At 64.3% G+C, this 44,216-nt stretch carries 37 protein-coding genes and 1 tRNA gene; 33 read left to right on the top strand and 5 right to left on the bottom strand.

The window, feature by feature from the left end; genetic code table 11:
- From IB268_RS30505 to IB268_RS30460, 10 genes are all read left to right on the top strand, one after another.
- Positions 1–354 (top strand): toxin co-regulated pilus biosynthesis Q family protein (locus tag IB268_RS30505; protein WP_192355292.1); only part of this gene is annotated, 354 nt, incomplete at its 5' end.
- Complete coding sequence (locus tag IB268_RS30500) at positions 351–1,937, top strand: type II secretion system protein GspD (protein ID WP_119450754.1); 1,587 nt, start codon at positions 351–353, stop codon at positions 1,935–1,937. The genes IB268_RS30505 and IB268_RS30500, both read left to right, overlap by 4 nt.
- Positions 1,938–1,939: 2 nt before the next feature.
- Positions 1,940–3,262, top strand: a complete 1,323-nt coding sequence (locus IB268_RS30495) for a hypothetical protein (RefSeq protein ID WP_225591537.1) — start codon at positions 1,940–1,942, stop codon at positions 3,260–3,262.
- A complete protein-coding gene (locus IB268_RS30490) occupies positions 3,249–3,746 on the top strand; it encodes a hypothetical protein (RefSeq protein ID WP_054458686.1) in 498 nt (165 codons plus the stop codon). The genes IB268_RS30495 and IB268_RS30490 overlap by 14 nt, the downstream gene beginning before the upstream one ends.
- On the top strand, positions 3,743–5,494 hold the full coding sequence (locus IB268_RS30485; protein WP_192355291.1) for an ATPase, T2SS/T4P/T4SS family: 1,752 nt from the start codon (positions 3,743–3,745) through the stop codon (positions 5,492–5,494). The genes IB268_RS30490 and IB268_RS30485 overlap by 4 nt, the downstream gene beginning before the upstream one ends.
- Entirely contained in the window at positions 5,487–6,623 is a 1,137-nt protein-coding gene (locus IB268_RS30480) for a hypothetical protein (protein WP_054458682.1), read from the top strand. Before IB268_RS30485 ends, IB268_RS30480 begins: the two co-directional genes overlap by 8 nt.
- Before the next feature lie 61 nt (positions 6,624–6,684).
- A complete protein-coding gene (locus IB268_RS30475) occupies positions 6,685–7,305 on the top strand; it encodes a type 4 pilus major pilin (RefSeq protein ID WP_054458681.1) in 621 nt (206 codons plus the stop codon).
- Positions 7,306–7,349: 44 nt separating this feature from the next.
- Positions 7,350–8,360: a prepilin gene (locus IB268_RS30470; RefSeq protein WP_370540045.1), complete on the top strand. Its 1,011-nt coding sequence runs from the start codon at positions 7,350–7,352 to the stop codon at positions 8,358–8,360.
- Positions 8,361–8,441: 81 nt separating this feature from the next.
- The gene (gene alaS / locus IB268_RS30465) at positions 8,442–11,066 is read left to right on the top strand and encodes an alanine--tRNA ligase (protein WP_054458677.1); all 2,625 of its coding nucleotides are present in this window, start codon (positions 8,442–8,444) and stop codon (positions 11,064–11,066) included.
- Positions 11,066–11,335: a sulfurtransferase TusA family protein gene (locus IB268_RS30460; RefSeq protein ID WP_119450750.1), complete on the top strand. Its 270-nt coding sequence runs from the start codon at positions 11,066–11,068 to the stop codon at positions 11,333–11,335. Before alaS ends, IB268_RS30460 begins: the two co-directional genes overlap by 1 nt.
- Before the next feature lie 71 nt (positions 11,336–11,406).
- Here IB268_RS30460 and IB268_RS30455 read toward each other — a convergent pair whose 3' ends face one another.
- The gene (locus IB268_RS30455; protein WP_192355289.1) at positions 11,407–11,988 is read right to left on the bottom strand and encodes a hypothetical protein; all 582 of its coding nucleotides are present in this window, start codon (positions 11,986–11,988) and stop codon (positions 11,407–11,409) included.
- A gap of 423 nt (positions 11,989–12,411) precedes the next feature.
- Between IB268_RS30455 and rpsP the strand changes: the two genes are divergently transcribed.
- The 3 genes from rpsP (at position 12,412) to trmD (ending at position 14,203) form a co-directional block, all read left to right on the top strand.
- Positions 12,412–12,672 (top strand): 30S ribosomal protein S16, encoded by a 261-nt coding sequence (rpsP, locus tag IB268_RS30450; RefSeq protein WP_054458672.1) that lies wholly within the window; start codon positions 12,412–12,414, stop codon positions 12,670–12,672.
- An 89-nt stretch (positions 12,673–12,761) separates the two neighbouring features.
- On the top strand, positions 12,762–13,379 hold the full coding sequence (gene rimM / locus IB268_RS30445) for a ribosome maturation factor RimM (protein WP_054458671.1): 618 nt from the start codon (positions 12,762–12,764) through the stop codon (positions 13,377–13,379).
- On the top strand, positions 13,379–14,203 hold the full coding sequence (gene trmD / locus IB268_RS30440) for a tRNA (guanosine(37)-N1)-methyltransferase TrmD (protein ID WP_192355288.1): 825 nt from the start codon (positions 13,379–13,381) through the stop codon (positions 14,201–14,203). The genes rimM and trmD overlap by 1 nt, the downstream gene beginning before the upstream one ends.
- Positions 14,204–14,279: 76 nt before the next feature.
- On the opposite strand, the gene IB268_RS30435 is transcribed toward trmD, so the two are convergent.
- Positions 14,280–17,174 (bottom strand): valine--tRNA ligase, encoded by a 2,895-nt coding sequence (locus IB268_RS30435; RefSeq protein ID WP_054458667.1) that lies wholly within the window; start codon positions 17,172–17,174, stop codon positions 14,280–14,282.
- 341 nt (positions 17,175–17,515) lie between these two features.
- Here IB268_RS30435 and ndk point away from each other — a divergent pair, with 341 nt between their 5' ends.
- The 20 genes from ndk (at position 17,516) to IB268_RS30335 (ending at position 39,501) form a co-directional block, all read left to right on the top strand.
- A complete protein-coding gene (gene ndk, locus IB268_RS30430; RefSeq protein WP_006393972.1) occupies positions 17,516–17,941 on the top strand; it encodes a nucleoside-diphosphate kinase in 426 nt (141 codons plus the stop codon).
- 44 nt (positions 17,942–17,985) lie between these two features.
- On the top strand, positions 17,986–19,140 hold the full coding sequence (rlmN, locus tag IB268_RS30425) for a 23S rRNA (adenine(2503)-C(2))-methyltransferase RlmN (protein ID WP_054458665.1): 1,155 nt from the start codon (positions 17,986–17,988) through the stop codon (positions 19,138–19,140).
- Positions 19,137–19,631, top strand: a complete 495-nt coding sequence (locus tag IB268_RS30420; RefSeq protein ID WP_054458663.1) for a helix-turn-helix transcriptional regulator — start codon at positions 19,137–19,139, stop codon at positions 19,629–19,631. The genes rlmN and IB268_RS30420 overlap by 4 nt, the downstream gene beginning before the upstream one ends.
- Positions 19,632–19,647: 16 nt before the next feature.
- The gene (gene ispG / locus IB268_RS30415) at positions 19,648–20,934 is read left to right on the top strand and encodes a flavodoxin-dependent (E)-4-hydroxy-3-methylbut-2-enyl-diphosphate synthase (RefSeq protein ID WP_054458661.1); all 1,287 of its coding nucleotides are present in this window, start codon (positions 19,648–19,650) and stop codon (positions 20,932–20,934) included.
- Positions 20,935–20,988: 54 nt separating this feature from the next.
- Positions 20,989–22,275, top strand: a complete 1,287-nt coding sequence (gene hisS / locus IB268_RS30410; protein WP_119450758.1) for a histidine--tRNA ligase — start codon at positions 20,989–20,991, stop codon at positions 22,273–22,275.
- Between the two features lie 3 nt (positions 22,276–22,278).
- On the top strand, positions 22,279–22,917 hold the full coding sequence (locus IB268_RS30405; protein ID WP_054458657.1) for a tetratricopeptide repeat protein: 639 nt from the start codon (positions 22,279–22,281) through the stop codon (positions 22,915–22,917).
- Positions 22,918–22,922: 5 nt separating this feature from the next.
- Positions 22,923–24,080, top strand: coding sequence for an outer membrane protein assembly factor BamB (gene bamB / locus IB268_RS30400; RefSeq protein ID WP_054458655.1), 1,158 nt, complete (start codon positions 22,923–22,925; stop codon positions 24,078–24,080).
- 25 nt (positions 24,081–24,105) lie between these two features.
- Positions 24,106–25,458 carry a ribosome biogenesis GTPase Der gene (gene der, locus IB268_RS30395; RefSeq protein WP_054458654.1) on the top strand — a complete coding sequence of 451 codons (1,353 nt, stop codon included), beginning with the start codon at positions 24,106–24,108 and terminating at the stop codon, positions 25,456–25,458.
- A gap of 3 nt (positions 25,459–25,461) precedes the next feature.
- Complete coding sequence (hisC, locus tag IB268_RS30390; RefSeq protein ID WP_192355287.1) at positions 25,462–26,535, top strand: histidinol-phosphate transaminase; 1,074 nt, start codon at positions 25,462–25,464, stop codon at positions 26,533–26,535.
- Positions 26,536–26,691: 156 nt separating this feature from the next.
- Positions 26,692–26,928 carry an RNA chaperone Hfq gene (hfq, locus tag IB268_RS30385; protein ID WP_006218585.1) on the top strand — a complete coding sequence of 79 codons (237 nt, stop codon included), beginning with the start codon at positions 26,692–26,694 and terminating at the stop codon, positions 26,926–26,928.
- Between the two features lie 84 nt (positions 26,929–27,012).
- Positions 27,013–28,119, top strand: coding sequence for a GTPase HflX (hflX, locus tag IB268_RS30380; RefSeq protein WP_054458649.1), 1,107 nt, complete (start codon positions 27,013–27,015; stop codon positions 28,117–28,119).
- Positions 28,085–29,383, top strand: coding sequence for an FtsH protease activity modulator HflK (gene hflK, locus IB268_RS30375; protein WP_054458647.1), 1,299 nt, complete (start codon positions 28,085–28,087; stop codon positions 29,381–29,383). The genes hflX and hflK overlap by 35 nt, the downstream gene beginning before the upstream one ends.
- A gap of 18 nt (positions 29,384–29,401) precedes the next feature.
- Positions 29,402–30,304: a protease modulator HflC gene (gene hflC / locus IB268_RS30370; protein WP_054458645.1), complete on the top strand. Its 903-nt coding sequence runs from the start codon at positions 29,402–29,404 to the stop codon at positions 30,302–30,304.
- A gap of 264 nt (positions 30,305–30,568) precedes the next feature.
- Positions 30,569–31,726: an ATP phosphoribosyltransferase regulatory subunit gene (locus IB268_RS30365; protein ID WP_054458643.1), complete on the top strand. Its 1,158-nt coding sequence runs from the start codon at positions 30,569–30,571 to the stop codon at positions 31,724–31,726.
- A gap of 76 nt (positions 31,727–31,802) precedes the next feature.
- A complete protein-coding gene (locus tag IB268_RS30360) occupies positions 31,803–33,098 on the top strand; it encodes an adenylosuccinate synthase (protein ID WP_042792859.1) in 1,296 nt (431 codons plus the stop codon).
- An 84-nt stretch (positions 33,099–33,182) separates the two neighbouring features.
- On the top strand, positions 33,183–33,725 hold the full coding sequence (locus IB268_RS30355; RefSeq protein WP_042792860.1) for a phosphoribosyltransferase: 543 nt from the start codon (positions 33,183–33,185) through the stop codon (positions 33,723–33,725).
- A 390-nt stretch (positions 33,726–34,115) separates the two neighbouring features.
- Complete coding sequence (gene rpsU, locus IB268_RS30350) at positions 34,116–34,328, top strand: 30S ribosomal protein S21 (RefSeq protein WP_006218592.1); 213 nt, start codon at positions 34,116–34,118, stop codon at positions 34,326–34,328.
- Positions 34,329–34,347: 19 nt separating this feature from the next.
- Complete coding sequence (dnaG, locus tag IB268_RS30345; protein ID WP_054458641.1) at positions 34,348–36,402, top strand: DNA primase; 2,055 nt, start codon at positions 34,348–34,350, stop codon at positions 36,400–36,402.
- A 746-nt stretch (positions 36,403–37,148) separates the two neighbouring features.
- Positions 37,149–39,413, top strand: coding sequence for an RNA polymerase sigma factor RpoD (rpoD, locus tag IB268_RS30340; protein ID WP_192331007.1), 2,265 nt, complete (start codon positions 37,149–37,151; stop codon positions 39,411–39,413).
- A gap of 9 nt (positions 39,414–39,422) precedes the next feature.
- Positions 39,423–39,501 (top strand) — tRNA-Ile (locus tag IB268_RS30335).
- 115 nt (positions 39,502–39,616) lie between these two features.
- Here IB268_RS30335 and IB268_RS30330 read toward each other — a convergent pair.
- The 3 genes from IB268_RS30330 to IB268_RS30320 form a co-directional block, all read right to left on the bottom strand.
- Positions 39,617–40,330, bottom strand: coding sequence for a hypothetical protein (locus tag IB268_RS30330; protein ID WP_192355286.1), 714 nt, complete (start codon positions 40,328–40,330; stop codon positions 39,617–39,619).
- Positions 40,331–40,968: 638 nt separating this feature from the next.
- Positions 40,969–41,670 carry a hypothetical protein gene (locus IB268_RS30325; RefSeq protein WP_192355285.1) on the bottom strand — a complete coding sequence of 234 codons (702 nt, stop codon included), beginning with the start codon at positions 41,668–41,670 and terminating at the stop codon, positions 40,969–40,971.
- A 308-nt stretch (positions 41,671–41,978) separates the two neighbouring features.
- Positions 41,979–43,115, bottom strand: a complete 1,137-nt coding sequence (locus tag IB268_RS30320; protein WP_192355284.1) for a pectin acetylesterase-family hydrolase — start codon at positions 43,113–43,115, stop codon at positions 41,979–41,981.
- Positions 43,116–44,216 lie beyond the last annotated feature (1,101 nt).

Raw genomic sequence — 44,216 nt, 5'->3', positions numbered from 1 at the left:
GGCGTTGCGTCGGCCCCGGCCGCCGGCGTCGCATCGGCGCCGGTCTCAGCGCCGCAGCCCGTCTACCGCGCGGCGCCGCCGGACGCCACGCTGCGTGCCGTGCTGGCGCGCTGGTCGGATCTGGCGGGCTGGACCTTCCAGCCGCAGCACTGGGCCGTGGACGTGGACATTCCCTTGTCGGCAACGGCCGAATTCTCCGGCGACTTCAAGTCGGCCGTGCGCGAACTGCTGGGCGCCACGGAACTCGCCGAAAGGCCCCTGCAGCCATGCTTCTACGGCAACCGGGTCCTGCGCGTGGTGCCATTGGCACAGTCCTGCACGCGCATGGCTGCGCCAGGAGGGGCCGCGACATGATGCGCAAACTGTTCTTGAGTGCGGCGGCCTGCGGAGTATTGGGCGGCTGCGCGGTGTCGCAGCAGGTTGCGGACCAGCGCCGCGCGGCGAACGCGCGTCAAGCCCAGGTGGCCGCCAGCCATCAGGCCTTCACCGAAGGATTGTCGGATCGCGCCAAGCGCGTCGCGGCCCAGGATGTCGCCATGCCTTGGCTTGCCGGCAAACCGCAGCCGCTGGCGCGAGAAGTGGCGCTGCCGCCCGCATTGCGCGAGAACCTGCGGACAACCTTGATACTGGCCGACGACGCCGATCTGCCGATGCTGGCCCAGCGCCTGAGCGCCGCCACCGGCATTGCAGTGCGAGTGCGCCCCGACGCCTTGCTGCCGCTGGAGTTGTTCCTGCCCCGGCTGGCCGTCAATGGCGCATTGTCCGTGCCGGCCCCCGCCAGCCTGGAGATCCGCGCGGGCGCGCAGCCGCTGGCCGACTTGCTCGACACGCTGGCCGCGCGCTTCTCGGTGCATTGGCGCTACGAGCACAACGCGCTCGAGTTCTACCGCACCGAGACTCGCGTGTTTGATTTGCGCGCGCTGTCGCTGAGCAGCAAAGTGGACGTGCGCCTGGGCCGCGAAGGCAGCCCCGAGGGCGAAGGCTTCGAGAGCACGTCCAATACCTCCCTATCGGCGGGACAGCATGACGCGATGGCCGTCCTGCGCGCCAACATCGTGCCGTTCCTCACACGTTCCGGCGTGGTCGCCGAAGCGGTCGAGGGCTCCACTTCGATTGTCGTCACGGATACGCCCGAAGCGCTCGAGCGCGTCGCCCGCTACCTCGAGCGCGAGAACAAGGCGCTGACCCGTCGGGTGCGGCTGGTGTTCGAGGAAATCACGGTCGTTGCCAACGACGCCGTTTCGGGCGGCATCGACTGGAACATCGTCTACGCCGCGGCGGGAGCGGCGGCGCGGTTGGCGGTGCCTGGCGCCGGATCGGGCGGGGGCAGCCTGGAGGCTTCTGCGGCCCGGGGGCCATACCAAGGCTCTCAGGCCATCATCTCCGCGCTCAGCACCATGGGCGCGGTCGTGCGGCACAACAAGGTGCCCATCCTGACCCTGAATCGTCGTCCAGTTACGCATGCGGTAAGAACGACATTCAGCTACATCGACCGGGTGCAGAGCACTGCGGTCCCAGGCACCACGGCGGGGGGCGCCAACGGTACGCTGCCCGCGGTATCCATCAGCCAAAAGGAAGAAACAGTAGGTTCGTTCCTGACGCTGTTGCCGGACATCCAGGAGGACGGCCAGATCCTGTTGTCGCTGGCCTACGACAACGCGGTTGCCCAGCCCTTGAAGACCATCACGTTCGGCGAGCGCGGCAACCAGGTGCAGGTCCAGCAGGTCACGATCGACGGCAACGGCACGGTGCAGCAGGTCGAGCTGCGCCCCGGCCAGCCCATCATCGTTTCCGGTTTCGACCGCGGCCAGGAACAGCATGACCGCCAACGGCTTGCGCCGAGTCTGCCGCTCATTACTGGCGGCCTGGACAGCGCCGCCTCGGAACGCACGACGACCCTGGTACTGGTAACCGCCCAGGTCGAGGAAGGGTACTAGGCATGGAACGCGTCCCTCCCACCTTGTTGCTTGAGGTTCCAGATACTGGCCGCAGCCTGGCATTCGGCCTGCGCTGGTTCGCCCTGATCGGCTCCAACATTCCCGCGCTGGCCCGTTCGCGCGGGCGCCGCCTGCGGGCCAGCCACTATGTCGTGGGCGGGGCGCCGGCCATGGTGGCCGGCTATGGCCGCGTGCGCTCATCGTGGCGCAGCGGTCCGCGGGCGGGGCGGCGCAGGCAGGGGCACATCCAGGCTGCCGCGCAGTTGTACGCCTTGTTGTATCCGGACGGAGGCCATAGCCTGATCAGCCTGCCGGGCGGCGGGCATTGGCTGGTGGCGGCGCAGCGCGGCACCGTGCTGTCGCAGGCGGACAGGGTATACGCCACGCTCGACGAAGCCTTGCGTGAACAGGCGTTGTTGTGCGCCCGGCGCCCCGCGTTGCAGGCGCGGGACGCCGAGGAGGCCTGGGCCTTGCTGATGCAGGCGGCGGACCCGGCCGCGCAGTTGGTCATCTTGTCCTCGCGCTGGGCTGAACTGCCGCTCGCGTTCCGCTTGTTCCCGGCCTGCGTCGCGCTTGCCGCTGTCGCTCCGCCCATATGGGACGCTCTGCCCGCGCTGAGACCGGACCGCGCATCGCCCGATTCGGCCGCTGCGCAGGACCTCCCGTCGCCGCGGGATCCGCATCTGACCCTGCTGCAAAACACTGTGGCCCACGCTCCTGCCGAAGTTGCACGCTTGCTGGACGGCGTCGGCAAGCTGCCCATACAGGTGCGCGGTTGGGCGCTGAGCCGCGCGCGCTGCCTTGCCGGGGAGCAGGCGTGGAACTGCTCCGCGGTCTATATCAGGGCGCACCCGCAGGCGGCCAACGATGTGCTGCACGCGCTGCGGCCCGCAGGCTGGCAGGTGACATTCCAGCCGCTGGAAGAAGCCACGCTGTCATGGCGCATGGCGTCCTCGCCGGTGATGCTGGCGGACCTGGCGCTGCCCTCATCGCTGCAGGTCGATACCGGGCTGATCGCTGCGCTGCAACGCATGCGGGCGGCGTTTACGTCGGTGATCCTCGCGGCCGCGTTGCCGCTGCCGTTGCCCGTGCAGTCTCAACCCGTCGCGGGTCAAATCGACGCCCCGATGCCGTTGCAACCTGCCATTCGCAGTCGCGCCATCACCTTGCGGGGGCCGCTGCGTTCCTTCGCGCTTCTGGACGGTGCCGTCGCGGCGGCCAGATGGTCCCGCCTGTCGCTGGACATCCAGGCGCAACCCCGGCCCACATTGGTTTCCAGCACGCTGGTAGCCGAACTACAGGGAGAACTTTATGAACAGGAATAGGGGCGCCGCCACGCGCCCGAATCCCGCGGCAGGATTCATCGGGCGTCTGCTCTTGTCGGCCGCCTTGGTTCCGGCCGCTCATGGCCAACCGTCACCGCAAAGCGCCGACGAACCGCGGCCCTGGCCAGAGACGGAAACCGTGCGCGCCTTGCTGCGCGCGGATGCTGCGGCCGCCCTGGCGGACTGCCGCGTCCCCGGCCTGTGCCGTCCCGGACCCGAGTCCGTGGCGCTGGCGACGCCGCCCGCCAGGGCATCGGACGATATCCGGGTGATGGCGATCTTCGGCCTCGCGCGCCGCTTGAGCGCCGATATCGCCGTCAATGGCGCCGTGCTCCGCTACCAGGCGGGCAGGGGCGAACCCGTCGCGGGAGCTGTCGATGGCCGCGCCTATCAGCTGCTGGCCATCGACGACAGTTGCGTAAGGCTGCGCCGCGGCGATACCGAACGCACCGCCTGCGTCGATGCGGGCAGGGGACGGCCATGACTGTGCATGCCTTGCCGTCCGTCGCGGCGCATCGCGCGGTGGCGCTTTCCACGGCGGCGGCTTGGGAGCCGCCTCAGCTTCAAACAGCCGACGACATCGCCCGTCTGCAGCCCGCGTTCGCGCGTGCGCTGGGGCGCGATTTCGACCTTGCGGCGCTCGCGGGCAGGCTGTGCCCCGTGTTGCTCGAAAACGGCGAGGTCGCCGTGTTCGCGGTCAAGGACTACACGGAGGGCGACCAGATCGAAGAGGTCGAGCGCATGGTGCGGGCGCGCGGCTACCGGCTGGCGCAAGTGTCGCGCTATCAGTTGCCCGCGCCGCTGCTGCTGATGATCGCACGCGGTCAGCTGGCGGAGCCAGCGTGCGCCGGGCGCGGCAAGGAGCGGCAGGAAGAGCGCGCCTCGGCCCTCGCCGCAATGTTCCTGGATATCGTGCGCTGGGGCGTGGCGCAAGGAGCGAGCGACGTGCACATCAACGTCAACCGGCGGCGCGCTGCCTGCGAGATCCGCTACACCATCGGTGGGGAATACGTCAGTACGGAACGCTTTGCGGGCCTGTCCAATGCGACGCTGCTGGAGGTCCTGGCGGTGGCCTGGATGGATGTCAGGGGAGGCAACGGCGCGGTGTTCGACCCTGCGCTGGAGCAGCAAGGGCGCATCGGGCTGGACATTGATGGCGTGCCTATCGTGCTGCGCTGGGCCTCGTTGGCCGCCGATGCCGGACCCTCGGTCTGCTTGCGCATCTTGCGGCTGGACGCGACCGCCAACGCCGATCTCCTCGCGTTGGGCTATCTGCCCACGCAGGTCGAAACGCTGGCGCGGGCGCGCGAACGCGAGGGCGGGGCCATCGTGCTGGCGGGCGTGGTTGGCTCCGGCAAGTCAACCACCATCGCGACGCTGATGCGGGGCATCGCGCCCACGCGCAAGGCCATCACGCTGGAAGATCCGGTCGAATACGTCATCGACAACGCCTTGCAGAATACCCTGGGAGGCGCTCTGGCCGAATCCGCCTGGCCCGCGTTCGACGCCAAGCTCAAGACCATCAAGCGCTCGGCGATGAACGATCTGCTGATCGGAGAGATCCGGGACGCCGATACCGGCCGTGCGTTCATGGATCTGGCCGGCTCGGGCGTCAGCCTGTACACCACCACCCACGCCGCGGGCGCCGTGCTGATACCCGAACGCCTGGCGTCGGATTCGATCGGCGTGTCGCGCGATTTTCTGGCTACGCCAGGCATCCTCAAGTTGCTGGTCTACCAGACCTTGCTGCCGCGCTTGTGCAGCCATTGCTCGCTGCCCGTGGACAGTCTGTGGTCCAGATCCGCCGGGAGCGGTAAACGTCCCGAATGGCAGGCATGGTTGAAACGGCTGCAGCATGAGTTCCTGCTGGATCCTGACGCGCTCCGGGTCAGGAATGCCGCAGGTTGCAGCGCTTGCAGGCGCCCGCAATTGCCTGAGTTGAACGGCATCGCAGGCCGTAGCGTGGCGGCGGAAATGCTCGAGCCCGAGCGCGTCGACGGCTTTCTTGAGCGGGTGCGTACGCGCGATAACGTGGGGCTCAAGCGCCAGGCCGAGGCTGCCGGGCCCACCGCCTGGCGCAGCGAGGCCGCGCGCGGCGCGCTAGCGCGGGACTGCGCCCTGTACAAGGTCAGCCGTGGCGAGGTCGATCCCCGCGTGCTGCTGCGCCGCTTCGACTTTCCAGCAGTCTTGCCTGCGCAGAGCGCTGGACCCGGCGGGGGCGGCCATGGCTGAGCCGCTGTTGGCGCGACCCTTCCTCGGCCTGCCTTCGGGTCGCACGCTGTCGCTGCGCCTGGACGCGCTGCGCTTTCGTGCGGGGCGAGCGGACTACTACGAGTATCTGGCCGACCTGGTCGAAGGAACGCAGGGCCGTAAGAATTTGCGCGACGTCTTCGAGGACGATGCGCGCCGTCATGGCGAGGATACCGTGCGCGGCCGGCTGTCGAGGCATTGGGCGGGCATGTATCTGGAGGCCGGCGGCGATCTGGGCGTGGCCTGGACGGACACGCTGCCGTCCAGTGAATGCGTGCTGCTCAGCTGCGTGCAGGAAGAAGGCGGCGATCTGTCCGCCGCGTTGCGGGACGTGGCAAGGGCTGTACGGCTGGCGTCGGATGCGTGGCTGGCGCTGGTCTCGGCCGCGGCGGCGGGCCTTGCGGCGGCAGCCGTCGCATTCGCCTTGCTGTGCGCCATTCCTTTTTTCAGCGTGCCGCGCTTGCAGCAGGTGTTCCAGGCCGTGCCGGCGGAGGAGTACGGCCGCATGACCCGCGCGCTGTTCGCGCTGTCCCAAGGCCTGAGGCAATGGCTGGCCCTGTGGCTGGTGCTGTTGTTGGGCCTGGCCTTGCTGTGCCTGTGGTCGCTGCCGCGCTACACGGGCGCTGCGCGGTCGCGGCTGGACCGCTGGCTGCTCTGGAGGCTCTACCGCGATTTCCACGCCATCCGCTTTCTTGCGTTGCTGGCCGTGCTGGTCAGGCAGCACGGCGCGGCCGACACCCGTCTCAGGCGAGCCCTGGCCGTGCAGGCCCGGGATACGGTTCCCTGGATGCATGCGCATCTGCTGGACATGCTGGGACGGATAGACGGCGGCCAGACGGGGCCGGAGATTTTCGGCACGGGGCTGCTGGACGCGGATACCTGGTGGTACATGGCCGACATGATGGACGCTCTGGGCATGGAGGCCGGGCTTGCGCAGGTGCGGCTGCGCGTCGAGTCGCGCCTGCTGGCGCGGGTGCGTCGTCAAGCGTCGGTGTTGCGCTGGGCATTGCTGCTCACGTCCGTGGCCGGCGTGCTGGGCATCACGCTCTGGCATTACGCCGTGATCGACGAACTGCGCCAGGCGTTGACCAATTTCTATGCAAGCCAATAGGGGCTGCATCAGGCATGCGGCGCTTATCCGCCTGCGTGCTTTTTTCACGAGGAGAGCAAGCATGCACCAAGTCCACGCAATCCCATTACGCGCCAAGCGGCAGCGGGGCTTTTCATTGATGGAGGTGTCCATCGTCACCGCCATCGTCCTGTTGATCGCGATCGTTGGCATTCCGGCCATTGGCGCCTATGTCGTGGAGAACAAGGTTCCCAAAGTGGGCGAGGAATTGCAGCGTTTCATCGCCAGCATGAAGACCAATGCGCAAGGCGGCGGGGTCACGCCCTATGCCGGTCTGGACACGGGCGCCATGGCCAATGCGCTGCGGGAATCCAGCGTCCTGGCCGTCGACGGGACAGGGGGCGCGGCGCGCATTGCCCATGGCTTGGGCGGCAGCGGCGTCGGAGGCAATGGGGTGGTCGAGGTCGCCGCCGCCTCGTTCGGCAGCGCGGGGCAGGGTTCCGCATTCTCCATCAAGCTGACCAACGTCAGCCAGGCAGCATGCCCGTCGCTCGCCTCGGTGCTGCAGCGGATGTCCGAGACCATCTCGATAGGCGGCGGGGGAGGCGGCCTCCGGGTCGTGAAGGACGCGTTCGCGACGCCCAGCGTGCCCTACCGCGCGGCCTTGGCTCAGGCCCAATGCAGCCCGGGCGACGTCAACACCTTTGTGTTCCTCGCAAAATGAGCCGGCTCGCGCGTATCCCGGCTGCTCGATCGCAGCGTGTCACCGTGCGGTTGCGACAACGCGGCTTTTCGTTGCCGGGCTTGGTGGTGGCGCTGGCCTTGAGCGCCATGGCGGCCATCTGGGCCTCAGGCCAGGTGGTGCAGCGGATCGAGGATGCCGCTGCCCGTGCCGCCGGCGTATGGCTGACGCAGATCCGCCTGGCGGTAACGGCGGTGCTGGCGCGGCACTCCACCATCCTCGCCCAAGGAGACGTGCCCCGCAGCGAACAGGGGAGTCCGCTGTTCGCGGATCCACTGGCGCCCACCGTGGGTGAATTGCGCGGACTGGGGCTGTTGCCCGCCGATTTTCCCGACCGTTCCGCCCTGGGCTTCTCGGCTCAGATCCGGATCGCGCGCTCGCAGGCGTGCCCTGGCGAACCTTGCCGGATGGACGGACTGGTCTACAGCGCCACGCCTCTGATCAAAACGGGGACGCAAACGCCGGATCTGACCGCCATCGCCGCCGTGATCGATGCCGCTGGCGGCTACGCCGGGGCGGTGTGGCCGGCGACGCCGGGTCTGGTGCGCGGCGCGGCATTCAGTTTCGCCAATCCCCTGGCGTCCGGCGGGCCGGCCTATGCGCCGGGCACGCTCGCCCTGTGGGCGGGAGCCGGGACCGGCGGGCCGGATCTGGAGCGCTATGTCCGGATACGGGATACGCGCGATCCGCAGCTGCAGGGTGAACTGAGCGTTGCATCCTCGGCGCAGGTCGGCTCCTATCTGACGGTCGGCGCTCGCGCCAGCGTGGGGCAGTCATGTGGCGTCTCGTCCGGCACCATAGCCACCTCGGCACAGGGGGAACTGCTGACCTGCCAGTCCCAGGTCTGGGCGCCGGCAAGCGGCGGCTTCGGCGGGGCGTTCAGCCTCAATTTCCCGTTTGGTTGCAACCGTTCCACAGTGAATCCCCGCACCGGCGCTTGCTCCTGCCCTGGCGGCTATACGCCCGTGGCAGTTTCCGGGCGGGACGACTGGAACGAGGCGATGGGCCGGACCACAGGTTACGTCTGCGTGCGCTGAGGCTGCCGTGCGGCCTCTTTTCCTGGGATGCCCGCCAACCCTCTATAATCAAAAATTCGCCTAAATTCTGCTTCGCCCACGATGAAATCCTCCGAGATTCGCCAGCAGTTTCTGCAATTCTTCAAGTCCAAGGGACACACCATTGTTCCCTCGTCGTCGCTCGTCCCCGGCAACGACCCGACCTTGCTCTTCACCAATTCGGGCATGGTCCAGTTCAAGGACGTCTTCACGGGCAAGGAATCGCGGTCCTATACGCGCGCCACGTCGTCGCAGCGCAGCGTGCGCGCCGGCGGCAAGCACAATGACCTGGAGAACGTGGGCTACACCGCCCGCCACCATACGTTCTTCGAAATGCTGGGCAATTTCAGCTTCGGCGACTACTTCAAGCGCGACGCCATCCAGTACGCCTGGGAGCTGTTGACCCAGGTCTACAAGCTGCCCGCCGAGAAGCTCTGGGTCACCGTCTACCAGGAAGACGACGAAGCCTACGACATCTGGGCCAAGGAAGTCGGCGTGCCGACCGAGCGCATCATCCGCATCGGCGACAACAAGGGCGCGCGCTACGCCTCGGACAACTTCTGGCAGATGGCGGACACCGGTCCTTGCGGCCCGTGCTCGGAAATCTTCTATGACCACGGTCCTGAAATCTGGGGCGGCCCCCCGGGATCGCCCGAGGAAGACGGCGACCGCTACATCGAGATCTGGAACCTGGTTTTCATGCAGTTCGAACGCGATGCCGCCGGCAATATGCCGCGCCTGCCGCGTCCCTGTGTTGATACCGGCATGGGCCTGGAACGCATCGCCGCCGTGCTGCAAGGCGTGCATTCCAACTACGAAATCGATCTGTTCCAGCACTTGATCGCCGCCGCTGCGCGCGAAACCGGCATCAAGAACCTGGAAGACAATTCGCTCAAGGTCATCGCCGACCACATCCGCGCCTGCTCGTTCCTGATCGTCGACGGCGTGATTCCCAGCAACGAAGGCCGCGGCTATGTGCTGCGCCGCATCGTCCGCCGCGCGCTGCGCCACGGCTACAAGCTGGGCCAGACCAAGCCGTTCTTCCATCGCCTGGTGCCGGACCTGGTCGCCGAAATGGGCGAGGCCTATCCGGAACTGGCGGCCACGGCCGACCGCGTCGCCCAGGTGCTCAAGCAGGAAGAAGAGCGCTTCGGCGAAACGCTGGAACACGGCATGCGCATCCTCGATTCGGCCCTGGCCAACGTGCCCAAGGGCGGTCAGCTGGACGGCACGACCCTGTTCACGCTGTATGACACCTACGGCTTCCCGGTGGACCTGACGGCCGACATCTGCCGTGAACGCGAAGTGGATGTGGACATGGCCGGCTTCGAGGTCGCCATGGAGCGCCAGCGCGACCAGGCGCGCGCCGCCGGCAAGTTCAAGATGGCCGAAGGCTTGAGCTACGAAGGCGCGGACACGCGCTTCGAAGGCTACGAAAAGCTCGAGCTGGATGGCGTCAAGGTCACGGCCCTGTACGTCGACGGCACGCAGGTGCAGCAGGTCAAGGCGGGCCAGAGCGCGGTCGTCGTGCTGGACGCCACGCCGTTCTACGCGGAGTCGGGTGGGCAGGTTGGGGACACCGGCCTGCTGGAAGCCGACGGCGTGCGTTTCGCCGTGGCCGACACCCTGAAGATCCAGGCCGGCGTTTTCGGCCATCACGGCGAGCTGGAGTCCGGCACGCTGTCCGTGGGCGATACGCTGCTTGCCCGCGTGGACGCCGTCCGCCGCGCCCGCACCGTGCGCAACCACTCGGCCACCCATCTGATGCACAAGGCGCTGCGCCAGGTGCTGGGCGCGCACGTGCAGCAGCGCGGTTCGCTGGTGGATCCGGACAAGACCCGCTTCGACTTCGCCCAGGACGCCCCGCTGACGGCCGAGCAGATCGCGCGCGTCGAAGCCATCGTCAACGCCGAGATCCTGGCCAACCAGCCTACCGTGGCGCAGGTCATGGGCTATGACGACGCGGTCAAGGGCGGCGCCATGGCGCTGTTCGGCGAAAAATACGGCGACACCGTCCGCGTGCTCGATATCGGCTTCTCGCGCGAACTCTGCGGTGGCACGCACGTCAGCCGCACGGGCGACATCGGCCTGTTCAAGATCGTGTCCGAAGGCGGCGTGGCCGCGGGCGTGCGCCGCGTCGAAGCCATCACCGGCGACAACGCGCTGGCCTGGGTGCAGAACCAGAATGCCTTGCTGACCCAGGTTGCCGGCATGCTGCGTAGCACGCCGGCGGATCTGCCGGCGCGCATCGCGCAGGTGCAGGAACAGGTCAAGAGCCTTGAAAAGGATCTGGAACAGTCGCGCAACAAGCTTGCCGCCAGCGCCGGCAACGACCTGGCGACCAGCGCCGCGGTTGAGGTCAAGGGCATCAAGGTCCTGGCTGCCAGCATCGGCGATGTGGACCCCAAGGCCTTGCGCGGCATGGTCGACAACCTCAAGGACCGCCTGAAGCCCGCGGTCGTGCTGCTGGCCACGGGTTCGGCCGACGGCAAGATCAGCGTGGTGGGCGGCGTCACCGCCGACCTGACCGGCCGTGTCAAGGCGGGCGACCTGGTTGGTTTCGTGGCGGCCCAGGTGGGCGGCAAGGGTGGCGGCCGTCCGGACATGGCCATGGGCGGCGGCACCGACCTGGCGGCCTTGCCCGCGGCGATCGCCAGCGTGCAGAAATGGGTGGACGAGCGTCTGTGATGAGCGGCGCGGATACCAGTCTTGATGGCGGCGCGCAGGCGCCGTCCTTCGAGCAGGAAGTCGATGCCAGCGGCTTGACCTGCCCGCTGCCCATCCTGCGCGCCAAGAAGGCCTTGGCGCAGATGGCCAGCGGCGAAGTGCTGCGCGTCATCACCACGGATCGCAACGCAATCCGCGACTTCCAGGCCTTTGCTCGCCAGACGGGCAATGCGCTGGTCGCACAACAGGAGGTCGACGGCCGCGGAGTGCATTTCCTGCGGCGGCGCTGACCGTAGCCAGCAGTACTCCCCATGCGAAAGGCCCGCCGCAAGGCGGGCCTTTCGCATGGGGAGAGTGCCGATTACTTGCGGATGGCGGCGGCGACAGCCCGGGTGATCGTGAAGTCCACCAGATCGCCTTCCTTCAATTGCTGCAGGCGCGCCTGCAAGGCGGGATCCTGGACCTGGATGGTGCGCATGCCCCCTTGCGGTCCCTTCAATGTCACCAGGTTGGCGCTCTTGTTGATGTGCCAGATTTCGGCGGTGATGGTGGTCTGACGCCCGGCTGCGCCGCCGGGCATGGCTCCCTTGGCGTTGCGGGTTGCCGCGGTTTCGGTCTTCACTTCCGGAATGCCGGACCCGGCCGGGCGGACGTCCACAGCCACCGACTCGTAGTAGTCGAGGGTCAGCGTGTCGCCAGGCTTGATCTGCTGGAAGTTGCGGACATTGGGGCCAGCCTGGATGTCCACGCTATTGCCGTTTTCGCCTTGCAGCGTGATGGTCCGGGTGGCCGGATCCACTGCGGTGACCTTGCCGGAGGCGGTCGTCAGGGCGGCGCCCACGACTCGGGCCGAGGCGGCAAGCGGCATGGCCAACGCACCCGCCAGCAAGCCCGCCAGGGCCAGGCGCGCAACAGGGGGGAAGACTGATTTCTGGTTCTTCATGGTGGTGCACCCTCCGGTTAGAGGAAGTTGGGGAAAAAACGCCGAAAAAATGGGGGAGCAGGTGGCCGAAAGGCCGCCCTCAGGGGGATGGTTTGAAGCCGGTGCGGTGGCGGCGCCGTGGACAGGCGGCAGGGAAGATCAAAGCGCGGGGTCTTGCGTAGGTCGACATAAAACCGATCTCCTCAATCGGGTTATTTCTTCACACGCACTGAGTTCTGACGCACTAAGACAAGCAAGAGAGGGGCAGGGCGGCTACACTTCGAACTGCGGCGCGGGCCCCGGCCCGTGTTTGTAGAATACCCGGATGTGGTGTTTTAGGATACAAATCGCGCCGCTACGCACAATTCAGCACTGCCATTTGCCAGCCGGCCTGTTTAAGTGCTAGAATTTCCCGTTTTTCACAACTAATTCAAGGGATTACCTATGGTGGTGATTCGCCTGGCCCGCGGTGGGTCCAAGAAGCGTCCGTTTTACAACCTGGTGGCCACCGATTCGCGTAACCGTCGCGACGGCCGTTTCATCGAGCGCGTGGGTTTCTACAACCCCGTAGCCAGCGAAGGCACGGAAGCCCTGCGCATTGCGCTGGATCGCGTGCAGCACTGGACCAGCAACGGCGCCCAACTGTCGCCCGCTGTCGAGCGTCTGGTCAAAGAATACTCGGCCAAGGTTTCCGCCGCGGCTTAATTGCCCGCGTCGCAGACCAAGCCCTGAGCTTTACCGCGCTTTAAAAGCTGCCATTCATAGCTGCTTCATAGTTACCAAGAGCACGATACATGCCTGATGCCGCAACCTCCAACGCGGCGCCGACGGATTTGATCGAGCTGGGCCGCATCAGTGCAGCCTACGGTGTGAAAGGCTGGGTCAAAGTGCAGCCGCATTCGGCCAATGCCGAAGTGCTGCTCTCAGCATCTCAATGGTGGTTGACTCGCCCTGTGCCTGAATTGGCGCGGGGCGTTGTCGCGTCTGCGCCTGTCGCATACAAGGTCGTGCAAGTCCGTTCGCAAGGGGCCACCGTGGTGGCCCAGTTGGCGGGCATTGCGGATCGCGATCAGGCCGAAGCCCTGCGCGGTTGTTCCGTGCAGGCGCCGCGGGGATCCTTCCCTGCGCCAGAGGAAGACGAATACTACTGGGTCGATCTCATCGGTTGCGCGCTGTACACCAGCGCCGACGGTGAGCCTGCGCTCTTGGGCGTGGTCGACGAGGTTCTCGACAACGGCGCTCATGCCGTGCTGAGGGTCTTGCGCCAGAAGGCTGGGGCTGAAGGCCCCGAGCCCGTCCTGAACGCCAAGGGCCGGCCCGCCGAAATGCTTGTTCCGTTCGTGCGCGCGCACATACACGCCGTCGATCTGTCAGCTCGCCGCATAGACAGCGACTGGCCGGCGGATATTTGATGCGTATAGACGTCGTTACGCTCTTTCCCGAAATGTTCGGGGTAGTGCGGGACCTGGGTGTCACCGGCCGGGCGCATGCCCAGGGCCGGTGGTCCCTGCATGCCTGGAATCCCCGTGATTTCACGCACGACGTGCACCGTACCGTGGACGACCGCCCCTACGGCGGCGGCCCCGGCATGGTGATGATGGCGGGGCCTCTGGAAGCCGCCGTCAACGCCGCCCAGGACGCGCGCGCCGCGCTAGGCCTGGGTCGCGCCCCTGTCGCGCTGCTGGCTCCGGTCGGCCGGCGCTACGATCAGGCGGGCGCCGAATCCCTGGCGGCAAGCGAGGGGCTCATCCTCATTTGCGGCCGCTACGAAGGCGTGGACCAGCGCTTCATTGCGCGCTGCGTCACGCAGGAAATCTCGCTGGGCGATTTCGTGCTGTCTGGCGGAGAGATCGCCGCGCTCGCCGTGATCGACGCCGCCGTGCGGCTGTTGCCCGGCGTGCTCAACGATGGCGAGTCCGCGCTGCAGGATTCGTTCAACGACGCCTTGTCTGGCCTGCTGGACAGTCCGCACTACACGCGCCCCGAAGTTTACGAAGGCGAGCCCGTGCCCGGGCCCTTGCTTAGCGGGCATCACGCGAACATCGCCCGCTGGCGGCGTGAGCGTTCGCTGGAGTTGACCGCGGCGCGGCGTCCTGAATTGATCGAGGCTGCTCGCGCAAAAGGGGCGCTCACCCTGGCCGACGAGCGTTATCTGGCCGAGCTGGCGGGCAAGCCGCTGCCGGAACCAGCCAAGCGGCGCCGGCCATCCCGGCCCAAGCCGCCCGCGACTTCCTGACGCTTCTTTTTCGGATGAAATAAAAAACCCCGGAACAATGTTCCGGGGTTTTTTGTTCCCAGTGCTGGGATGGGGCTTAGTTGCCCAGCTTGGCGCGCTGTTCACGCACCTTGTCCAGGGTTTCGCCGAACTGCGCCATGCGCGCCTTTTCCTGTTCGACCACGGCCGCCGGCGCACGTTCGACGAAGCTGGCGTTCGACAGCTTGCCGTTGGCCTTGGCGATTTCGCCTTCCAGGCGCGCGATTTCCTTGTCCAGGCGCACGCGTTCCGCTGCTACGTCGATTTCGACGTGCAACATCAGGCGGCTGCCGCCCACGACCTGGACCGGCGCGCCGGCGTCGGGCAGGGCGTCGAGCACCTCGACCTGGCTCAGTTTGGCCAGCGCGGCCAGGTATGGCGCGTTGCGGGTGAGGGTGGGGGCATCGCCCTGCGCGCACAGCGGCACCTTCTGGGCGGGCGACAGGTTCATTTCGCCGCGCAGCGCACGCACGGCTTCGACCTGCGCCTTCAGTTCGGCCACGTCGGCTTCGGCGGCGGTGTCGATCGCGGCGGGGTTGGCCTGCGGGTAGGGCTGGACGCTGACGCTGTCGGCGACGCCTTCCTTGCGCTTGCCGGCCACCAGCGACACCTTTTGCCAGAGCTCTTCCGTGATGAACGGAATGATCGGGTGCGCCAGGCGCAGCACGCCTTCCAGGACGCGGATCAGCGTGCGGCGCGTGCCCAGTTGCTGGGCCGGCGTGCCGGTCTGGATCTGGACCTTGGCCAGTTCCAGATACCAGTCGCAGTACTCGTCCCACACGTAGCGGTAAAGCGAATTGGCGATGTTGTCGAAGCGGTAGTCGGCAAAGCCGCGCGCCACGTCGGCTTCCAGCGCCTGCAGCTGGCTGACGATCCAGCGGTCCACAAAGGATGTTTCGCCGGTTTCCGGGCCAGTCAGGTCGTGGCCTTCGGTGTTCATCAGCACGAAGCGCGTGGCGTTCCACAGCTTGTTGCAGAAGTTGCGGTAGCCCTCGCAGCGCTTCAGGTCGAAGTTGATGTTGCGACCCAGCGTGGCGTAAGCCGCCATGGTGAAGCGCAGCGCGTCGGTGCCGAAGGCCGGGATGCCGTCCGGATACTGGCGGCGGGTGGCCTTCTCGATGGCGCCGGCCTGCTTCGGATTCATCAGGCCGTAGGTGCGCTTGACCACCAGGCCGTCCAGGTCGATGCCGTCGATCAGGTCGACCGGATCCAGCGTGTTGCCCTTGGATTTGCTCATCTTCTGGCCGTCCGCGTCGCGGATCAGGCCGTGCACGTAGACGTGCTTGAACGGGATGTGGCCGGTCAGGTGGGTGGTCAGCATCACCATGCGCGCCACCCAGAAGAAGATGATGTCAAAGCCCGTGACCAGCACGCTGGACGGCAGGTAACGCTGCAGGTCCGGCGTGTTTTCCGGCCAGCCCAGCGTGGTGAAGGGAACCAGGCCCGACGAGAACCAGGTGTCCAGCACGTCCGGGTCGCGCTTGAGCTCGCCAGTCACGCCGGCCGCGCGGGCCTGCGCCGTGGCTTCGGCTTCGTCGTGCGCGACGAAGACCTGGCCGTCTTCCGAGTACCAGGCCGGAATCTGGTGGCCCCACCAGAGCTGGCGCGAAATGCACCAGTCCTGGATGTTGTTGAGCCACTGGTTGTAGATGGTGGTCCAGTTGTCCGGATAGAACTGGATGCGGCCGTCGGCCACGACTTCCAGTGCAACCTCGGTAATGCTCTTGCCCGGATTCAGCGTGCCTTCGGGGGCGGGCTTGCTCATCGCCACGAACCACTGGTCCGTCAGCATCGGCTCCAGCACGACGCCGGTGCGGTCGCCCTTGGGCTGCATCATCTTATGCGCCTCGACCTTGACCAGATAGCCTTCGGCTTCCAGTTGCGCGACCACGGCCTTGCGGGCCACGTAGCGCTCCATGCCCTGGAACTGCGCGGGGCCGTTCTCGTTGATGTGGGCATCCAGCGTGAAGATCACGATCATGGGCAGATCGTGGCGCAGCGCGCAGGCGTAGTCGTTGAAGTCGTGGGCGCCAGTGATCTTCACGCAGCCCGTGCCGAACTCGGGGTCGACGAAATCATCGGCGATGATGGGAATGTTGCGGTCGCACAGCGGCAGTTCGACAAGCTTGCCGACCAGGTGCTTGTAGCGCGGGTCTTCGGGGTGCACGCACAGCGCGCCGTCGGCCAGCATGGTCTCCGGGCGGGTGGTCGCGATGGTCAGGCCGCGCAGCGTGACGGTCTGGCCGTCCTTGTCGACGATGGTTTGCGGACCATCGACGAAGGGGTAAAGGATGTGCCACATGTGGCCGTCGGTTTCCTCGGAAACCACTTCCAGGTCGGATACGGCCGTCAGCAGCTTCGGATCCCAGTTGACCAGGCGCTTGCCGCGGTAGATCAGTCCCTGTTTATGCAGGCGCACGAAGGTTTCCACCACGCCGCGCGACATGCGGTCGTCCATGGTGAAGTACTCGCGCGGCCAGTCGGCCGAAGCGCCCAGGCGGCGGACCTGGCTGGTGATCGCGTTGCCGGATTTTTCCTTCCATTCCCACACTTTTTCCACGAATTTCTCGCGGCCGAGGTCGTGGCGGGAAACCTTCTCGGCGTCCAGCTGTCTTTCAACCACGATCTGCGTGGCGATGCCGGCGTGGTCGGTGCCGGGGATGAATACGGTGTCGTCGCCCAGCATGCGGTGGTAGCGCACCAGGCCGTCCATGATGGTCTGGTTGAAGGCGTGGCCCATGTGCAGGGTGCCCGTCACGTTGGGCGGCGGGAACTGGATGACGTAGGGCTGGCTTTCGGTCCCCGTTTTTACATGCTGGCCCGCCTGGAAGTACCCACGCTTGTCCCACTCGGCGTACCAGCGGGATTCCAGCGCGGAGGGTTCGAAGCTCTTGGAGAGTTCCTGGGTATCGCTCGCGGCGTTCGCGGCGTTCGGGGGAGCAGCTTGAGTCATTGCAGGGTTCCGGCAAACAGGGGCGCCCGGGCTAGGGACGCGGGCGGCAAACCGCACATTTTAAGATGTAATGCGGTCTTCTCAGCGTGTTAGAATACCGGGTTACTGTAAACCTTTTAGAAGTCCCTGAATTCATTGAGGATTCCGGGTGAGTCCGACAGGTAGGCAGTGTCGAATCCCTGCCTTGGACCAGTGGTTCGGGACGGCCCGAAACATGCATTCGTTTCGGACCGTCCCGTGCGCCAACAGCGCGATGACGCTTCAAGGGTGACACCGACAAGCGCAGATCCACGCCAGGCAATTCACAGAAACCAAGTCAGAAATCAGTTTTTGGAGTTCTTATGTCCATTCAACGCACCCTCTCGATCATCAAGCCCGACGCCGTCGCCAAGAACGTCATCGGCCAGATCGTCGGCCGTTTCGAACAAGCCGGCCTGAAGGTCATCGCCGCCCGCCTGGCCCAGCTGTCGCGCGCCGACGCCGAGCGTTTCTACGCCGTGCACAAGGAACGCCCCTTCTTCAAGGACCTGGTCGACTTCATGATCTCCGGCCCGGTGTTCGTGCAAGTGCTGGAAGGTGAAGACGCCATCCTGAAGAACCGCGACCTGATGGGCGCCACCGACCCCAAGAAGGCGGCTCCTGGCACCATCCGCGCCGACTTCGCCGACAGCATCGACGCCAACGCCGTGCACGGCTCGGACGCTCCGGAAACGGCCGCTGTCGAAGTCGCTTTCTTCTTCCCCGAAATCAACATCCACAGCCGTTGATTCTCGCGGAACATCTGTTCTAGCTTTTGAGTTTTACCCAGGTCATGGAATCCGTCGAACGAATCAATCTGCTGGGGCTTGACGGCTCCGCCCTGTCCGAACTGGTCGGAAAGTGGGGCGGCAAGCCGTTTCGGGCCCGCCAGTTGCAGCGCTGGATGCACCAGCGCGGCGCCGATTCGTTCGACGCCATGACCGACCTGGCCCGCGAATTCCGCGGCCAGCTTGCGCAGCATTGCCGCATCGAGGCTTTGCCCGTCAACATCGAGCAGCGCTCGACCGACGGCACCCGCAAGTGGCTGTTCGACGTGGGACAGGGCAATGCCATCGAGACTGTCTTCATTCCCGAGGACGACCGCGGCACGCTATGCATTTCCAGCCAGGCCGGATGCGTGGTGAACTGCCGCTTCTGCTCGACCGGGCACCAAGGCTTCAACCGCAACCTGAAGACCAGCGAGATCATCGGCCAGCTGTGGTGGGCCAAGCGCGTGCTGGAGGCCGACATCGGCACCGCCCGCCTGGAAAGCGCCCGCGCCACCGAGGACACCCGCGTCATCAGCAACGTGGTCATGATGGGCATGGGCGAACCCCTGCTCAACTACGACCAGGTCCTGCCCGCCTTGCGCCTGATGCTGGACGACAACGCCTATGGCCTGTCGCGCCGCCGCGTCACCGTATCCACCTCCGGCGTGGTCCCCATGATGGACCGCCTGTCGCAGGACTGTCCCGTGGCCCTGGCCGTGTCCCTGCATGCGCCGAACGATGCGCTGCGCGACGAGCTGGTGCCGCTGAACAAGAAATATCCGCTGAAGGAGTTGCTGGCGGCCTGCGAACGTTATCTGGCGTTCGCCCCGCGCGACTTCATCACTTTTGAATACTGCATGCTGGACGGCATCAACGATACCGACCAGCACGCCAAGGAACTGATCCAAATTGCACGCCAGCTGCGCTGCAAGCTCAATCTGATCCCGTTCAATCCCTTTCCCGAGTCCGGCCTGAAGCGCTCGAACTCGGCGCGGGTGAAGGTGTTTGCGCAGCGTCTGATGGACGCCGGCATCATCACCACCGTCCGCAAGACCCGGGGTGACGATATCGATGCGGCCTGTGGCCAACTGGCCGGAGAAGTGCGCGACCGTACCCGGATCACCGAACGGAACGCCGCACAGCGCCAGACCATACCAATTAAACAGGTGCACGCATGACGCAGGATTTCGCTTCGGCAGTTTCAGAAACGCCCGCAGGCGCTGCGGGAGGCATCGGCTCGGCATTGCGCGCGCTGCGCCAGTCCAAGGGCTGGTCGCTCGACGAAGTGTCCAGCCGCATCAAGTTTTCCACGAAGCAGATCGAAGCCCTGGAAAACGAGCAGTGGGCCAACCTGCCCACCGGCGTTTCGCTGCGCGGCCTGGTACGCAACTATGCGCGTCTGCTGGGCGCGGACTCGCAAACCATCGTCGATTCGCTCGACCCCAAGGCGCGCGTCACCGGCCCGGTGAAGCTCAGCCCGGGCGCGCTGCATTCGGCGCATTCCATTCCCCAGTCCGGCGCCGACGACGACCGTTCGTCCTCGACCTCCTGGGGCTGGCTCATTGCCATCGTGCTGGTGCTGGCCGCCGGCGTGGCGTATGCCTTCTGGCAAGGCTGGCTGCCGCAGCACTGGCTGCCGTCGGACTGGCTGCCGAAGTCGACCAAGTAACAACCCGGTTCCACCGATGCAAGAATCCTCTCTGCCTTGCCAGGATGCCCCGCCTCCCTCCGTGGGGGCGGCTGAGCGCCGCGCCACGCGTTCGGTGGCGGTGAAGTGGGGCGACCGTGTCGTGAAGATCGGCGGCGACGCCCCGGTCGTGGTCCAGTCCATGACCAACACCGACACGGCGGACGCCATTGCCACCGCCATCCAGGTCAAGGAGCTGGCCCAGGCCGGCTCCGAGCTGGTGCGGATCACGGTGAACACCCCTGAAGCCGCGCGTGAAGTCATCGCCATCCGCGAACAGCTCGACCGCATGGGCGTGAACGTGCCGCTGGTGGGCGATTTCCACTACAACGGCCACAAGCTGCTGACCCAGTTCCCGGAATGCGCGCAAGCGCTGTCCAAGTACCGTATCAACCCCGGCAACATGGGCGGGGGCAAGCGCCGCGACGACAACTTCGCGCAGATGATCGAAGTGGCCTGCCGCTACGACAAGCCGGTGCGTATCGGCGTGAACTGGGGCAGCCTGGATCACGAACTGATGGCGCGCAAGATGGACGAGAACAACCTGCGCGCCCAACCGTGGGAAGCGCAGGCCGTGATGCGCGATGCCTTGGTGGTGTCCGCCATCAGCAACGCACAGCGCGCCGAAGAGCTTGGTCTGCGGCGCGACGCGATCATCCTGTCCTGCAAGGTCAGCCACGTGCAGGACCTGATCGCGGTCTATCGCGACCTGTCCGCGCGTTGCGACTACCCGCTGCATCTGGGCCTGACCGAAGCCGGCATGGGCAGCAAGGGCATCGTGGCCTCCACCGCCGCGCTGGCCGTGCTGCTGCAGCAGGGCATCGGCGACACCATCCGCATCTCGCTCACGCCCGAACCCGGCGGCGACCGCAGCCGCGAAGCGATCGTGGCGCAGGAAATCCTGCAGACCATGGGTCTGCGCGCGTTCACGCCCATGGTCGTCGCCTGCCCCGGCTGCGGCCGTACCAGCAGCACGTTCTTCCAGGAACTGGCCGACAGCATCCAGACCTACCTGCGTCGCCAGATGCCGCTCTGGCGCGCCCAGTATCCCGGCGTCGAAAGCATGAACGTCGCGGTCATGGGCTGTGTGGTCAACGGGCCGGGCGAAAGCCGCCATGCCGATATCGGCATCAGCCTGCCCGGCACTGGCGAAGTGCCGGCGGCGCCGGTGTTCGTCGACGGCGAACGCACGGTCACGCTCAAGGGCGACCATATTGCCGAAGAGTTCCAGGCCATTGTCGAAGACTACGTCGCGCGCCGCTATGGCGCGCCTGCCTCTCACTAAAGTAAGGGTGTGGCTGCTAGCGCGCTTGCCGGCGCGCGATGCGGCATGATCAAGATGACTCAAGCTTTCCAGAAAGTCGCCGCCATACGCGGCATGAATGATCTGTTGCCAGGGGCCAGCGCCCGCTGGGAGCAATTCGAGGAAATCGTGCGCGGCTGGCTGCGCGGCTACGGCTATCGCAATGTGCGTACGCCCGTGCTTGAGCATACGCGCCTGTTCGCGCGCGGCATCGGCGAAGTGACCGATATCGTCGAAAAAGAGATGTACACCTTCACCGATGCGCTCAACGGCGAATCGCTGACCATGCGTCCGGAAATGACCGCGGGCATCGTGCGCGCGTCCATCGAGCACAACCTGCTCTATGACCGCCCGCAGCGCGTCTATTCCATCGGCCCCGTGTTCCGCCACGAGCGCCCACAGCGCGGCCGCTACCGCCAGTTCCACCAGATCGACGTCGAGGCCCTGGGCTTTGCCGGTCCCGACGTGGACGCCGAACTCATCGTCATGCTGGCCCGCCTCTGGAAGCTGCTGGGCCTGACCGACGTGCGCCTGGAGCTGAATTCGCTGGGCCAGCCGGCCGAGCGTGCCGCTCACCGCGCCGCCCTGATCGAGCACCTGGAAAAGCACCGCGACATCCTGGACGAAGACGGCCAGCGCCGCATGTACAGCAACCCGCTGCGCGTCCTCGACACCAAGAACCCCGCCATGCAGGAAATGGCCGACAGCGCGCCGCGCCTGTTCGACTTCCTGGGCGAGGAGTCGCGCGCGCACTTCGACGGCGTGTGCCAGCGCCTGGCCGACGCCGGTATCGAATATCGCCTGAATCCGCGCCTGGTGCGCGGGCTGGACTACTACAACCTCACGGTGTTCGAGTGGGTCACCGACCGCCTCGGGTCCCAGGGCACCGTGTGCGGCGGCGGCCGCTACGACGGCCTGATCGAGCTGCTGGGCGGCAAGCCCGCGCCCGCGGTGGGCTTTGCGATCGGCATGGAGCGCCTGCTGGACCTTTGGGAGCAGAGCGTGCAGGTGGAACAGCCGGCCGAGTGCGACGTCTACGTCGTGCACCAAGGCGAAGAGGCGCAGCGCCTGGCCGCCCGGGTCGGTGAAGACCTGCGCGATGCCGGCCTGTCGGTCATCGTGCATGCGGGTCCCGCAAGCTTCAAGTCGCAATTCAAGCGCGCCGATGCCAGCGGCGCCCGTGTTGCGGTTATTCTTGGCGCCGACGAAGTGGCTGCGCAGACGGCCAGCGTCAAGTTCCTGCGCGCCGAGGCGCAGGGCGAATCGGCCCAACAGCAAGTCCCGTTGGCGGGATTGGCCGACGTATTGAATAACAAGGGTTAATGCATGGCATACGATCTCGAAGAACAGGAAAAACTCGACGCAATCAAGGCGTGGTGGGCGCGCTACGGCACCCTGGTGGTCACGCTGGTGGCGGCGGTGGCGCTGGCCTGGGGCGGCTGGTGGGGCTGGAAGGCCTACCAATCGCACCGCGCCAACCAGGCCATGGGCTACTTCGAAGCGCTGGAAGACGCGGCGCGCCTGGGTGGCGCCGATTCCTCGGTCCGCATCAAGACCGCCGCGGCCACGCTGCGCGAGCAGTATCCGTCCACCGGCTACGCCGCGCGCGGCGCGCTGGTGGCGGCCCAGGCGCTGCAGGCCCAAAAGGATGACGCCGGCGCCCGCGAGCAGCTGGAATGGCTGGCTGCCCAGGGCAAGAACCCGTCCATGCAGTCGGTGGCGCGCCTGCGCCTGGCCGGCATGCTGCTGGACCAGAAGCAATACGATGCCGCCCTGGCGCAGCTGAACAACCCGCCGGCAGCCTTCGCCGCCTTGTACGCGGATCGCCGCGGCGATATCCTCGCCGCGCAGGGCAAGCGCGAGGAAGCGCGCGCCGCCTGGCAAAGCGCCATCGATGGCCTGGGTACGGCAAATCCCTTGACCCAGGTTGTGCAACTGAAACTGGATGCCCTGAGCGGAGCGTGACTGTAATGCGTAAATTTGCACCTGGCCGTACGTGGCGTGGCGCCGTTTGCCTGGCGGGCTTGCTCGCCCTGGGCGGATGCGGCATGTTCTCCCATGATGACGGCCGCTACGATCCCGCGCCCCTGACCGAATACAAGGCCGGCATGTCCGTGCGCCAGGTCTGGAGCGTCTCGGTCGGCAGCGGTTCCGGACTGGGCTTTGCACCCACGGTGTTGGGCGACGCCATCTACGCCGCCACGCCCGATGGTTCGGTCGGCAAATTCGACCTGCAAAGCGGCCGTGCCATCTGGAAGGCCAGTGTCGACGGCAAGTTGTCCGCCGGCGCCGGCAGCGATGGCACCACCACCGCTGTGGCCTCGCCGAACGGCGACGTCATTGCCTTTGACGACACCGGCAAGGTGAAGTGGAAGGTTCGTGCCACCAGCGACGTGACCATTCCGCCCGTCGTGGGCTATGGCATCGTCGTGGTCCGCAGCGGCGACTACCGCATCCAGGCCTTCGACGCCAACAGCGGCGAACGCGTCTGGAACGTGCAGCGTCCCGGCCCCTCGCTGGCTCTGCGCAGCGTGTCGCAGATGGTCCTGGCCGAAGGCCTGGTCATTACCGGCCTGCCGGGCGGCAAACTGATGGCCATTGCCTCCAATAGTGGTAACGTGCAATGGGAAGGCACCGTGGCGACGCCGCGCGGCGCCAGCGACCTGGAGCGCCTGACCGACGTGGTCGGTGCGCCCCGTATCGCGGGCAATCTGCTTTGCGGCGTGGCCTACCAGGGACGTATCGTCTGCTTCGACGTCACGGCCGGCGGCCGCCCGATGTGGGCCAAGGACTTCTCCAGCGTCAGCGGCCTGTCGCTGGACGAGCGCTTCGCCTATGCGGCGGACCAGAACAGCGTGATCAACGCTTTTGCGCTGGATAATGGCGGCAACGTCTGGAAGCAGGCGGCCTTGAAGAACCGCCAGGTCACCGCGCCCGCCATGCTCGGCGGTGCGTTGGCAGTGGGCGACCTGGACGGCTACGTGCATTTCCTGTCGCGCAGCGACGGCAGCCTGATGGCGCGCCTGTCGGTGGGCGGTGGTCCAGTGGTTTCGCCGCCGCAGACTACTTCCCAAGGTGTGCTGGTCCAGACGGGTAATGGCAACCTCGTCCTGATCGGCGCCAACTAAAACCTATAGAACAAAGCCTTACACCGTGTCTTTCAAGCCTGTCGTCGCCCTGGTCGGCCGCCCCAATGTGGGGAAGTCGACCCTATTCAACCGCCTGACGCGATCGCGCGCCGCGCTGGTGGCCGATTACTCCGGCCTGACCCGCGATCGCCATTACGGCGAGGGCAGGGTAGGCGAGATCCCCTTCATCGTCATCGATACCGGTGGTTTCGAGCCCGTCGCCAAGGACGGCATCCTGCTGGAGATGGCCCGCCAGACCCGGCAGGCCATCGCCGAGGCCGATGTCGTGGTGTTCCTGGTTGATGCCCGTGCGGGCATCAATGCCCATGACCACGAAATCGCCCAGCTGCTGCGCAAGTCCGGGCAGCAGCGCGTGTTGCTGGCGGTGAACAAGGCGGAAGGCATGGGCGCCAGCGGCGCCATTTCCGAGTTCCATGAGCTCGGGCTGGGTCAGCCTTATCCGATTTCCGCGGCGCACGGCGATGGCATCGTCGACCTGATCGAGCTGGCGCTCCAGGACCTGGCCGAGCCGCCCGCCGAGGAAGACGCATTCGAAGAGGCTGAGCACGATCACCGCATCAAGCTGGCCATCGTCGGCCGTCCCAACGTGGGCAAGTCCACGCTCATCAATACCCTGATGGGCGAAGAGCGCGTGATCGCGTTCGACATGCCGGGCACGACCCGCGACGCCATCGAGATCGACTTCGAGCGCGACGGCCGCCGCTACACGCTGATCGATACCGCAGGCCTGCGCAAGCGCGGCAAGGTATTCGAGGCGGTCGAGAAGTTCTCCGTCATCAAGACGCTGCAGGCCATCGAGGCCAGCAACGTCGTGCTGCTGATGCTGGACGCGCAGACCGAGATCTCCGAGCAGGATGCGCACATTGCAGGCTTCGTGCTGGAAACGGGCCGCGCCGTGGTCGTGGCCATCAACAAATGGGATGGCCTGGACGGCGAAGCCAAGGAACGCATCGAACGCGAATTCCAGCGCAAGCTGCGCTTCCTGTCGTTCGCGCGCATGCACACCATTTCGGCGCTGCGCGGGCAGGGCGTGAAGCCCTTGCTCAAGTCGATCAACGCGGCGCACGCCGCGGCGTTCGCCAAGCTGTCCACGCCCAAGCTGACGCGCGAGCTGCAGATCGCTGTCGAACAGCAGCAGCCGCCCCGCAAGGGTATCTTCCGTCCCAAGATGCGCTATGCGCACCAGGGCGGTCAGAACCCGCCGCTGGTCGTCATCCACGGCAATGCGCTGGACGCCATTCCGGACTCCTATCGCCGCTACCTGGAAACGCGCTTCCGCAATGCGTTCGACCTGGCCGGTACGCCGCTGCGCATCGAATTCAAGTCTTCGCACAACCCCTACACGCAGGAAAGCTGATCCATGAGCCGCTTCTGGAGTCCCGTGGTCGGGACGCTCAGTCCGTATGTTCCGGGCGAGCAGCCCAAGCTTCAGAATCTGGTCAAGTTGAACACCAACGAGCATCCTTACGGCCCGTCGCCCAGGGTGCTCGACGCGATCCGCTCGGCCTGCGACGACACCCTTAAGCTCTATCCGGACCCTTCGTCCGACCGCCTGCGGCAGGCCATCGCCGGCACGGTCGGTGTGCAGCCCGGCCAGGTCTTCGTGGGCAACGGCTCCGACGAAGTGCTGGCGCATGTCTTCCTGGCGTTGCTCAAGCATGAACGCCCGCTGCGCTTTCCGGACATTACCTACAGCTTCTATCCGGTCTATTGCGGCCTGTACGGCATCCAGTACGAAACGATGCCGCTGACGGCCGATTTCAGCATCGCAGTCGAAGACTATCTGCCCGGCGCCAAGGGGCAGGCGGGCGCCATCATCTTCCCGAATCCCAATGCGCCCACCGGCCGCGCCCTCAGCGCGGCGGAGGTCGAGCGCATCGTGGCCGGCAATCCCGACGCAGTCGTCGTGGTGGATGAGGCCTACGTGGATTTTGGCGGAGAGTCCGTCATTCCTTTGGTGGACCGCTACGACAATCTGCTGGTGGTGCAGACGCTGTCCAAGTCGCGCTCGCTGGCGGGCTTGCGCGTCGGTTTTGCCGTAGGCAGCGCCGAACTCATCGACGGGCTTGAGCGTGTAAAGAACAGTTTCAACTCCTACCCCATCGACCGCCTTGCCTCCGCGGGAGCTGTGGCGGCCCTGGAAGACGTGGAGTACTTTGAACGCACCCGCCAGGCCGTGATCGACACCCGTTCGCGGATGACGGAGGGGCTGCAGTCCCTGGGCTTCGAGGTGCTGCCCTCGGCCGCGAACTTCGTGTTCGCACGGCACCCCAACAAGGATGCCGCCGGTCTGGCTGCCGCCTTGCGCGAGCGCAGCATCATCGTGCGTCATTTCCGCCATGAACGCATCGATCAATTTTTGCGAATTACCGTGGGCACCGACGAGCAGTGCGAACTGCTGTTGAAGGCGCTTGCGGAGGTCCTGCAGGCTTGAGCGGCAGCAGCTTTCCAGTCGGAAAACTCTGGTGTCACTTTTGCTTCCTGCCCAAGTAGCACGGGCCGGGAAAACCCTGTAGAGTACAAGTTTCGGCGTACCCCACCAGTACAGAAGTACGCCACCACTCAATAACAAACAAATGGAGCCTGGCCAATGAGCAATAAAGGGCAAACTCTGCAAGATCCGTTCCTGAACACGCTGCGCAAGGACCATGTGCCCGTGTCGATCTACTTGGTGAACGGCATCAAGCTTCAAGGGCAAATCGAATCCTTCGACCAGTACGTGGTGCTGCTGCGCAATACGGTCACGCAAATGGTCTACAAGCACGCCATTTCGACCGTCGTCCCCGCGCGCGCCGTGAATTTCCAGGTGGAAGTCCCTGCTGAGTAATCTCGCTCCAGCTTTACCTTTTATTGCCCGCCGGACGGTCCTCGTCGGCGGGCATTTTCGCTTTGGCTCCAATATGGTGCATGTATGCGCGCTCTGATTATCAGCGTGGATCTGGGAGATCCGGACTTCGCGGCCCATGCCGAGGAATTCGCCATGCTGGCCAAGGGCGCTGGCGCGGAAATCGTCGGCACCTTGACGGCACGGCGGGACAGACCCGACGCCAAGTTCTTCATCGGTTCAGGCAAGGCCGATGAGGGCGTGGCGATGGCCCAGGCCTTGCTGGCCGACATCGTCCTTTTCGACCAGCCGCTGTCCCCCGCACAGCAACGCAACCTGGAACGCGCCTTCAACTTGCGCGTGGTGGATCGCGTTGCGCTCATTCTCGACATCTTCGCGCTGCGCGCGAAGAGCCATGAAGGCAAGCTGCAGGTCGAATTGGCCCAGCTGCAGCATCTGGCCACACGCCTGACCCGCATGTGGAGCCACCTGGAGCGGCAGCGCGGCGGTATCGGCATGCGCGGACCGGGTGAATCCCAGCTCGAAATGGACCGCCGCATGATCGGCGCCAAGGTCAAGGTGCTGCGCGAGCGGCTGGACAAGGTCGAACGCCAGCGCGTGACCCAGCGCCGGGCGCGCGCGCGCGGCGGTGCGCTGTCGGTATCGCTGGTCGGCTATACCAACGCCGGCAAGTCCACCTTGTTCAATGCCTTGACGCGCGCCGACAGCTACGCCGCCGACCAGTTGTTCGCGACGCTGGATACGACCACGCGCCGCATCTGGATCGAAGGGGCGGGCTCGGTGGTGGTGTCCGATACGGTCGGGTTCATCCGCGATCTGCCCCACGGCCTGATCGCGGCGTTCCGCGCCACCCTGGAAGAAACCGTGCATGCCGACCTGCTGCTGCACGTGGTCGATGCCGCCAGCCCGCAGCGCGATGAGCAGATCTTTGAGGTGAACAAGGTTCTGGCCGAAATCGGCGCGGCCTCGATTCCCACCATTCTGGTCTACAACAAGATCGATCTCGCCGGATTGGAGCCGCGGGTGGAACGCGATGCACATGGTACGATTGCGCGAGTATTTGTAAGCGCCACCGAGCGCGCCGGTTTGGATGCGTTGCGCGGGGCAATTGCGGAAACCGGACAGATTGTGGGAAACAATGCCGCGAATTATCAAACTCTTCAATCTGAATGACCCCGGCTGGGGTCGTGGGAACAACAATGGCTCCGAGCCGCCGCCCAAGCGGCCCCAAGGCAACGGAGACGGCCCTCCCGACCTGGACGAGGTCTGGCGCGATTTCAACAATCGCATCGGATCGTTGTTCGGGCGCAAGGGCGGGGGCGGCAATAACCGCCCCGGAAACCGCGGCGGCATGACGCCGCCGTCGCCGCGCGGTGCGCGCATCGGCCTGGGGGTGATCGCCCTGGTCGCGGCCGGCATCTGGCTGGCCAGCGGTTTCTACATCGTGCAGGAAGGCCAGGTCGCGGTTGTGACACAGTTCGGCAAGTACAAGTCGACGTCGCAAGCCGGTTTCCAATGGCGCCTGCCGTACCCCATTCAAAGCCACGAAATGGTCAACGTGTCGCAACTGCGCACGTTCGAAGTCGGTTTCCGTGGCGGCGCACGCAACAAGGTTCTGCCTGAAGCGCTGATGCTCACGACGGACGAGAACATCGTCGATATGCAGTTCGTCGTGCAGTACCGCCTGCGTGCCGATGGCGCGCCCGACTACCTCTTCATGACGCGCGATCCGGATGAATCCGTCCGCCAGGCCTCAGAAACGGCCATGCGCGAAGTCGTGGGCAAGCAGTCCATGGACTTCGTGCTCTACGAAGGCCGCACCACGGTGGCCACGCAAGTGCAAACCCTGATGCAGCAGATCCTGGACCGCTACCAGACCGGCGTGCAGGTCAGTACTGTGGCCATCCAGAACGTGCAGCCGCCTGAACAGGTGCAAGCCGCGTTCGACGACGCCGTCAAGGCGGGCCAGGACCGCGAGCGCCAGATCAACGAAGGCCAGGCCTACGCCAACCAGGTCGTGCCGCTGGCCAGCGGCCAGGCTTCCCGCATGACGGAGCAGGCCGAAGGCTACAAGGCCAAGGTTGTCGGTGACGCCCAGGGTAATACCTCGCGCTTCACCAGCATCCTCGGCGAATACGAAAAGTCGCCGCAGGTCATGCGCCAGCGCATGTATCTGGAGAGCATGCAGGAGATCTTCACGCGCGCCAGCAAGGTCATGGTCGACACCAAGAGCAACAACAACATGCTGTACCTGCCCTTGGACAAGATCATGCACCTGGCCGCTCAGGACGCCAGCAAGTCCGGTGTCGCCGGTTCCGGTTCGACCACGCTGGCTCCGCCCGCGCAGTCGCCGGCTCGCGGCAGCGCCGCGCCGGTGCCTCAGTCTTCCGGCAGCAGCAATAGCAACACGCTGCCTCGCGACCGTACGTCGCGCTAACCCGGAGGAGTCCTGATCATGCAACGTCTCATGCCTATCCTGGTCGGCCTGCTCATCGTGCTGGCCGCCCTTTCTTCCTGCGTCTTCGTCGTGCGCGAGCGCGACTACGCCCTGGTGTTCTCGCTGGGTGAAGTACGCAAGACCATCAACGAACCCGGCCTTTACTTCAAGGCGCCGCCTCCGTTCCAGAATGTCGTGACGCTCGACAAGCGCATTCTGACCATCGAAACCAACGAAGCCGAACGCATCCAGACTTCCGAAAAGAAGAACCTGCTGATCGATTCGTACGTCAAGTGGCGCATTCTGGATCCGCGCCAGTACTACGTGTCCACCGGCGGCAACGAGCGCGTGGCGCAGGAGCGCCTGCAGGCGCTGATCCGCGACGCGTTGAACGCTTCGGTCAACGTGCGCACGGTGCGCGACGTGGTCTCGACCGAACGCGACAAGATCATGGCCGAAATCCTGACCAACGTCGCCAAGCGCGCCGAACCGTTGGGCGTCCAGATCGTCGACGTGCGTCTGCGCCGCATCGAGTTCGCGCCGGAAATTTCGGAATCGGTGTATCGCCGCATGGAAGCGGAGCGTACGCGCGTCGCCAACGAGCTGCGTTCCATCGGCGCCGCCGAAGGCGAAAAGATCCGCGCCGAAGCTGACCGCCAGCGTGAAGTCATCGTGGCCCAGGCCTACGCCAAGGCCCAGGGCATCATGGGTGAGGGCGATGCCGCGGCTGCCGCGATCTATTCGCAGGCCTACGGCAAGAACCCGCAGTTCTACACGTACTACAAGAGCCTGGAGGCCTACCGCGCTTCGTTCTCGAAGCCGGGCGACGTGCTGGTGGTCGACCCCAGCTCCAGCTTCTTCCAGTTCATGAAGGACCCCACCGGCGACGCCCTGGCGCCGGTGACCGTGCCGGCCAAGTGATGCGGCGACGGTAATGCGGAAGAAAAGCCCCTTGGAAGTCCAAGGGGCTTTTTGCTTGCTGGCAAGGCGGCATCCCGAATTCCCCGCAATAGGGGGCGGTTACGCTGCCGCGGCAGTCCCGGCTGGCATTGGCCGCCGAACCATGTACAATACCCCGTAAGCTAGAAAACATTCCGCAGCGGCTGAGCGGGCTTACGCCCCCTCAGCCGCTTTTTCGTTTGGGCGACGCCCACGCATCACTTGGCGTTCTTCAGGTAAACATTCATGGGTAACTGGTTGCTGCCCGAGAGCCTTGCCGACGTACTTCCGGCAGAGGCCCGGCGCATCGAGGAATTGCGCCGCGAACTTCTCGATCTGTATCGCACTTACGGTTTCGAGCTGGTCGCGCCGCCCCTGGTCGAATACATCGATTCATTGTTGTCCGGCACGGGCAGCGATCTGGATCTGCGCACTTGCAAGCTGGTCGATCAATTGTCCGGACGCACGCTGGGCGTGCGCGCGGACATGACGCCTCAGGTTACGCGCATCGACGCGCATTTGTTGAACCGCGCTGGCGTTACCCGCCTGTGCTATTGCGGCAATGTGCTGCATGCCCGCCCGGCGGACCTGCTGGCCAGCCGCGAGCTGCTGCAGATCGGTGCTGAAATCTACGGCCACGCCGGCTTCGAGGCCGACCTGGAGATCATCCAGCTGGTGCTGGAAACCGTGGCGATTGCCGGCGTGCGTAACCCTAGGCTCGATCTGTGCCATCCGGGCGTGCTGCGCGCGCTGCTGGAGTCCGATCCGGCGGCGACGGCCCTGTCGCAGGACGTCATCCTGCTGATGCGCGAGAAGGACGTTCCCGGACTGGGTGAATTGGCCGAGCGGGCTCCCGGGTTGCGTGCAGAGACCCTGAAAGCCCTGCAATTGCTGCCCAAGCTATACGGCGGGCCGGAAGTGCTGCAGGAGGCGCGCCGTGAACTCCCTCTGCTGCCGGGTGTCGTGGCTGCGCTGGACGCGCTGCAGTTGGTGGTCGACGCCATGCCCAATGTGGCGTTCGGCGTGGACCTGGCCGACGTGGGCGGCTATGGCTACCATTCCGGTGTGAAGTTCGCGCTGTATGCCGAAGGCTGGCGCGATGCGCTGGTCAGCGGCGGCCGTTATGACGATGTCAGCCGTGCGTTTGGTCGGGCCCGTCCCGCCACCGGCTTCAGTCTTGATTTACGCAAGCTGGCGGCGGGTTTGCCGCCGGCGGAAAGGGCGCGTGCGGTACGTGCGCCCTGGGGGCAAGCCCCCGCCCTGACCGAGGCGGTGCGCCGCCTGCGCCGGTCGGGGGAAATTGTCGTTCAGGTATTGCCCGGTCACGAGCAGGATCAGGACGAATTCGTTTGCGATCGCGAGCTGGCGCTGCAGGATGGCGCCTGGACGGTCAGAACGCTGTGACTAACCCCCTCTCGGCAACGAGAGGGCCGCGGGGAGATTTCCGGATTTCCCGAGAAACTCGATATTGATTCGTAACATGAGCAAGAACGTAGTCGTAATCGGCACCCAGTGGGGTGACGAGGGCAAGGGCAAGATCGTCGACTGGCTGGCGGAATCCGTCCAGGGCGTGGTCCGCTTCCAAGGCGGTCACAATGCCGGCCATACGCTGTGGATCAACGGCAAGAAGACGATTCTCCGCCTGATCCCGTCGGGCATCATGCATCCCGGCGTCACCTGCTTCATCGGCAACGGCGTCGTGCTGTCCCCGGAAGCCCTGCTCAAGGAAATCGAAGAGCTTGAGGCCGCCGGTCTGGACGTGCGTTCGCGCCTGCAGATTTCCGAAATCTGCCCGCTGATCCTGCCGTACCACGTCGCCATCGACAAGGCGCGCGAGGCGCGCAAGGGCGACGGCAAGATCGGCACGACCGGTCGCGGCATCGGCCCGGCCTATGAAGACAAGGTCGCCCGCCGCGCGCTGCGCGTGCAGGACCTGTTCAATCCCGCGCTGTTCGACGAAAAACTCGCCGAAGTGCTGGATTACCACAACTTCGTGCTGACCAAGTACCTGGGCGCCGAGGCGGTTTCCGCCAATGAAGTGCGCGACCAGGCCATGGCGCTGGCTCCGGCCATCGCCCCGATGGTCAAGGACGTGTCGAGCAACCTGTACGCCATGCAGCAGGAAGGCAAGCGCCTGTTGTTCGAAGGCGCGCAAGGCGCTTTGCTGGACGTCGACCACGGCACCTATCCTTTCGTCACCAGCAGCAATTGCGTTGCTGGCGCCGCCTCGGCAGGCGCGGGCGTCGGTCCGCAGCAACTGGACTACGTCCTGGGTATCACCAAGGCCTATACGACTCGCGTCGGTTCGGGTCCGTTCCCCACGGAGCTGGTCGACGAGATCGGTACCCGCCTGGCCACGATCGGCAAGGAATTCGGTTCCGTCACGGGCCGTCCGCGCCGCTGCGGCTGGTTCGACGGCGCCGCGCTCAAGCGCTCGGTCCGCCTGAACGGCATCACCGGCCTGTGCATCACCAAGCTGGATGTGCTTGATGGTCTGGAAACCATCCAGCTGGGCGTCGGCTACCGCGTAAACGGCGAATTCCGCGATGTGCTGCCTTATGGCGCGCATGCCGTGGCGCAGGCGCAGCCGGTGCTGGAAGAGCTGCCGGGTTGGAGCGAATCCACCGTCGGCATCACCGAGTACGACAAGCTGCCCCAGGCGGCGCGCCGCTACCTGGAGCGCGTGGCCGAAGTTTGCGGCGTGCCCATCGACCTAGTGTCGACCGGCCCGGACCGCAATGAAACCATTGTGCTGCGTCATCCCCTGAAGGGCTGACATCGGGTTATTATTCGCAAGGCCGCCGCCGGTCTCATACCGGCGGCGGCCTTTTCGTATTTATTAAGCAGGAGATGCTTGCCTATGAGCACGCCGACCAATGATGACAGCCATCTGTGGGTGACGTGGGACGACTACAACCGCCTGATCGAGCGCCTTACCTTGCAGGTGCATCAATCGGGTTGGAAGTTCGACAAGATTCTTTGCCTGGCGCGCGGCGGCATGCGCGTCGGTGACGTTATGTCCCGTATTTTTGACGTGCCGCTGGGCATTCTGGCCACGAGCAGCTATCGCGAAGCGGCCGGCACCAAGCAGGGCGACATGGATATCGCCCAGTTCATCACCATCACGCGCGGCACGCTGTCCGGGCGAGTGTTGCTGGTGGACGACATGGTCGATACCGGCAAGACCTTCAGCAAGGTCTACGATCACCTGAAAAGCCAGTTTGCCGACATCACCGAACTGCGCAGCGCGGTGCTGTGGTGGAAGGGGCATTCCCAGGCGACGCCGGACTACTACGTCGACAAGCTGCCGACGAACCCCTGGATCCACCAGCCTTTCGAAGACTACGACAGCCTGCGTCCGCACCAGCTCGAGGCCTGGATCCGCAAGGGCTCCAAGAGCTGAGCATGGCGTTTCGGCAGGAGAGGGCATTCTGGCCGCCCAGGGCGCCAGACTGTCCCTCCAGTAGTCAAAACAGCCATGACCATGCTAGAATCGCTGGTTATCGCTAAACCGAACTTGGCTTGTTACTCTTTGGGTAGTCTTTGGGTAACGGAAACAGCCAGCGGAAATCCGGGATGGGTCTGTGGTTCAGGGCTGTCAAGCAGCGCTGAAGCCGGAGTCCGGCGCCTGGATTGCGCTTTCAAGGTTCCCCGTTCGCGGTGCCTGCCTCTGTTGGTATGATTTTGGTATCCACGAGGCCGTTTACGCGTACCTGGACCCGCGCAGCGTTGCTGGTAAGCAAGCCAGGTTTGTCATCAACTTTTGTTACCCTACAAGCAGGCCAATCACTTTATGCCTATCGTTCGACTGAAGGAAAACGAACCGTTTGAAGCCGCTCTGCGCCGCTTCAAGCGCACCATCGAAAAGACCGGTTTGCTCACCGAGCTGCGTTCGCGCGAGTTCTATGAGAAGCCCACGGCTGAGCGCAAGCGCAAGCACGCCGCCGCTGTGAAGCGCCACTACAAGCGCATCCGTAGCCAACAACTGCCCCCGCGCCTGTATTGATTTTTGATTCCCGAATCTATTGATTCCAGAATCATTCATCCAGGATTTGCTCGCCCGAGTCGACGTCGTCGACATAGTCGGGCGATACGTGCAGTTGAGAAAGGGCGGGGCCAACTTGCTTGGCCTGTGCCCTTTTCATAACGAAAAAAGTCCCTCGTTCACTGTCAGCCCCACCAAGCAGTTCTATCACTGCTTCGGTTGCGGAGCGCATGGCAGCGCCATCACCTTCCTGATGGAACACACGGGCGCCAGTTTCCCCGATGCCGTGCGCACGCTCGCGGCATCGGCGGGAATGACGGTCCCCGAAGAAAACCGCAGTCCACGCCAGCAGCAGGAAACCGCGCGCCGCAAGGCCGAGGAATCCCGTCACACGCAGGTGCTGGATGCCGCTCAGGCGCATTACCTCAAGCAATTGCGGGCCTCGCCCGCGGCGATCCGCTATTTGAAGCAGCGCGGCCTGACCGGTGAAATCGCGGCGCATTTCGGCCTGGGATGGTCCGGCACAGACCGCCACGGCCTGTCGCAGGTCTTCCCGAATTACGAGGACCCCGTCCTGGTGGAATCCGGACTGGTTATCGAATCCGAAGACGGACGTCGCTATGACCGTTTCCGGGAACGCGTCATGTTCCCGATCCGCAATGCGCGGGGCAGTCTCATCGGCTTCGGCGGGCGCATCATCGGCAAGGGCGAACCCAAGTACCTGAATTCGCCCGAAACCCCGCTGTTCTCGAAGGGACACGAGCTCTACGGGCTGTGGGAGGCGCGCCAGGCCATACGCCAGGAAGGGCAGGTCATTGTGGTCGAAGGCTACATGGACGTGGTCGGCCTGGCTCAGCAAGGCATCGCCAACGCGGTAGCGACGCTGGGTACGGCTACCACGCCGGACCACGTCAAGAAGCTGCTGCGCGCCAGCGACAAGGTCATCTTTAGCTTCGACGGCGACGGCGCGGGTCGGCGCGCCGCGTGGCGTGCACTGCAGGCTTGCCTGCCCGTGCTGCGCGACGACATTGCGATCCGCTTCCTGTTTCTGCCGTCAGAGCACGATCCCGACTCGTATGTGCGCGAACTGGGCGCGGAAGCTTTCCGGGCGTGCCTGGGAGAGGCCGTGGCGCTGTCCCGCTTCCTGCTGGACGAGTTGGCCTCGCGGCACAACATGAACGAAGCCGAAGGGCGGGCCAGTTGCCTGCACGAGGCCAAGCCATTGCTGGCTGCCATTCCCGAATGCGCGTTGCGCGTGCAGATCGAGCGGGAAATGGCAAAGCTGGTACAGCTGACGCCCGAGGAAATGGCGCAGGTGCTGGCTCAGCAGCCCGCAAAACCCTTCGCGCCAGCGCCCAAGCCGGGCGCTACGGGAGGGGATGCCGGCGCGGTTGCGGCGCCGAGCCACGAGCCGGGCTATACGGACGCTGGCTACGATTTCGCCGGACACGATTTTCATGACATCCCGGCCGACGAGTCCGACTACGCGGACCAGGTTCATCTGCCGTCCCAAGGTTCCGACTTTGGTGGCGGAGGAGCTCAGCGCGGCGGCGGAAAGCAGGAGTGGAAGGGCAAAAGCGACTGGAAGGGCAAGGGTGACTGGAAGGGCGGCAAAGGCGGCTGGAAAGGCAAGCGCGACAACGATGTGGGCGGGTTTGAAGGCCGCCGCACCATGCCGTCGCTGGCCAAGCGCCTGCTGGGCTTGCTGCTGGCGCATCCCGAACTGGTCGACTCCATGGGTGATCAGCAGCTTGAAGTCATCGACCACGGCCCCCATCTAGGTCTTGTAAGAGACCTGATCATGCTGGCGCAATCCAGCGGCGCCCGCCATGTCGGCGCCCTGCTGGAAGCCGCGGAGCCGGATTCGGATCTGGCCACGGTGCTGAAGGGCCTGCGGGCCGACATCCTGTCCCAGGAAGACCTGCCTGATCCGCAAACGGAATGGGACGACGCCTTGAGACGGATCGAATTTGACTCGGCCAAGCTGGAAATGGCCAAGCTCGCTGCGGCGGGCTTGGCCACGGAAGAGGCGCGTAAACGCTATCAGGAGCTTTCCAGCCGCATGGCCGTGCTGAAAGGTGCTGGCGTGCGCTAAATGCGCTAAAATCAAAGGTTGTCCGCTTGCGAAGCGAGTTTTTTTGCGACGGGCGGGACGGGAGTGTGAGGTTGGGCGCGAGCCTGCCTGATGGGTCTGTCTTCTGATGTACGCGGATTGTGGCGCTTGCAGTTGATTGCGGCCTGATTCTTGCTGAATTTGGCGCTAGTCCTCGTGCCACGAGGCGTGAGCAACAAGAAATGCATTCGGCGGGCGGAATCTATTCCGGCAGCCAGAATCTAATGGATGTATAGGGTTTGACGCGGGACCGGCGATCCGGGCGTGGCGGATGCTCCAGAAAACGGAACGTCAGATGCGCAACGGCAGAAATAAAAGCGGATGCGCGCGTCAACTTTGTTACATGGTTAATTAATATAGCTAAGCGGTGAATCAAGCAGTTCGGCGGTGGTCATCTCCGGATGGCGTTAGTGGTTTGGGTGCTGTGTCTACTCAGCTGCTTGGGGCAAAGGCCCGATAAGCAAGCAAAGCCTATTTATAGGCAGGCAGCCCCCCCGACGCCCGGGAGCCTACGCAGGATGAGGTCATGCACGCAACGCGCGAGTACGGTATTGCACCGCAACGGCGCCAAGCGGGCTCGCAAGAGCCGGCGCTGCGAACAACGCAGCCGCGTGATCTCCGCTGATTCACCAGATTTACCCGTATAACCGCCGCGTTGGACCGCTGTCCAAAGCGGCTTCATGCGGTGCAACATGCCCGAACGGGTTGCGACGACCACGGAAGCGACTATGACCAAATCCACCGGCAAATCCTCCTCTGCAATTGATGCGGCCGAAACCAAGGCCACCACGACCAAGCGCGTCGTAAGCATGGCAGCGGAAAAGGCGCCCGCCAAGACGGCGGTGAAGGTCGCCAAGCCCGCAGCCAAGACGGCCGCCAAGAAGACGACCAAGGCTGCCGCGGCTGACAAGCCCGAGAAGGTGACCAAGGCTCGCGCCAAGAAGGCCGAAGACAAGCTCGCTGACCTGGTGGGCAGCGCGCGCCCCGCGCCCAGCGGCCGGCGCCCGGGACGTCCCGCCAAGAACGCGAACAACGATTCCGACGGCTTTGACGACACCATGGACGGCGACGGCGAAGTTCTGCCCGATCTGAAGCCGCCCAAGCGTGGCGGCAAGCGCGGCAAGGCCGATCCCAAGGATCTGATCGCCCGCGGCCCCGTCACGCCCGAAGAATACGAAGCGCGCCGCAACCGCCTGAAGCAGCTGATCAAGCTGGGCAAGGACCGCGGCTACCTGACCTACGGCGAAATCAACGATCATCTGCCCGACGATCTGGTCGACGCGGAAGCGATCGACGGCATCATCAGCACGTTCAGCGATATGGGCATCGCGGTCTACGACCAGGCGCCCGATGCCGAAACGCTGCTGATGAGCGAAAACGCGCCGGTCGCGTCCAACGACGACGACGTCGAAGACGAAGCCGAAGCCGCGCTGACGACCGTTGACTCGGATTTCGGCCGCACCACGGACCCCGTGCGCATGTACATGCGTGAAATGGGCTCGGTGGAACTGCTGACGCGCGAAGGCGAAATCGAAATCGCCAAGCGCATCGAAGACGGCCTGAAGCACATGGTCATGGCCATCTCGGCCTGCCCGACCACGATCAACGAGATCCTGGCTCACATCCTGCGCGTGCGTGAAGGCCAGGCCCAGATCGACGAAGTGGTCGACGGCCTGGTCGATCCGGAAGACGGCGAGGAATACGCCGGCGCCGGCGTCACGGCCGAGGAAGACGAAGGCGACGACGGCCCCGCTGGCGGCATGTCCAGCAAGCAGCTGGAAGACCTGCGCGTGAAGGCCCTGGCCAAGTTCGACGAAGTCGGCAAGCAGTTCGAGAAGATGCGCCACTCGTACGAGAAGGACGGCTACAAGTCGGACGTCTACGTGCGCGCCCAGGAATCCATCCAGAATGAACTGATGGGCATCCGCTTCACGGCCAAGATGGTCGAGAAGCTGGCGGACACCCTGCGTCAGCAGGTCGAGGAAGTGCGCCAGCTCGAACGCGCTGTCCTGCACACGTGTGTGGACCGTGCCGGCATGCCGCGCACGCACTTCATCAAGGTGTTCCCGGGCAACGAAACCAACATGCAGTGGGTCGTCGACGAAGTGGCTGCCGGCCACCCGTACGCCGAAACGCTGGAGCGTCAGATTCCCGCCGTGCAGGAACTGCAGCAGAAGCTCATCGACCTGCAAACGCGCGTCGTGCTGCCGTTGAAGGACCTGAAGGACGTCAACAAGCGCATGGCCACCGGCGAAGCCAAGGCCCGCAAGGCCAAGCGTGAAATGACCGAGGCCAACCTGCGTCTGGTGATCTCGATCGCCAAGAAGTACACGAACCGCGGCCTGCAGTTCCTGGACCTGATCCAGGAAGGCAACATCGGCCTGATGAAGGCCGTGGACAAGTTCGAGTACCGTCGCGGCTACAAGTTCTCGACCTATGCGACCTGGTGGATCCGTCAGGCCATCACGCGTTCCATCGCCGACCAGGCGCGCACCATCCGTATTCCGGTCCACATGATCGAAACGATCAACAAGATGAACCGGATCAGCCGCCAGATCCTGCAGGAAACCGGCGCCGAGCCGGATCCCGCGACCCTGGCGCAGAAGATGGACATGCCCGAGGACAAGATCCGCAAGATCCTGAAGATCGCCAAGGAACCGATCTCCATGGAAACGCCTATCGGTGACGACGACGACTCGCACCTGGGCGATTTCATCGAAGACACGTCCACGCTGGCGCCTTCCGACGCGGCTTTGCACGGTTCCATGCGCGATGTGGTCAAGGAAGTGCTAGACTCTCTCACCCCGCGTGAAGCCAAGGTTCTGCGTATGCGTTTCGGCATCGAAATGAGCACGGACCAGACCCTGGAAGAAGTGGGCAAGCAGTTCGACGTCACGCGCGAGCGCATCCGCCAAATAGAAGCGAAAGCGCTGCGCAAGCTGCGTCACCCCAGCCGGGCCGATAAGCTGAAGAGCTTCCTGGAAGGGCAGTAAAAGTTTTTAGGGCCTCTAGCTCATGCCTGGTTAGAGCAGCGGACTCATAATCCGTTGGTGCCGAGTTCGACTCTCGGGGGGCCTACCAAAGAAATCAAGGGGTTACGCCATTTTGGCGTAACCCCTTGTGCTTTGTGGTGCGTACATGGTGCGTACTGTGGTGCCGAATCCATGGTCGTACATTTTGGTTCCGTACAGTTTGCTTAGGCCACCGTCCCGATAGCGGATAGCGGTTCCCAGGCGTCACCCCATTGCTCGCGCGCCTGGGCTTCTCCCTCGGTCTCATCGAACGCGTTGAACACGTCGCCCAGCTGCGCGCCCAGCGTGGCGAACTCCACGCCCGCGCTGGCGTACAGCGTCGCCGCCTGCCCGACGAGACCACGACCCACCAGAATCGATTGGTACCGGCGCGCGTCGTCGCGGTCATTGCGCGCCTGGTACTCGGCAAAGGCCAGCGTTCGGCCCAGCACGCGCGCGCTGGCCACCGCCTGGGCGCGGGCGGTCATCAGGTCTTGCAGCGTCTTGGCGTTGGCACTGGTGCAGTAGCGCGGCGCCGTGCGCTTAGCCTGGGCCAGTTGCTGGGCAAACCCCGCTGCAATGGTCGAGGCCAGCCGCCCGCCGTAGCGCCGGCCCATATCCGCGATGCCCTCCACGGCTTCCGGGTTGGCGAACTCTTCCATGAATTGCAGCTCGCGCGGCCAGTACACGTCCTGCGCGTGGCGCTGCTGCTCTTCTGATATCTCCAGCGTGCGGCTGGCGATGCCCTGCTGTTGGCGATAGTTCGATACCGCGCGAGCCGCGTTGTCTACGGCGATGATGTCGGCGGCGGTCTTACGAATTCGCGCGGCATCCAGGTTCGCATAGAACCGGGCTTGCTCGCCGTGCATGTAGCCTTCGCTTCCCAGGCAGTTGCTCATGATGGTCTTTCCTTATCGGGTGGATAGCACTCATCATAGCGGGCAGTTACAAAAACATGAGGGGCCGCCATGGGCTTGATATACAACGCGGTATGCGAATGCGGTTACCAAGTTGGGGACGTGTTTGTCGGGTGCGGTGACGACCCGGGCGCGGACTGGCATCCCGCCTTTTGCGCAGAGGGGCAGCACGTCGTGGCGGTCGACCGCGCAGTCCTACCGCAGGCATGCCGGAAGCCACGGCACATAGCGACGCCCATTCTCTACGGCCTCGATCGGCGCGTTTCTCCCGTGATGTCGGGTGACCTTGGCGGCCGACATCTGTGCCCGCGCTGCCGCACGATCCGACTGCGCTTCGAGATGTCCGCGCTGTGGGACTGAGACCGAGGGCGCAGCGGCTCGGCGGAAAGCATATATAGGGGTGGTACCCGCTACTGAGGGGCTTCACTCTTCAGGAGAACCAACCCTTTATTCTTATTTCCTGGTTAGGGGTACCCTTGTTGCCACCGCATGAGGTCCCCGCGTGGATCGGCCCCACACGCGGGGGTACCCTTGTTGCTACAGAAGGTCGCCGCGAAAAAAAAAACAACGCATCCGGTCGGCGTTTAAAGCCAGCGTGACATTTAGCCTCTCAAGTAGCGCTACTTGCCGTTGAAGAACCGCTCCATGCGTACGTTCAGAAGGTCGTTGGCAAAACTGCGTACCAGCATTGCTTCCACGCCGTCTACCATTTCGTCGACGACCTTGTACGCGCTGACATACGCGGCCATGTCATGCAGCGGTATGGCGCGCGAGGAAATCTGACGCTGCTTCTCTTCGTTCGTTTTATAGGGTTGCCTGCGGGAGGGGTGGTTCACTCGCTTGACGGTCTGGACGTCCTTTCTATCTCGGTTGAACGCGAGGTTGAGTTCTTTCCAAAGTTTTTGCTTTCGAGCCTTGCCAGCGTAAATAGCATGCCCGCGGCTGTCGAAAAACACGTATACCCCGTGATGGGTCCGCAACTCTTCGGATAAGCCATGCAGATACGGATGGGTAGGTGAAGAATCAAAAATCTCGAACTTCGTCCCATGCCTAGAAGGAACCTTGTCCAACTTGAAGAATTCCACGACTGGTCGGATCGCATTGCGGTGCAGCTCCTTTTGGGCCGCACGTTCAGCTCGTGCCAGTACGTTTAGGATTTGCTTAGGCGTTACAACCTTCCACCGACGCCAGACGTTCAGGCCTGCTGGCGTCAAATCCAGATGGTTAGCTAGAGCCCTATCTGTCTTGAGGCCGTACTTCGCCTTGAGAGCAATGACTAGTTCCTCGCCGGGGGTTAGCGGTTCTTTTTTAGAGGTTACCAATGTGGATCCTTAATATTGGTCTGCGACCGCGCAAGCATACATAGAGTAAACCGCAATGAAAAAGGTGCTGACCCAAGCCCGCGGGTTGCGGACGATCTTCCGCACTTGCCCATACTGAATACGGCACCGTTCATGAACGCACGGCAATCCAGAGTAGGGAAGGAGAAGCTGCTATAACGTGGGTTGAGTGGTTCGGTATCAGGATTGGGGGTATCCGCGCCTAGAAACACAAGAGGCCGGTTTCCCGGCCTCAACAACATCAAGCGGCGATCAGCGGGTCAAAGAACGCTGATCTGCGCGAAAGAATGTTATTCCGGTTCCTTCTCGCAGGACTCCGGTTCGCCGCAAGTGACACTTTTGACTTTGCGACCTTCCACCACATCGCGGAACCAGTCCGCTACGCGGACGCCTTCCTCTTCATTGGTATAGAAGCGGTCGAAAAGGAGTTGTGTGTGCTCCTTGCCCCGGCTCGTATAGCCCGCGAAGCCGGGAATCCCTTTGGCCTGTTCCTTACGGTTCTGCACCAGTAGCGGGTAGAGCCTGGAGGGAGTGCCGAAGGCCTTCTGGAACCTTTCTTGCGCCTCATCATAGGCGGTATCGAGTTCGACGACGCGCAGACGCGGCGCGTGTTTCACTGCCGCGCGGCCGAGGTCTTCAAACGTCGCGCTCCCGCGATCGACGCCGCCCGTCCATTCGGGCGCGCCATCCCAGAAGCCCCAGTTCAGGATCAGATCAGCAATCTTCGGGGAGCGATAGCCGCCGGCACCGTCCGAGACGGCGGTAATCTCAACGTCCGGATAATGATCCGCGACTTCCGCCGCATAGATCGGCGCGCCTATGGCGCCCGCGCTCGACCCGGCGACGACGATGCGCTCGGGCTTCTTCACGTTCTCATAGACCCAACTGAGCACCGATTCCACATTTGCACGGCCCCGGTGGCGCACCGCCACCTCCCGGCCGTCCGCCGTCTTGTAGGTCACATCGCGATTGCCGAGGTATACGTCGCCCGTGCAGTAGGAAGCATAGACCTGCGTCCATTTGGCAACCGGGTTTTCCGGGTTGACGAGGTCGAAGACGCCCCGCCAGTTGCGCGGGTCGCTTGGGTCAACCCGTTCGGAGAGTCCAAGGCGACCCATGTATTCGCTCCGCCAGCGCGGTTCGTTTGGCTGAGGACGCGCGAAGGGAATGTAAACCGCCGAGGTGGGGTCGCATTGCTCGCCCGTCCAGCAGGCGCCGCCGCCACTGAGAAAGATCATGAGCTTTGCGGCGTCCGCGCCTTCGCCGGGCTTCACATGGAAGGCATAAGGCGTTCCTGTTGCGCAGGAGGTTTCGCCACCCGGCTCAATGGTCGTCCAGGGGTCCTTCGCTACTTGGCCTTGTTCCTGCGCCATGACGCCGAGCGGAGCGAGCAAGAGGGCAAGGGCGATGGCTTGGCGGATCTGCATAGGGTTCCTTCCTCCCGGATTTGTTCCTTGATTGGCGGCAGGTTTTTCCCGCTCCAAAGACGAATCCGCCTGAGCCGTATCAGTCTGCACGAGCTAGCCTCCCAAATTTTGATATGAGAAATCTAAACGCCCATCGACCACCTGTCTTGCCATCTTGTGCCATTCTGGCGCTGTCTAACCAGGTGCGAAGCTTCTGAGAGCGATATTGAAGTCATCATTATTAAGGTCGTCCAGTTACCGCGACAGGAACAACCGGAGCCAACAAATTTGCGCAAGTCGTTGCAGCGCCTGTGCCACTCGCAACCCTGGAAGTGACGTATCGACTTCGATGGCAAGGCTCTCTCGCGTGTAGTCAACCGCACAGTCGAGCCGCTGGCGTGCCGAAAGACACATAGCGACGCCCATTCTCTGTGGTCTGGACCGGCGTGTTTCTCCTGTGGAGTCGGGCGACCTCGTAGGCCGGCACCTGTGCCCGCGCTGTCGCACGGTGCGACTAAGCTTTGAAGAGGCTGGGCTATGGGACTGAGGGGGGCGAAGTCATATAGGGGCAGTACTGGGTACTGAGGGGCTTCACTCTTCAGGAGCCAATTTTTTTTATTTTTATTAGTGGGCACTTGTTGTTGCCGTATAAGGTCCCCGCGTGAATAAACCCACACGCGGGATACCCTTGTTGCTACAGAATGTCGTCGCGAAAAAAAAAGCACAACACGCCTAGTCGGTGTTTAAGATCAGTGTGATGATAGTTCAAGTTTGAGAGGCCACCAATTAGCGGGGGGTGAAAGCCGGTGAGCTGCTTCTTGCTTTTTGTTTTACGCAATGCTCGCCGTACTCCCAAGTAGCTAGGATTCAACTAGCTTTCATGGACACGTCGACATGTGTGCCACGATCTAAATCTGCTCCAGGAGTTTTGTCCCAGTCAGGAAGAGTAAGCAATTCGTTACCAGCTTCGCCAGCTTGGATGCGTCGAGCTACATTGACCTGCTCCCCGTGGTTAGTACGAAATCGATGTAGAGTCCGTTCACAAAGGAACGGCAATGAAGAAACGATTTACGGAAGAACAGATCATCGGGGTGCTGAAGGAGGCCGAGGCAGGGGCCAAGG

It is taken from the genome of Achromobacter sp. ACM01, from assembly GCF_014851745.1.
GTDB classification, from domain to species: domain Bacteria; phylum Pseudomonadota; class Gammaproteobacteria; order Burkholderiales; family Burkholderiaceae_B; genus Achromobacter; species Achromobacter aegrifaciens.
The sequence above is the reverse complement of the archived record's forward strand: the minus strand, read 5'-3'. Positions and strand labels throughout refer to the sequence as shown.

Excerpts from the sequence above, each read along its gene's own strand:
- IB268_RS30500 (WP_119450754.1), top strand. The coding sequence starts at position 351 with ATGATGCGCAAACTGTTCTTGAGTGCGGCGGCCTGCGGAGTATTGGGC.
- IB268_RS30495 (WP_225591537.1), top strand. The coding sequence starts at position 1,940 with ATGGAACGCGTCCCTCCCACCTTGTTGCTTGAGGTTCCAGATACTGGC.
- IB268_RS30490 (WP_054458686.1), top strand. The coding sequence starts at position 3,249 with ATGAACAGGAATAGGGGCGCCGCCACGCGCCCGAATCCCGCGGCAGGA.
- IB268_RS30485 (WP_192355291.1), top strand. The coding sequence starts at position 3,743 with ATGACTGTGCATGCCTTGCCGTCCGTCGCGGCGCATCGCGCGGTGGCG.
- IB268_RS30480 (WP_054458682.1), top strand. The coding sequence starts at position 5,487 with ATGGCTGAGCCGCTGTTGGCGCGACCCTTCCTCGGCCTGCCTTCGGGT.
- IB268_RS30475 (WP_054458681.1), top strand. The coding sequence starts at position 6,685 with ATGCACCAAGTCCACGCAATCCCATTACGCGCCAAGCGGCAGCGGGGC.
- alaS (WP_054458677.1), top strand. The coding sequence starts at position 8,442 with ATGAAATCCTCCGAGATTCGCCAGCAGTTTCTGCAATTCTTCAAGTCC.
- IB268_RS30460 (WP_119450750.1), top strand. The coding sequence starts at position 11,066 with ATGAGCGGCGCGGATACCAGTCTTGATGGCGGCGCGCAGGCGCCGTCC.
- IB268_RS30455 (WP_192355289.1), bottom strand. The coding sequence starts at position 11,988 with ATGAAGAACCAGAAATCAGTCTTCCCCCCTGTTGCGCGCCTGGCCCTG.
- rpsP (WP_054458672.1), top strand. The coding sequence starts at position 12,412 with ATGGTGGTGATTCGCCTGGCCCGCGGTGGGTCCAAGAAGCGTCCGTTT.
- rimM (WP_054458671.1), top strand. The coding sequence starts at position 12,762 with ATGCCTGATGCCGCAACCTCCAACGCGGCGCCGACGGATTTGATCGAG.
- trmD (WP_192355288.1), top strand. The coding sequence starts at position 13,379 with ATGCGTATAGACGTCGTTACGCTCTTTCCCGAAATGTTCGGGGTAGTG.
- IB268_RS30435 (WP_054458667.1), bottom strand. The coding sequence starts at position 17,174 with ATGACTCAAGCTGCTCCCCCGAACGCCGCGAACGCCGCGAGCGATACC.
- ndk (WP_006393972.1), top strand. The coding sequence starts at position 17,516 with ATGTCCATTCAACGCACCCTCTCGATCATCAAGCCCGACGCCGTCGCC.
- rlmN (WP_054458665.1), top strand. The coding sequence starts at position 17,986 with ATGGAATCCGTCGAACGAATCAATCTGCTGGGGCTTGACGGCTCCGCC.
- IB268_RS30420 (WP_054458663.1), top strand. The coding sequence starts at position 19,137 with ATGACGCAGGATTTCGCTTCGGCAGTTTCAGAAACGCCCGCAGGCGCT.
- ispG (WP_054458661.1), top strand. The coding sequence starts at position 19,648 with ATGCAAGAATCCTCTCTGCCTTGCCAGGATGCCCCGCCTCCCTCCGTG.
- hisS (WP_119450758.1), top strand. The coding sequence starts at position 20,989 with ATGACTCAAGCTTTCCAGAAAGTCGCCGCCATACGCGGCATGAATGAT.
- IB268_RS30405 (WP_054458657.1), top strand. The coding sequence starts at position 22,279 with ATGGCATACGATCTCGAAGAACAGGAAAAACTCGACGCAATCAAGGCG.
- bamB (WP_054458655.1), top strand. The coding sequence starts at position 22,923 with ATGCGTAAATTTGCACCTGGCCGTACGTGGCGTGGCGCCGTTTGCCTG.
- hisC (WP_192355287.1), top strand. The coding sequence starts at position 25,462 with ATGAGCCGCTTCTGGAGTCCCGTGGTCGGGACGCTCAGTCCGTATGTT.
- hfq (WP_006218585.1), top strand. The coding sequence starts at position 26,692 with ATGAGCAATAAAGGGCAAACTCTGCAAGATCCGTTCCTGAACACGCTG.
- hflX (WP_054458649.1), top strand. The coding sequence starts at position 27,013 with ATGCGCGCTCTGATTATCAGCGTGGATCTGGGAGATCCGGACTTCGCG.
- hflK (WP_054458647.1), top strand. The coding sequence starts at position 28,085 with ATGCCGCGAATTATCAAACTCTTCAATCTGAATGACCCCGGCTGGGGT.
- hflC (WP_054458645.1), top strand. The coding sequence starts at position 29,402 with ATGCAACGTCTCATGCCTATCCTGGTCGGCCTGCTCATCGTGCTGGCC.
- IB268_RS30365 (WP_054458643.1), top strand. The coding sequence starts at position 30,569 with ATGGGTAACTGGTTGCTGCCCGAGAGCCTTGCCGACGTACTTCCGGCA.
- IB268_RS30360 (WP_042792859.1), top strand. The coding sequence starts at position 31,803 with ATGAGCAAGAACGTAGTCGTAATCGGCACCCAGTGGGGTGACGAGGGC.
- IB268_RS30355 (WP_042792860.1), top strand. The coding sequence starts at position 33,183 with ATGAGCACGCCGACCAATGATGACAGCCATCTGTGGGTGACGTGGGAC.
- rpsU (WP_006218592.1), top strand. The coding sequence starts at position 34,116 with ATGCCTATCGTTCGACTGAAGGAAAACGAACCGTTTGAAGCCGCTCTG.
- rpoD (WP_192331007.1), top strand. The coding sequence starts at position 37,149 with ATGACCAAATCCACCGGCAAATCCTCCTCTGCAATTGATGCGGCCGAA.
- IB268_RS30330 (WP_192355286.1), bottom strand. The coding sequence starts at position 40,330 with ATGAGCAACTGCCTGGGAAGCGAAGGCTACATGCACGGCGAGCAAGCC.
- IB268_RS30320 (WP_192355284.1), bottom strand. The coding sequence starts at position 43,115 with ATGCAGATCCGCCAAGCCATCGCCCTTGCCCTCTTGCTCGCTCCGCTC.